General features: G+C 61.2%; 45 protein-coding genes and 1 riboswitch (1 of these 46 running past the window's edge). Of the genes, 23 read left to right on the top strand and 22 right to left on the bottom strand.

Going from position 1 to position 57671, the window contains the following annotated elements:
• The 6 genes from AC3WWH_RS18165 to AC3WWH_RS18140 all read right to left on the bottom strand — a co-directional run.
• A protein-coding gene (locus tag AC3WWH_RS18165; RefSeq protein ID WP_058320930.1) for a CMD domain protein crosses the window boundary here: on the bottom strand, positions 1-277 show its start. It extends 341 nt beyond the left edge of the window; the window shows 277 of its 618 coding nt (coding positions 1-277); the start codon lies at positions 275-277; the stop codon falls past the left edge of the window.
• Between the two features lie 39 nt (positions 278-316).
• Positions 317-1363 carry a putative FMN-dependent luciferase-like monooxygenase gene (locus tag AC3WWH_RS18160; RefSeq protein WP_058320931.1) on the bottom strand — a complete coding sequence of 349 codons (1047 nt, stop codon included), beginning with the start codon at positions 1361-1363 and terminating at the stop codon, positions 317-319.
• A 30-nt stretch (positions 1364-1393) separates the two neighbouring features.
• The gene (locus tag AC3WWH_RS18155) at positions 1394-3031 is read right to left on the bottom strand and encodes a dipeptide ABC transporter ATP-binding protein (protein ID WP_058320932.1); all 1638 of its coding nucleotides are present in this window, start codon (positions 3029-3031) and stop codon (positions 1394-1396) included.
• Positions 3028-3867 (bottom strand): ABC transporter permease, encoded by an 840-nt coding sequence (locus AC3WWH_RS18150; RefSeq protein WP_058320975.1) that lies wholly within the window; start codon positions 3865-3867, stop codon positions 3028-3030. Before AC3WWH_RS18150 ends, AC3WWH_RS18155 begins: the two co-directional genes overlap by 4 nt.
• Positions 3868-3908: 41 nt before the next feature.
• A complete protein-coding gene (locus AC3WWH_RS18145; RefSeq protein ID WP_058320933.1) occupies positions 3909-4853 on the bottom strand; it encodes an ABC transporter permease in 945 nt (314 codons plus the stop codon).
• Between the two features lie 67 nt (positions 4854-4920).
• Positions 4921-6558: a TIGR04028 family ABC transporter substrate-binding protein gene (locus tag AC3WWH_RS18140; RefSeq protein ID WP_058320934.1), complete on the bottom strand. Its 1638-nt coding sequence runs from the start codon at positions 6556-6558 to the stop codon at positions 4921-4923.
• 334 nt (positions 6559-6892) lie between these two features.
• Here AC3WWH_RS18140 and galE point away from each other — a divergent pair, with 334 nt between their 5' ends.
• A complete protein-coding gene (gene galE, locus AC3WWH_RS18135; RefSeq protein ID WP_058320935.1) occupies positions 6893-7879 on the top strand; it encodes a UDP-glucose 4-epimerase GalE in 987 nt (328 codons plus the stop codon).
• A 53-nt stretch (positions 7880-7932) separates the two neighbouring features.
• On the opposite strand, the gene AC3WWH_RS18130 is transcribed toward galE, so the two are convergent.
• The 4 genes from AC3WWH_RS18130 to AC3WWH_RS18115 form a co-directional block, all read right to left on the bottom strand.
• Positions 7933-8934, bottom strand: coding sequence for an acyltransferase family protein (locus tag AC3WWH_RS18130; protein WP_058320976.1), 1002 nt, complete (start codon positions 8932-8934; stop codon positions 7933-7935).
• A gap of 23 nt (positions 8935-8957) precedes the next feature.
• Positions 8958-10241 carry an O-antigen ligase family protein gene (locus AC3WWH_RS18125; RefSeq protein WP_058320936.1) on the bottom strand — a complete coding sequence of 428 codons (1284 nt, stop codon included), beginning with the start codon at positions 10239-10241 and terminating at the stop codon, positions 8958-8960.
• Between the two features lie 8 nt (positions 10242-10249).
• On the bottom strand, positions 10250-11521 hold the full coding sequence (locus AC3WWH_RS18120; protein ID WP_058320937.1) for a polysaccharide biosynthesis/export family protein: 1272 nt from the start codon (positions 11519-11521) through the stop codon (positions 10250-10252).
• 73 nt (positions 11522-11594) lie between these two features.
• Positions 11595-12275 carry a sugar transferase gene (locus AC3WWH_RS18115; protein WP_057249486.1) on the bottom strand — a complete coding sequence of 227 codons (681 nt, stop codon included), beginning with the start codon at positions 12273-12275 and terminating at the stop codon, positions 11595-11597.
• A 733-nt stretch (positions 12276-13008) separates the two neighbouring features.
• On the opposite strand from AC3WWH_RS18115, the gene AC3WWH_RS18110 reads away from it, so the two are divergent.
• Both AC3WWH_RS18110 and AC3WWH_RS18105 read left to right on the top strand, forming a co-directional pair.
• Positions 13009-13293: an exopolysaccharide production repressor protein gene (locus AC3WWH_RS18110; RefSeq protein ID WP_058320938.1), complete on the top strand. Its 285-nt coding sequence runs from the start codon at positions 13009-13011 to the stop codon at positions 13291-13293.
• A gap of 224 nt (positions 13294-13517) precedes the next feature.
• Positions 13518-14528 carry a glycosyltransferase family 2 protein gene (locus AC3WWH_RS18105; protein WP_058320939.1) on the top strand — a complete coding sequence of 337 codons (1011 nt, stop codon included), beginning with the start codon at positions 13518-13520 and terminating at the stop codon, positions 14526-14528.
• 145 nt (positions 14529-14673) lie between these two features.
• Here AC3WWH_RS18105 and AC3WWH_RS18100 read toward each other — a convergent pair whose 3' ends face one another.
• Both AC3WWH_RS18100 and AC3WWH_RS18095 read right to left on the bottom strand, forming a co-directional pair.
• A complete protein-coding gene (locus tag AC3WWH_RS18100; RefSeq protein ID WP_058320940.1) occupies positions 14674-15621 on the bottom strand; it encodes a polysaccharide pyruvyl transferase family protein in 948 nt (315 codons plus the stop codon).
• A gap of 85 nt (positions 15622-15706) precedes the next feature.
• Positions 15707-16672: a glycosyltransferase family 2 protein gene (locus AC3WWH_RS18095; protein ID WP_058320941.1), complete on the bottom strand. Its 966-nt coding sequence runs from the start codon at positions 16670-16672 to the stop codon at positions 15707-15709.
• Positions 16673-16794: 122 nt separating this feature from the next.
• Between AC3WWH_RS18095 and AC3WWH_RS18090 the strand changes: the two genes are divergently transcribed.
• The 9 genes from AC3WWH_RS18090 (at position 16795) to AC3WWH_RS18050 (ending at position 28177) form a co-directional block, all read left to right on the top strand.
• Positions 16795-18279, top strand: a complete 1485-nt coding sequence (locus AC3WWH_RS18090) for a lipopolysaccharide biosynthesis protein (protein ID WP_492377142.1) — start codon at positions 16795-16797, stop codon at positions 18277-18279.
• 448 nt (positions 18280-18727) lie between these two features.
• On the top strand, positions 18728-19810 hold the full coding sequence (locus AC3WWH_RS18085; protein WP_492377166.1) for an acyltransferase family protein: 1083 nt from the start codon (positions 18728-18730) through the stop codon (positions 19808-19810).
• 2 nt (positions 19811-19812) lie between these two features.
• Positions 19813-20595, top strand: a complete 783-nt coding sequence (gene exoK / locus AC3WWH_RS18080; protein WP_058320943.1) for an endo-1,3-1,4-beta-glycanase ExoK — start codon at positions 19813-19815, stop codon at positions 20593-20595.
• A gap of 100 nt (positions 20596-20695) precedes the next feature.
• Positions 20696-21901, top strand: a complete 1206-nt coding sequence (locus AC3WWH_RS18075) for a glycosyltransferase family protein (RefSeq protein WP_492377141.1) — start codon at positions 20696-20698, stop codon at positions 21899-21901.
• Positions 21898-22896 carry a glycosyltransferase family 2 protein gene (locus AC3WWH_RS18070; protein WP_492377140.1) on the top strand — a complete coding sequence of 333 codons (999 nt, stop codon included), beginning with the start codon at positions 21898-21900 and terminating at the stop codon, positions 22894-22896. Before AC3WWH_RS18075 ends, AC3WWH_RS18070 begins: the two co-directional genes overlap by 4 nt.
• Positions 22893-23819: a glycosyltransferase family 2 protein gene (locus AC3WWH_RS18065; RefSeq protein WP_492377139.1), complete on the top strand. Its 927-nt coding sequence runs from the start codon at positions 22893-22895 to the stop codon at positions 23817-23819. The genes AC3WWH_RS18070 and AC3WWH_RS18065 overlap by 4 nt, the downstream gene beginning before the upstream one ends.
• Positions 23816-24832, top strand: coding sequence for a glycosyltransferase family 2 protein (locus AC3WWH_RS18060; RefSeq protein WP_492377138.1), 1017 nt, complete (start codon positions 23816-23818; stop codon positions 24830-24832). The genes AC3WWH_RS18065 and AC3WWH_RS18060 overlap by 4 nt, the downstream gene beginning before the upstream one ends.
• Before the next feature lie 4 nt (positions 24833-24836).
• Positions 24837-25742, top strand: coding sequence for a UTP--glucose-1-phosphate uridylyltransferase (locus tag AC3WWH_RS18055; RefSeq protein ID WP_057249467.1), 906 nt, complete (start codon positions 24837-24839; stop codon positions 25740-25742).
• A gap of 68 nt (positions 25743-25810) precedes the next feature.
• Positions 25811-28177: a polysaccharide biosynthesis tyrosine autokinase gene (locus AC3WWH_RS18050; RefSeq protein WP_492377137.1), complete on the top strand. Its 2367-nt coding sequence runs from the start codon at positions 25811-25813 to the stop codon at positions 28175-28177.
• 281 nt (positions 28178-28458) lie between these two features.
• On the opposite strand, the gene AC3WWH_RS18045 is transcribed toward AC3WWH_RS18050, so the two are convergent.
• Positions 28459-29607, bottom strand: a complete 1149-nt coding sequence (locus AC3WWH_RS18045) for an acyl-CoA dehydrogenase family protein (protein ID WP_197417249.1) — start codon at positions 29605-29607, stop codon at positions 28459-28461.
• Between the two features lie 104 nt (positions 29608-29711).
• On the opposite strand from AC3WWH_RS18045, the gene AC3WWH_RS18040 reads away from it, so the two are divergent.
• A complete protein-coding gene (locus AC3WWH_RS18040) occupies positions 29712-30623 on the top strand; it encodes a LysR substrate-binding domain-containing protein (protein ID WP_058320949.1) in 912 nt (303 codons plus the stop codon).
• Positions 30624-31225: 602 nt separating this feature from the next.
• On the opposite strand, the gene AC3WWH_RS18035 is transcribed toward AC3WWH_RS18040, so the two are convergent.
• A complete protein-coding gene (locus AC3WWH_RS18035; protein WP_058320950.1) occupies positions 31226-32680 on the bottom strand; it encodes a TrkH family potassium uptake protein in 1455 nt (484 codons plus the stop codon).
• A gap of 356 nt (positions 32681-33036) precedes the next feature.
• On the opposite strand from AC3WWH_RS18035, the gene AC3WWH_RS18030 reads away from it, so the two are divergent.
• Complete coding sequence (locus AC3WWH_RS18030; protein WP_492377136.1) at positions 33037-33279, top strand: hypothetical protein; 243 nt, start codon at positions 33037-33039, stop codon at positions 33277-33279.
• Positions 33280-33326: 47 nt separating this feature from the next.
• Here the strand turns inward: AC3WWH_RS18030 and AC3WWH_RS18025 are convergent, their stop codons facing one another.
• The 7 genes from AC3WWH_RS18025 to AC3WWH_RS17995 all read right to left on the bottom strand — a co-directional run bounded on the left by AC3WWH_RS18025 (position 33327) and on the right by AC3WWH_RS17995 (position 43175).
• Complete coding sequence (locus tag AC3WWH_RS18025; RefSeq protein WP_492377165.1) at positions 33327-34415, bottom strand: glycoside hydrolase; 1089 nt, start codon at positions 34413-34415, stop codon at positions 33327-33329.
• 31 nt (positions 34416-34446) lie between these two features.
• Complete coding sequence (locus AC3WWH_RS18020) at positions 34447-35619, bottom strand: polysaccharide pyruvyl transferase family protein (protein ID WP_492377135.1); 1173 nt, start codon at positions 35617-35619, stop codon at positions 34447-34449.
• A gap of 152 nt (positions 35620-35771) precedes the next feature.
• A complete protein-coding gene (locus tag AC3WWH_RS18015; protein ID WP_492377134.1) occupies positions 35772-36950 on the bottom strand; it encodes a polysaccharide pyruvyl transferase family protein in 1179 nt (392 codons plus the stop codon).
• A gap of 38 nt (positions 36951-36988) precedes the next feature.
• Positions 36989-39670, bottom strand: a complete 2682-nt coding sequence (locus AC3WWH_RS18010; protein WP_492377133.1) for a glycosyltransferase — start codon at positions 39668-39670, stop codon at positions 36989-36991.
• Complete coding sequence (locus tag AC3WWH_RS18005) at positions 39657-41129, bottom strand: DUF6212 domain-containing protein (RefSeq protein ID WP_440636251.1); 1473 nt, start codon at positions 41127-41129, stop codon at positions 39657-39659. Before AC3WWH_RS18005 ends, AC3WWH_RS18010 begins: the two co-directional genes overlap by 14 nt.
• A 174-nt stretch (positions 41130-41303) precedes the next feature.
• Positions 41304-42557: a glycosyltransferase family 4 protein gene (locus tag AC3WWH_RS18000; protein WP_440636253.1), complete on the bottom strand. Its 1254-nt coding sequence runs from the start codon at positions 42555-42557 to the stop codon at positions 41304-41306.
• 45 nt (positions 42558-42602) lie between these two features.
• Positions 42603-43175 (bottom strand): MarR family transcriptional regulator, encoded by a 573-nt coding sequence (locus tag AC3WWH_RS17995; RefSeq protein WP_057249450.1) that lies wholly within the window; start codon positions 43173-43175, stop codon positions 42603-42605.
• 232 nt (positions 43176-43407) lie between these two features.
• On the opposite strand from AC3WWH_RS17995, the gene AC3WWH_RS17990 reads away from it, so the two are divergent.
• The 9 genes from AC3WWH_RS17990 to AC3WWH_RS17950 all read left to right on the top strand — a co-directional run bounded on the left by AC3WWH_RS17990 (position 43408) and on the right by AC3WWH_RS17950 (position 56208).
• Positions 43408-45153 (top strand): type I secretion system permease/ATPase, encoded by a 1746-nt coding sequence (locus tag AC3WWH_RS17990; protein ID WP_110879224.1) that lies wholly within the window; start codon positions 43408-43410, stop codon positions 45151-45153.
• Positions 45150-46568: an HlyD family type I secretion periplasmic adaptor subunit gene (locus AC3WWH_RS17985; RefSeq protein ID WP_492377132.1), complete on the top strand. Its 1419-nt coding sequence runs from the start codon at positions 45150-45152 to the stop codon at positions 46566-46568. The genes AC3WWH_RS17990 and AC3WWH_RS17985 overlap by 4 nt, the downstream gene beginning before the upstream one ends.
• A 291-nt stretch (positions 46569-46859) precedes the next feature.
• The gene (locus AC3WWH_RS17980; protein WP_057249444.1) at positions 46860-47519 is read left to right on the top strand and encodes a calcium-binding protein; all 660 of its coding nucleotides are present in this window, start codon (positions 46860-46862) and stop codon (positions 47517-47519) included.
• 67 nt (positions 47520-47586) lie between these two features.
• On the top strand, positions 47587-49839 hold the full coding sequence (locus tag AC3WWH_RS17975) for a glycosyltransferase family 2 protein (RefSeq protein ID WP_492377131.1): 2253 nt from the start codon (positions 47587-47589) through the stop codon (positions 49837-49839).
• A complete protein-coding gene (locus AC3WWH_RS17970; RefSeq protein ID WP_492377130.1) occupies positions 49836-50681 on the top strand; it encodes a class I SAM-dependent methyltransferase in 846 nt (281 codons plus the stop codon). The genes AC3WWH_RS17975 and AC3WWH_RS17970 overlap by 4 nt, the downstream gene beginning before the upstream one ends.
• A complete protein-coding gene (locus tag AC3WWH_RS17965; RefSeq protein WP_492377129.1) occupies positions 50678-51940 on the top strand; it encodes a glycosyltransferase family 4 protein in 1263 nt (420 codons plus the stop codon). The genes AC3WWH_RS17970 and AC3WWH_RS17965 overlap by 4 nt, the downstream gene beginning before the upstream one ends.
• A 10-nt stretch (positions 51941-51950) precedes the next feature.
• A complete protein-coding gene (locus AC3WWH_RS17960) occupies positions 51951-52682 on the top strand; it encodes a hypothetical protein (RefSeq protein ID WP_492377128.1) in 732 nt (243 codons plus the stop codon).
• Between the two features lie 11 nt (positions 52683-52693).
• On the top strand, positions 52694-54913 hold the full coding sequence (locus AC3WWH_RS17955) for a hypothetical protein (protein ID WP_492377127.1): 2220 nt from the start codon (positions 52694-52696) through the stop codon (positions 54911-54913).
• On the top strand, positions 54910-56208 hold the full coding sequence (locus tag AC3WWH_RS17950) for a glycosyltransferase family 4 protein (RefSeq protein ID WP_492377126.1): 1299 nt from the start codon (positions 54910-54912) through the stop codon (positions 56206-56208). The genes AC3WWH_RS17955 and AC3WWH_RS17950 overlap by 4 nt, the downstream gene beginning before the upstream one ends.
• A gap of 151 nt (positions 56209-56359) precedes the next feature.
• On the opposite strand, the gene thiD is transcribed toward AC3WWH_RS17950, so the two are convergent.
• Positions 56360-57169 (bottom strand): bifunctional hydroxymethylpyrimidine kinase/phosphomethylpyrimidine kinase, encoded by an 810-nt coding sequence (gene thiD, locus AC3WWH_RS17945; RefSeq protein ID WP_492377125.1) that lies wholly within the window; start codon positions 57167-57169, stop codon positions 56360-56362.
• 246 nt (positions 57170-57415) lie between these two features.
• Positions 57416-57518, bottom strand: a riboswitch (TPP riboswitch).
• Positions 57519-57671 lie beyond the last annotated feature (153 nt).

The following is a 57671-nucleotide window of genomic DNA, read 5'->3' as shown; positions in this document are numbered from 1 at the left end:
ATACCTCGACAAGCCAGCGATCCGTACCGCTTTCCTCCAGGGGATTGACATAGAATTCATAGATATCCGGCTGACGGTGAAGTCCGGCGATGAAGCTCGCAATTGTCTGCCGCTCCGCCAGGGAGACGTCGCCAGGTGCCTTGGGTCGAAATAGCGCGAGATAGCTTTGCTGCGCCTGCTCTCGCGTTTCCGGTCTTTGGGCGCGGATGCGGTCGAGGCTCGATCCCGGGGTGATGCCCGCAAGCAGATCTATGATGTCTGGCGACACTTGGGTCATGGCTTTGTCTCCTCTACTTGGTGAAATCGGCGCTCAGTCTCAACCGACGGCACCAAACCGGCGCGCGTGGAACTTCTCCTGCGGCGACCAACCGAGCGCTGGCGCAACCTTGGTTGCGACCAATTCGATCGAACGCAGGATCAAAGGGTGCGGCGGATCGACGGAGTGAACCTGAAACACGAGGTCCGTCACGCGCTCCAGGGTCTCGTCGCGGCTGAGGCTTTCGGTGACGTCGTCCACCGATCCGACATGGACGTCGAATGCGGCGATCAGATCGGCAAGGGAGTTGCCGGCAACCTTGTGACCGGCGGCAATCAAGCGTTCTGCACCGCGGTTCAGCCCGATCTCCGCCAGGCGCAGCGCTTCAGCACGGCTATCGGCGACAAAAAGGCTGCGGGACCCGAGGATGCGGGGCGCGCGACCGGAGGGAAGCGCATGCAGGTATGCGTCGATGATCGGGTTCTGTAGTTCCGCCAACGAGGCGTTCGGTTTGTCCTGCGGCCGCGGCTGCGTGCGCGACAGCATCAGGCCGTCGCCAGCGCGACCGGCACGCTCGCCGCCGGCGACCGAGAAGGTTGCCTGCCAGATGCGATCGAGCAGTTGCGGCGCTGCGGGATAGAGACGATCCCCGCCGGCAAGCGCTCGGCCGGCCCAGGCATCAAGCACGGTTTGGAGATGCCGACCGAAGACCACACCACGCTCCGCGCTTTCAAGGCCGAAGGCGGTAAAGGAGGACGGCGTTCCGCCTGTGCCGAATCCGACCTCTAGGCGGCCCCCGGAAAGCAAATCGAAAACCGCTGCATCTTCCGCCACTCGGATCGGGTTTTCGAGCGGCAAGGTAATGACGCCCGTGCCGAGGCGGATGCGCGTCGTCTCGGCTGCTACATGAGCCAGGAAAACAAGGGGGGCGGGCAGGCCGCCTTCATCGGCATGGAAGTGATGCTGCGCCACCCAGGCAGTATCGAAGCCGAAGCGCTCGGCGGTCACGATCTGCTCCTTGGCGTAGTAATAGCGAGTGCCGGCGGGAACGTCGTCGAGCACGCGTGTGAAAAAGCCAAGGCGCTTGCGTGGGGTGGTCTGTGTCATGGTCAGTCCTTGTTCGTAATTCCCGCCGCATCAGGCAGCGGCCCGGGGGCTTTGCCCGGGAATGGCGTTGATCAGCTCGCGGGTGTACTCACTGCCGGGATGTTCGAAGACCTCAGAAACCACGCCACCATCGACGAGGCGCCCATCCCTCAGGACGGAAACGGTGTCGGCGATCTGGTGCACAACGGCGAGGTCGTGGGACACGAAGACGTAGGTCAGGCCGAGATCGCTCTGCAGTTCCTGGAGCAGGGCGAGAATGCGCGCCTGGACGCTGACGTCCAGAGCGGATACCGCCTCGTCCAGCACCAGAACCTGAGGATCGAGCACGAGTGCTCTGGCGATCGCGACGCGCTGGCGCTGGCCACCGGACAGCGCGTGCGGTCGTCGCGAAAACGCGTCTTCGGGCAGCCCGACCCGGGAGAGGATCGCCCTCGCCTTCTCCTCGCGATCAGTGCGCTTGAGCCGGCTGAAATTGAGCAGCGGCTCTGCCACGATTTGCAGGATGCTTTGGCGTGGGTCGAGCGATCCATAGGGGTTCTGGTAGACGAGCTGGATCTTGCGTCGAAATTGTCGGAGATCCTCTCCGGTAAGACGCGAAAGATCGGTACCGTCGATTTCGATCCGTCCAGCGGTCGGTTTGTCGAAGCCAACGATACTTCTGATCGTCGTCGTCTTTCCCGAACCGGACTCACCAACGATTGCGTGGGTCGACCCGCGACGGACACGAAAGCTCAGATCGTCGACCGCGCGAAACCGGCTTTTGGCCTCGCCCGCAAATTCGCGAACAAGACCGTCGACGACGACAATATCGTCGTGAACCCCTGATGCTGCCGAACTGGCCCCCGGCCTGGACACCGGCCCTGCAAACGACGGCGCAGCCGCGAGCAGTTGCCGCGTGTACGGGCTACGCGGGCCGGCGAGAACGACGCTGGCTGCGCCTTGTTCCTGAATTCGCCCGTCCTTGAGAACGACGATCCGGTCAGCGCGGTCGGCTGCAACGCCGAGATCGTGGGTCACGAGAAGTACGGCTGTGCCGTACTCGGCTCGCAATTCATCGATCAGATCGAGAATGCGTTTCTGCACCGTGACGTCGAGCGCACTCGTCGGCTCATCGGCGATGATCAACTGCGGTTTCAGGGCAATGGCGATCGCGATCAGCACGCGCTGGCGCATGCCACCCGACAGTTCGTGTGGATATTGCCGCGCCCGCAATGCCGGCTCGCTCAGGCCCACACGGGCAAGCAGGGAAATGACGCGATCGTCGATCTCGTCAGGGCGCAGCGCACCGTGGATCCGGAAGATCTCGCCCACTTGCGCGCCGATGGTCTTGACCGGATTGAGAGAGTTGCCCGGATCCTGGGGCACGAGGCTGATCCTGGCGCCACGCACCGTTTCCAGTTGCCGATCGGTCCATCGGGCTATGTCGGTTCCGTTGAGCTTGATGCTGCCGCGTTCGACGCGACCGTTCGCCGCAAGCAGACCGATGATCGACTGCGCCGTCGTCGTCTTGCCGGAGCCGGATTCTCCGACAAGGGCAACGACTTCGCCAGGATTGATGCTGAAGGAAACATCGTGGACAGCGCGCCGTTCCGCAGTTCCATCACGATAGGCGATGCATAGGCCCTCGACGTCGAGAACGGGCGACACCTGCTGAGGGATCACGGTCATGCTGCGGCCTTTCCGAAAGATTGGCTGACCCGATTGGCGGCCAATACGACGAGAACGACCACGACGCCGGGCGCTGTCGTCAGCCACCAGGCCGTCGAGATGTAGTTGCGGCCTTCTGCGATCAGCAGGCCCCATTCGGGCGTCGGCGGTGGCGCGCCATAGCCGAGAAATCCGAGTGTCGAGATTTGCAGGACCGCCGAGCCGAACTGCAGCGATGCGAAGGCGAGAACTGAAGTGAGCGAGTTCGGCAGGATGTGCCGCCAAAGCACCGATGCAAACGTGCCGCCGCTGCCGAAGGCCGCCTCGACATAATCGCTGCGCCGAACGCGCACGACTTCGGCCCGCGCCAGTCTGGCGAAGCCCGCGACCGAGGTGACGCCGACGGCAATAGCCGCATTCACCGTGCCGAAGCCGAGCAGGATGATGATGCTGAGCGAAAGCAGCAATGGCGGGATCGACAGGAAAACATCGACAAGCCGCATGATCGCGTCATCAAAGCGACGCCGGACGGAGCCGGCGACGACGCCGAGCCCGGTGCCCACGATAAGACCGAGGCCAACGGCGACAAAGGCACCCGTCAGCGAATGCACGGCACCATGGACGATGCGCGCGTAGAGGTCGCGTCCGAGAGCATCGGTCCCGAGCAGATGTTCTGCGCTGGGGCGCTTCAACTGTGCGCCACCCACGCCCTCGAGCGGGTTGTAGCCTGTGAAGAGCGAGGGGGCGACTGCCCAGAGGAAAACCGTCGCCAGGATGAACCAGGACAAGGCCAGTCCCGGAGGCACGCGGCGTAACGTCGAGGCCACGCGAGAGCGCCGTCCGTGGGTCTGCCGCATTGCATCCGCAGCTATGTCGTCGTGAAGCGTATCGAAGGTGGTCATGCGGCAACTCCGACTTTTGTCCTGAGGCGCGGATCGAGCACGGGATAGAGCAGATCCACGACAAGATTGATGATCACGAATGCGAGCGCCGAGAGCACGACGATGGCCTGGAGGACGGCAGCATCCTGGCTGCCGACGGCCCGTTCGGTAAGGCCGCCGATGCCGTTGAGCCCGAAGACGGTTTCCGTCACCACGGCCCCGGCGATCAGTTCACCGAAGAGCACGCCCGCAATGGTCAGTGTCGGGAGGAGCGCATTCTTCGCCACATGCCGCCAGAGAATCCAGTGACGGTTGGCGCCTTTGGCACGGGCGACGCCGACGAAGGGCCGCGTCAACACGTCGTCGATGTTGCGCACAAGCACCTGGGCGAGCGGTGCAGAAATCGGCACCGCGAGCGTGAAGACGGGCAGGATCAGTTCCTGCCAGGGGCCGGGATTGATGACCGGAACGAGCTTCAAGCGGAAGGAAAAGATCTGGATCAACATGATCCCAAGCCAAAAGGTGGGGATCGAGATGAAGAGCGAAGGAACGGATTGCAGCACTCCGCGCAGCCAGGTGAACGGCGTCAGACTGGAGAGGAAGGCGATGAGGATCGCCAGCACGGAGGCAAGGAGGAAGCCAAGCGTGGCGAGTTTCAACGTTGCCGGCAGATGGGCCGCGAGCAAGCTGCTGACCGGAACGCCCGCCTGAACGGAGTAGCCGAAATCGCCGGTCAGGAATTTGCCGATCGTCTGCACGTACTGAACGAGAATCGGGCTGTCGGCGGCATAGGACGCCTGGATTTCGGCGACCTGTTGCGCGGTCAGTCCAAGATCGGGGTTCTGGAACTTGATGAGGATCGCATCGCCGGGCATCGCCTGCAGCAGCACGAAGGAGATCGTGAATGCGGCCCACAGGACGAAGAGCGCCTGTCCGACGCGATTGAGCAAATAGGCGGACATGATCCAATCCTCTGCACGCGAATTTCGGGGAGTGGCGGCCACCGCGAGCGCGGTGGCCCCGGGTCGATCAATGCTCGGCGAGCCAGGTGCTGTAGAAGCTCGGACGACCGACTGCCTCGAAGGCGACGCCCTGGACGTAAGGGGCGCCGGCGTAGGCCTGCGGCTCCTCGAAGATCGGGATCGCATAGGCCTGGTCCACGACGTAGTCCTGGATCTCGCCGGCGATCGCGAGGCGCTTTGCACGGTCCGGCTCGGAGGCCAGTGCGTCGAGCAGGCCGTTCAGCTTGTCGTCGACGAAGCTTTGGACCTTGTCGCTGAGGCCACCCTTCTGACGCAGCACGTCGCGGTTCTTCGGGTAGTACTGGCTCTTGATCACGTCGGGGTCGGCGCGACCGACCATCGCCGGTGAGACGGGCGTCTTCAGCGGATCGAGATCGTCGACCGTCCTGCTGCCACTATCGCCGGCAAGAACGTTAAGCTTCACGCCAACCTTGCCCCATTGCTGGGCGACCAGTTGCAGCGTCTCCTTGTTCTGCGGTTGCGGCAGAGATTCGTAAGCGGTCAGCACAAGTTCCTTGCCGTCCTTCTGGCGCAGGCCGTTGGATCCGACCGACCAGCCGGCCTCGTCGAGCAGCGCCTTGGCTTTCTGCGGATCAAAAGCGAGCTTTGCCGAGATATCCTTGTAGCCGAGCGCGGAGGACGCGATGATAGAGGTCGCCTGCGGATAGTTTGCCGAGAACAGCGTCGTGACGATTTCCTTGGCATCGGTCGCGTGCAGCAGCGCCTGGCGCACCTTGATGTCGGCCACCAGCGGATTGTCCGGCCGGAAAACGACGCTGTTGTTCACGCCGCGTGTCGATGGTGCGTAGATCTGGTAGTCCTGTGCCTCGACTTGGCTCTCGTCATAGGCCTGGACCTGGCGGATGAAATCTGCCTGGCCCGCAAGCAGCGCACCGATGCGCACGCTGTCTTCGCCGGTGATGATGTATGTGATGCCATCGAGATAGGCGCGGCCCTGGTGCTCGAGCTTCGCGGGACCCCAAACATACTCTTCGCGCGCCTTGAGGTTCAGCTCCTTGCCAATCGTCTCGCTCTCGACCACGAAGGGACCGGAGCCGATGATCTTGGTCGCATCGCCAAGCTCTTCGAAGGGAAGCGCGAGTGTGCTGGCGGCGACAAGCCCGGAGCCGATGACCGATGTTCCCTGCAGGAAGCCCGGCGAAGGTCGCTTGAAATAGAATTTGACGGTCAGCGGTTCGACGACTTCGCTGCGCTCATAGTTATTGATGACTTCGGAAACGGGGTGCTTCAGCGCTTTGTTACCAAGACCGAACACGTCGTAATTCTTGGCGACGGCCGCCGCGTCGAGAGGCGTGCCGTCGGAGAAAGTGACGCCCGGACGGATCTTGAACGTGTATTCGGTCGCATCCGCGTTGACCGTCCAGGATTCGGCGATCCAAGGTTCGATCTCAAGCGTCTTTGAGTTCTGATAGGTCAGCTTGTCGGTGATCTGATTGAGGATACCGCCGTTCGGATAGAAGCCGCCTGCCGGGGGATAGAGATTGGTATGGGCTTGCTGCTCCAGATAGATCAGCGTCCCGCCTTTTACCGGCTCCGCGCCTTCGGCGTGGGCAGCCACGTGGGTCAGGCCGGTCGCCGCCAGCGTCGCGAGGGTGAGCGCAAGCCGTTTCAGTTTCATCGTCATGAGAGCCTTCCTTCGAAAATCTGAAGGCTATGGTACGACTGCCGGCGTTATTATCAATTAAATCTAGTAAATTAATATGCTATATGTTTCGACGGATGGGAAAGAAGCATCTCGCTCGCAGGCAAGGCTGAGATAATTGTCCCCGGCGTGCAAATTCACGTCGATCTCGACATGCTCCGAGCATCTCGTCTTTGTGGAAAGGCCGCCCCTGTGCCCACCCGCCACACACGCGACATGGACACGTGCTTGATTGCGGCCGGCATTGACAAGCCTATCATTATCCGTTGAAAAAACTCGGCAATTCCTTTGAACCTCCCAGGGATCGAAAAGCATCATGGAAAGTAACAAAGTCCTCGTCGTCGGCGGTGCCGGCTATATCGGCTCGCACACCTGCCTCGAACTTGCCAACAAGGGGTTCGAACCCGTCGTCTATGACAACCTTTCGAACGGTCACGAGGAATTCGTCAAATGGGGCGTGCTCGAAAAAGGCGATATCCGTGACCGCCAGCGGCTCGACGAGGTGCTCGCCCGCCACAAGCCGCGCGCCATCCTGCATTTTGCCGCGATGATCGAGGTCGGTGAATCAGTCAAGGATCCGGTCTCCTTCTACGACAACAACGTCATCGGCACCCTCACCCTGCTTTCGGCCGCGCTCGCCGCCGGTGTCGAGGCCTTCGTCTTCTCATCGACCTGCGCCACCTATGGCCTGCCGGAAAGCGTGCCGATCGACGAGCAGCACCGCCAGGCGCCGATCAACCCCTACGGCCGGACAAAATGGGTGTGCGAGCAGGCACTGAAGGACTATGGCCAGTACAAGGGTCTTCGTTCGGTGATCCTTCGCTACTTCAACGCCGCGGGCGCCGATCCGGAAGGCCGCATCGGCGAGTGGCACGAGCCCGAGACGCACGCGATCCCGCTTGCGATCGACGCTGCCCTTGGCCGCCGGCAAAGCTTCAAGATCTTCGGCACGGACTACGACACGCGCGACGGCACCTGCGTGCGCGACTATATCCACGTGCTTGATCTGGCCGACGCGCATGTGCGCGCTGTCGAATATCTGCTTGCCGGCGGCGACAGCGTCGAGCTCAATCTCGGCACGGGTACGGGCACGACCGTCAAGGAGCTCTTGACGGCGATCGCCGATGTCTCCGGCCGTGCGTTCAATATCGACCTGGTCGAGCGTCGCGAAGGTGATTCCACGACGCTCGTCGCCAACAACGACAAGGCACGCGACATTCTCGGCTGGGTCCCGCAATACGATCTGTCGGATATCACCCGCACCGCCTGGAACTGGCATTCGCGTCGCAACCAGGGCGCCTGATGAATTGCTGAATTCGGTGCGGCGTTTCAGGCGCCGCACCGAAAAGACTTAAGCTACGCCGCCTGCCGCAATGGCTTCGGTACGATCCGCGAGCGCAAACGTCGCGTCAGCGGCTTTTCGAGAAGCAGATAGGCGGCGACGCCCAATGCAGTTCCCGATACGACGGCGAGGAACGCCGATAGAGCGAGGTCGACACCCGCCCTGGCACAGATCTTCACCACAACCGATATGGCGAAGGTGTGCCAGAGATAGATGGAATAGGACGCATCGCCGAGAAGCATCGGCAATCCACGGGGGCGAAACCAGCCACGACTTTCGAGCGCCAAGGTGCCGACGACAAGCATTACGGCCAAGGGCCCGAGCACAAATTCGTCGAAAGGCAAACGAAACACGGCCAGCGCCGAAAAACCTGAAATCGCGATTGCAACGAGCGCCATGCCGGCATTGCTTCCCGGTACCCTGCCCCGCAGCCACAGTTCGGCAATGATCATGCCGGCCACGAATTCGAGCACGATCGGCCGCGTATAGGTGGCGAACAGCGCATTGTCGCTGTCGATGGCAAAACCCAAGCCGACCAGCAGCAGGAAGCATGCGGTGATCGCCAGCAATCGACGCGACCGCGGCAGAAAGAGGGTCAAGGCGAAGACGGCGTAGAAGAACATCTCGTAGTTCAGCGTCCAGCCCTGGACCAGAACCGGCCACACCTCGCCGGTGCTTGGAGAGGCCATTGGGACAAACAAGAGCGATGCAACCACGTGGGTGGGGCTGAGAACGAGATTGGGGAAAAGCCCGGCTAGACCGCCAAGAACCATGACGGCTGTCGCCAGCCAATAGACCGGCGCGATCCTTTGAACGCGGTCACGCAGGAAAGAGATCGGCGGCATTGGCTTGCGCTCGCTGATCACCCACATGATGAAACCGCTGATGACAAAGAAGATGTCGACGCCGGCAGCGCCGATCGCGAAATGATGCCCTGTGCGCTCGGCCGCATGAAAGACGACGACGCCGAGCGCTGCAACCGCACGCAGGTACTGGATCCCGTAGATAGTGGTCATCGCGCCCCCGTTGGTCCGGTCCATCAGTACCTCAGCTGCGGCATGGCCTGCGGCACGATCCGCGCTCTGCGAACCTCAGCCGGGCGCGCATCCGGTCGGGGTTGCGGCAAGGTCAGCTTGCCGGCGGCGAAATAGAGCAGGAACGACCCGACGTGGTAGGGGTTCATGATGTCGATCTCGACGAAAGAGCGCACCAGCAGCAACATCGCGATACCGAAGAGCACCGAGGACTGGGTATCGTGGTCCTCCGTCAAGAGGCGCTTGATATGGCCGAGAACGGTCGTCAGCAGAATGCCTGAAAGGAGGACAAGCCCGATTGCACCCGTTTCCACGATCGCCTCGATGAAGGTGTTGTGGAAATGGAAGCCCGAGCGCGTCGAGATGAAGAATTCTTCCCAGAGGCGTTCGGCCTCAGAGAAGCCCTGAACCCAATAGGCCTGATAACCGACGCCGACCACCGGCGATGCCATCGCAGCTTCGATGCCCTGCTGCCACAGATAGGTGCGCCCGGTCAGCGTCGAATCCTTGCCGAAGAGGCCAAGCACCAGATCGACGCCGCCGCCGTAGATGCCCGCGACAGCAACCAACGCCCCACAGATGACAGCTGCAAGAAACAGACCCTTGCGGTGGCCGGGCGAGAGCAGACCGACGACGCGCATGCCAAGCCAGAGCCCGATGATTACGGCGGTGGTCAATACGGATGTGGCCGATTGCGAAGCGAGCAGCGAATAGGCCGCAAGCAGCCCGAGCGCGCCGGATGCCAGCAGCCACAAGCGCCGCTCCCCAAGAGCGACAGGCGCAATGAAGGCGAAGTAGATGCCGAGCGAGGCGTAGAAACCCAGCTGGTTCTTTGAGGCGAAGGCGCCGACGAAGCTATATGTGCCGTCGAGCGGATCGAGATGGTAGACACCAAAAAGCAGGGAATAGACGAGCACGAACCCGATGCCCGCGATCGCACCGCGCGTCAGCGTTCTGATGTCGATGAGCCTCATGGCGATCAGGGCGCAAACGACATGCGACAGATATTGGATCCCGGTGCGGGCCGTCATCGAGGGGGCCGCCGACCAGAAGACCGACAGACAGGCAAAGACGGCAAAGCCGAGGATCCACAGACGCCTGCCGTAGTTGCCGAGCACGCGACGGTAATCGACAAGCACCAGCGGCAGCCACAGTCCGTAGTAAAGCAGGATCGACGCCTGCCCGAAGCGAGACGAATAGGCGAAGACGAAGAACGACAGCGCAATCGCAACGGTGCCATAGGCACCATTGCGGTCAGGCGATATCAAGCTCGACTTCGCAATTCTCACGGTCGATCCTACTGCGTCGCGAGGTTGGCTTGAACCTTGATCACGTCGCCCGGCAACACCGGCGTGTTTTCATCGGCAGTGATCTCGGTCGGCTTGCCGTCACGCTCGCGGATGATCGAATAGGCGATGACGGCGTCTGCCGTATTGTCCTTCGATTGTGCCGCTTCCGCCGATTGCAGCAGTGCTTCGGCCATCAGGTCGCGGCTGGTGCCGAGCTTGATCTGCAGCGTGTCGAGTTCCGCTTCGGTGTTCTGGAGATCCTGCGCCAGTTGCGCATCCCAATCGTTGCGAAGATTGGTTTCGTCCTGCGCCGCCTTGCTGACATCCTGCTTCGCCTTGAGCGAGGCCGTGTCGATGTCGAGCAAGGCAGATTGCAGTTCGGCCACGCGTTGCTCCAGCGAGAGCTTGCGCTGGCTGAGCGCCAGCCCCTTTTCGGCCAGGCTCTCGACCTTCTCGCGGTCTTCCGCCGCGAGCTCCATCTGGCGGTTCTGCGTTTCCGACTTCTTTGCCAGCGACTGGATTTCGCTTTCCAGCAATGCCTTCAAGTCGGCGAGCGACTTCAGTTGCAGCTTCTGCCTCCTGTCGCGCGAGCTCATCAGGGCCGTCTCGTTTGCAAGAAGCTTGTCGATGCCGGGTACGCCCTGGAGGTCTTTCGGCAATTCGATGCCCTGCTTGTCGGCAATCTCGGCCTGAAGCCGGGCGCGCCGGATCAGCAGCCGGTTGCGTTCGGCCGTCTGCACGCTCGAATCGCCGTGAGCGTTGATATAGTCGCGGGCGAAACGTTGCCCGCTTTCGGAGCGACGCAATCCGCCGCCGAGGCTTATCGCTTTCAGCACCGTCAGATTGGGTGCGAAGGGATATTCGCCAGGCTTTTCGACTTCGCCCGAAAGATAAAGCGGGCGGTATTGTGCAAGTTCGACGGAGGCGGACGGGCGATCGCGCAGACCGAACAGGGTCTGCATCTTCTCGCCGATCGCTTCTCCGACCTCGGTGGTCGTCTTGCCGGCAGCCGGCAGATCGCCGATGAACGGCAACGACAGCGCGCCGGACGGCCCGACGGTATATTCGCCAGTGACAACCGACCAATCGCGCACAGCGCCTTCGGCGGTTTGCCACTCGGCGACGCGAATCTTGAGCTTGTCCATGGTGCCAAGCTGATATTCCTCGGCGCCGGCTTGAGTGGCGCCGAGGACCACCGCGGCAACCAGGACCGTGTGGTAAAGGAAACGAGACACCTTGCGGGAAATCCAGGACTTCCCTGACGGAGCGTGTTTGTTCATATGAGGTTCCCGTTAAAAGACGCCGATCCCGCGGTCGACCCATCGGTCGCGCGGGTGCGAAGGCGCTGATCCGTCAGTAGCTGCCGCGCGAGAAGCAAACGGCTGGAATCGTCTTCACGACGATGGAGAAGTCGCTCAGCAAGGACCAGTTCTGGACATAATGGGTATCGAACGCGACGCGTGCCGCGTAGGAAACGTCGTTGCGTCCGCTGATCTGCCACAGGCCGGTAAGACCGGGGCGCGATTGCAGGTAGTAGACAGCAGCTTGGTCGTAGAGCTCCAGCTCATCCTGCACCACCGGCCGCGGGCCGACGATGCTCATTTCACCGCGGACGATGTTGATGAGCTGCGGCAGTTCGTCGAGGCTCAGCTTGCGCAAAACGCTGCCGACGACGGTGACCCTGGGGTCATCCTGCAGCTTGCGCGTCGCGCGCCACTCCTCATAGGCCGCAGGATTGCTTCTAAGATACTCTTGCAGAATCCGATCACCGTCCGGCCGCATTGTGCGGAACTTCAGGCAACGGAAAGACTTCCCGTTATGACCGATACGGCGATGGCCATAAAAGATGCTGCCGCCGTCGGAGAACTTGACGAGCGCAACCAGCATCAAAAAGAGCGGGCTCAGAAAGACGAGCGCCAGTGAAGCGGCAAAGATATCGAAGCCTCGCTTCGAAATGCCACCCACGGGCGGGAGCGCTGCAGTCTCTGCGGCACTGAAAAACGGCGAACTGGCCGATCGGGTCGCAGACTTCATAGAGATAACTCCATTTAGGTTGGCGATTGGTCGGTCCCTCGAAAGGGGGCGCTCTTATTCAAGAAAGAGTGTGTGGTGAGAATTTGTCTTTTGAGGGCGAAATAATGGCGGGTACCCGGTGGGCGCCTAAATGACGAATATCACTGATTTCTGATATGTAATATTTCCATCCAGCCAGCCGATATATTATGAGACGATAAAGTCTTACGTTCGGAGCTTTCGTGTATTGTATTGTTGGCGCGCAACTACGTTTCCGTAAAGCGAATATATCTTTGTATCTGTTATGTTTGCGTTCACCTGCAAGCACGTGTCTTGGCGCCGATAAAAATTGACAGGCGTCAGTCTTTCCAATGAAATGCTGCAATGCGGCAAGATTTTGCGCCGCACGCACGGCGGGACACCAAAAGTTAATTTCGTAACAAAAGGTGATCGCAATCGTTGCCCAAACAGCAACCAGCGGGCGGTGCGGTCACGACAAGACGCCGGATGGTGGAGGAATTGCCTTTGGATTGCCATGGAGTCGCAACGGTCGAACCGATGCGTCATCGAGAAACGGCCAAATTGATTCGAATGCTCTAAACGCGACATAAAGACTTTGGAGGCACAGTGGCAGCAGGGTGCGGGCTTTTGGCGGTTGAAGCGAAAGGGCGCTGCCAATATATTGGAATCCTGAGGAGGAAAGGCCGAACTCCGATGACGACATCGACGACAGAACCGAGCGCGAGGTAGCGCTATGTACGCACCGCGCGTTCTTGTGAGCATGCTCGGCGCCCTGGCCGTGTTTGCGATCGTTACCTATTTCCTAAACGGCTCACTGGCGTCGACGCTTATCCAGACCGTCATATGCGCCGTCCTGATGCAGGTCGGCTATTTCTTCGCCGTGCTTTACCTGGTGTGGAAGAAGGCGCGGGAGAAGGAAAGACAGGCTGCCGAGATGGCGCAATTGGCCGGCGACGACAAGTCGGCCGCCAAGACCGCGCCGCGCCGCCTCCATCGACCCGGCCATTTCAATCGCTGATCAAGGCTGGTCTCCGCGCTCGGCGGGCCACACGGCGGTACTCGAGAAAATCTCAGATTTGACGCGTTTGCGACACGATCGCCCTGCATGGTTCGGCCGTTGCCACCCTGGCGACATCGCGTGGCTGCGGCTAACCCAAGAAGCGGAGCCGCGCTGGAACCGAAATACCGCAGCGCTCGCAAAGACAAGCGCGCTGCCCGTTAGACACGATGCTGGAGGCCCTCATGACCACAGACGTCTGCGTCATCATCGCCGCAAAGAATGCTGAAGCAACCATTGCCCGCGCCGTTGCATCGGCACTGGCAGAACCGGAAAGCGCCGAAGTGGTGGTGATCGACGATGGCTCGACGGATGACACCGAGGCGGCCGCGCGCTCTGCCGACGATCTGAGCGGGCGCCTGACGATCGTCCGCTTCGAAAGCAATCGTGGGCCTTCGGCCGCCCGCAACCATGCCATTTCGATCAGCCGTTCACCGGTGCTTGCTATCCTCGACGCGGACGATTTCTTCCTGCCGGGTCGTCTCGGTCGGCTGCTTGCGGAAGACGATTGGGACTTTATTGCCGACAACATCGCCTTCATCGACGAGGCCGCAGCAACCGACGTCGCCCAGAAGATCGATGAGTTCAAACCGCAGCCCCGCCTGCTCAGCCTGATCGACTTCGTTGAAGGCAACATCTCCCGGCGCGGCGTGAAGCGCGGCGAGGTCGGGTTTTTAAAGCCGCTGATGCGCCGCCACTTCCTGGAGGGCCACGCCATCCGCTACCGGGAAACGCTTCGATTAGGCGAGGATTACGATCTCTATCTCCGCGCCCTGGCAAAGGGCGCGCGCTACAAGGTAATCCGCAGTTGTGGTTATGCGGCCACCGTCCGCAGCAATTCATTGAGCGGCAGCCACCGCACCGAAGATCTCAAGCGCCTCTACGAAGCCGACCGGATTATCCTGGCCGCAAACACATTGGAGAGCGCGGCTGCGGCCGCCATCCAAAGGCATGAGCGGCATATCAAGGACCGTTATCAGCACCGGCACTTTCTCGATCTGAAGAGAGAACGCGGCGCGGCGGCCGCGATAGGCTACCTCCTGCGTGAACCCGATGCCGTTCCTGCGGTCACGGCCGGCATCCTTGCCGACAAGACCGAGCGCTTCAAACGGCCTTACGCGGATGCTCCGGCCGCGCTCGGTGGTTCCGGTGGGTTGCGTTACCTGCTTTCCCCCACTGCGGACGGTCGCCAATAGTCATTTACAGCGCCGCGCGTCTTATCAGACGCGCAAAGGTCGCTGTAGCACTTTGAAGTGCTGCATGTTTTTGTCCTTTAACCGGCTACGGTTAAAGGAAACATGCAGTAGGCCACGGCACTTTCTGGGTGCCGTGGCCGCATCATCAGAAGTACGCGCGACGCACGGCCGCTAGAGCCTCTTGAAAACGGTCCTTGCGCTCGGCAAGTCGACCGTCGCTGCTCAATTGCGGCGCCGCCCGGATTGCCTGCCAAAGTGCAAGCGTCGAAGGGGCGGCGAGAACCTGCTTGGCAGCGCTGCGCAAAAAGGTCTGTCTCGGCTCAGCCGCCGCCACCATCACATTGTGATCGACGGGGCGCAGGTTCGGCACATCAGCCAGCGTCTGTGCCTCGAAGCCCATACCCCAGAAGCGCTCGCCCTTGATCATGGCTTCGGCACGGCTCGAGACCGGCACGTGGCGCGGCTGGTAGTGAACGCCAACGGTGCTTGCCCAGTCGTTCCACTTGAAGCTGTTGATGCTCTCGGACGTGGTGACGGCCACCCATGGCACGCGAAAGGCGTCTGCGAGAATGGCGCCATGCATCGATTCGGCGATGATGAGTTCGGATTGGGCAATCTCGCGGATCACGCTTTTGGCTTCGCCCCGCGGGTCGATATAGTGCAGGCCAACGGTACCGCAGGTGACCGGCCACATGCCGGCAATGGCGCTTTCCCAATGCGGAACGAAACTGCGTTTGTGGAGCTTCGGCAGGTTCTGGAACTCCGGCATCTCCGCGACCATCACGGCGGGATCGACGATGCCGAGTTCAGGCGCGATGCCGATCTTCCCGGCGGTCAGCGGACCTCGAACACAGCGGATATCCCATTCCTTCGGATCGCGCATGTCTGGCAAGGTGCCGTAGCCGAAGCCGCTGCCGATAACGAGCTTTCTGACACCGTCAGGCAAGAGTGCACGGTTGAGCACGGTGCCGACCCCCACCAGCAGGATTTCCTCGTGAGCGTCGCGGAACCCAGGCAGCAGGAAATCCCAAAGCCAAAGATTGAGGTCGTCGCCAAAATTACCGTGCTGAGATTCCCAGTAGTAGGGGTTCATGGGCAGTCCCTTCTTTCAAAATGCTGGATACGTCCGGATGCCGCGCCAGGCGGTCTTGTTCTTCCTCCTCGAAGGAGTGCTTCGATCAATGCGCGCGAGAAAACTTGCCGACGGCGAGTTCCAGCGCGCTTTGCAAGAGCCTTGGATCACGCAGGACCCAACGCGCCAACAGGCGGAATTGCGGTGACTTGCGTCGCTTGAGCCGACGCGCCTGGCTCCACAGCGCCTGCCGCCGTGCCGTATGTTGATAGGACCGGATCGAGGCGATTGCCGCAGGCTTGCGTGAGAACCGGCCCTCGAGCGTTTCCAGCGCAACGAAGGTGTTGAACTGCTGCTGCAGGAATTGCGGCGAATCGTTGTCGATCGAGTGAAAGATGTTGATGCCCTCGCCGCGCTCGGCGCCAGCTTCATCACAAAGCACGACGCGTTTGGCGGCAAGAATGCAGTCGCAGAAGAACAAGACGTCCTCGGCCGCCAGTCTCAGCGCCGCATCGAAGCGGACCGTCTCGAAAAGGCTGCGCCCGATCACCATGCAGGAGAGATGCAGGAAGCTCCAGTTTCTGAGCATCACATTGGTAAGGTCAGGAACTTCGACGACCAGCGGCGCTTCCTGCAGTCTGACGACGCTGTGGCTTTCCGTCAGCTCGGCAACATCGAAATGGTAATAGAACGCCTCGCCGCCGGTGATCGACGCCCAATAGCAGTCGGCACTGAAGCGGCTCATGCTTTCATAGGCATTCTTCAGATGATCCGGGGTCCATTCATCGTCAGAATCGAGGAATGCCACGAACTCGGAATCGCCGGGAACATGGTCCAGTCCGGTGTTGCGTGCGCCGCCAGGCCCCTTGTTGGGCTGGCTTATCACGGTCAGTCGCGCTCGTTCCTGCTCACTTAACGGCTCCAACTCCTCATCTATCGAATAGGGGGAGCAATCGTCTATCACCAGAACGTGGAAGTCCTGAAACGTCTGGGCAAAGACGGAGGCAAGCGCCCGCCGAAGAATACCCGGTTCCTTCTGGTAGTACGGAATAATAACAGTCAGCTTCGCCATCTTTTTGCCCCTGCGGTTTCTCTAAAAGAGTCTTGCGTGGTCTCCTCCCACCGGGTCGCGGCCTTTCATCTAGCCCTAGTCCTTTGTCGGAAATCCTTCAAAGGCATCATAGGATGCTCGCTATGCCCTCAACCGTAAATGCCAAGTCCGTGACACGGAATGTCGGCTGGAGCGTCCTTTCAAAGACAGGTACTTTCGGGCTGAAATTTGTCACCGTGCCGATTCTTGCGCGTATCCTGACGCCGGAAGAGTTCGGGACGGTGGCCGTTGCGCTCACTGTCGTGCAGTTTCTGGCGATGATCGGCGGTGCTGGTCTCGCCTCCGCGCTCATCATTCAGCGCGACGAAGACATGGATCTCATCCACTCCGCTTTCTGGGCCAATCTCGCGGTCGCGCTGCTGATGGCGCTTGCACTTTTCGTCTTCGCCGATCCATTGGCAAGCCTGCTCGGCGCACCCGAAGCGGGGTACCTGCTTCGGGTCATGAGCGTGCTGATCCCGCTGCAGCTTGGCGGAGACGTCGCCTATTCTCTCCTCGCCAGGCGGATGAATTTCAGCAAGGACGCGGTCTGGACCATGGTCTCCGAGACCGTCGGGGCGCTTGTTGCCGTCGGCGCAGCACTGCTTGGCTTCGGCGTTTGGTCGCTGCTGGCGCAGCTTTTCGTCTCCGCATTCATCCGCCTTGCCGGCCTCTATACCGTGTCCGGCTATGTGCCGCGGCTGGTCTTTTCCCCACGCCGCGTTCTGACGCTCAGCCGGTTCAGTTTCGGCATGATGGGGTCGGAGATTGCCAATTTCGTCACTTTCCAATCGCCGATGGTGGTGATCAGCCGGTATCTCGGCCTTTCGGACGCCGGTGCCTATTCGGCGGCGAACCGTTTCTCCAGCATTCCCAACCAGATCGTGCTTTCGGCGGTCATGGGCGTGCTCTTTCCCGCCTTCAGCCATATGGGCGAGGATCGCCAGCGGCGATCACAAGCGCTGATGTTGAGCACGCAGGTCACCACCGTGCTGTTGGCACCGATGATGTTTGGCCTTTGGGCTCTTGCCGAGCCGGCGATGCTGGTGCTTTTCGGCCAGCAATGGGCGGCCGCCTGGCCGGTCCTTGGTTTGCTTGCGCTGTCAAAGGGACTTTTGACGCCCTGCAGCACCTACGTCCCCTACCTGAAAGGCATCGGCCAGGGGACAGTCCTCTTCTGGTGGGCGGTCATCCGCGCTGTCGTGACGACCGCAGCTGTCGCCTACGGGGCAATGGGCGGCTCACTTGTTGAAGCGATGATTGCGCTCTGCATCGTCAACCTGGCAACGCTGCTCGGCTATTCCTGGGTCGTGTTCCGGGCCGATCGCCTGCCCTTCTTGCGCGGCTTCCTGATCTCGATCAGGCCGATGATCGCGGCGTTCGCGATGGCGGTTGCCGTCAGGCTGTTGCTGGACTTCTGTGGCACGCTCATGCCGAGCGCGGTTCTCCAGGTGCTGATTGGCACGGCAATCGGTGGCTTGATTTATCTCGCGCTGATGCTGGTCGTGGAACGTCCATTGTTGATGAAGCTCTACGGCATGATCCGCAAGCGCGACGCTTCGCCGAGCGTGCCCGCGGCGGCTGAATAACCGATTTCAGGCGCCGGAAACTGCCTCATCCTCGCCGCATTTCGGCTCGGCTCGGGTCCGTATTGGCCATTTGTCGCGTGACAAGAGAGAAAAACAGCACAATTTTACCGCGACTAGCGACACCAAACACTAGTAAAAGCATCAGCAAATAAGCGGCTGATAATATTCCGTAAATGCCCTATGCATAGGCTTTTTTCCCGACGCCGGCGCGCAAATGGGTAAATCTTCCTAGAAATTATTGAACATCGGATGCTGCACCGCAACAAAGTACGGCCGATTCGTTTGTTGCAGCGCCATATTTTCATCCGTGCCCGGGCCTAGCCTTTAGCACAATGAATGCGGGCTCTGGTCTGCTCTGTTGAAACGGTCGCCTGGAAAATGGCGCTGGCAGATAGGGGTGACGGACATCGTGGATGTGAACGCGAACATCTCGTCGCGGATCAATCTGATGCGCATCGTGCTGATCTCCGGCATCGTCTTCGTGCACGTGCCGCATGATCCGGCGACGAGCCCGTATGTCGGCACCTATGGTGTGCTCGATTGGCTGCGCGTCTTTCTTGGCGACAGCCTTTTTCGTGTCGGCGTCCCGTGCCTCAGCGCGATCTCCGGCTATCTCTTGTTCCGGCGTGGCCTCGACAGTTTCGACTATGGCAAAACGCTCAAGACCAAGGCCAGAACCGTCCTGTTGCCCTTCCTGATTTGGAACATTGCTTTTCTCGCACTGGCCTTCGTTGCGCAAAGCAGCGGTATCGGCTTCGGCTACCTGCCAGATGTCGTGGGCGCAAGCACACGGGAATGGTTGAACCTCGCCGTGGCGCTCCAGGATCTGCCGATCAACGTGCCGCTCTACTTCCTGCGGGACCTGCTGCTTTGCATCGTGCTGTCGCCGGTACTGGCGTGGCTGATCAAGCGTTATCCGATGCAGACGCTCGCCCTGTTGCTCGCCTATGCCGTGCTACCGCTGCCAAACGGCATCTTCCTGAAGAAGTCGATCCTCTTTGGTTTCAGCGCCGGCATATACATGAGCCTGCATCGCGTTGACGTGCGCAGTCTCGATCGCTTTTCCTGGCCGATCACCATCGCCGTCCTTGGTGCTTCGGTGCTGCTTTCGCTCGTGCTCTATCGGTACGGACCCGACTTTCCGGTCTGGGTCGATATGCTGCGCAGCCTGACCGCCCTCTCCGGCATTCTCGGCTCCTGGGCGGTTTCCGAGTTGCTGGTCCGCACGAACGTCGGGGCATCTCTGGCGCGCGGCGGCGGGCTCAGCTTCTGGATCTTCTGTACGCACTATCCGCTGCTGGTTCTTTTCTGGATGATCTGGAACCGCGCCGGCTTCGGATATTACCCGGCCTTCTATTACACGGTTCCGTTCATCACGATCGCAATCCTTGTCGCCGCCTACGGCCTCGCCGGGCGCTGGCTTCCGAACCTGACCGCAATCCTAACCGGCAGCCGAACGGGAGCCGCCCGAGGCGCAAAGGCGCGGCCGGCGGAACAGCGCGCCGAACTTTCACCACAGCAAAGGACCTGACCATGAGATCTTCTGGACCTCACCGCCTCGCCCTGTTGAGCCTTGTCGCCGTCGGCCTTGCCGGCCCGGCAAACGCCGGGGACACAGCAGAGGCAAAGTCCTTCATCGACGACTTCGATACCCTCGACACCGGCATCTGGTATGTCTCCGACGGCTGGAACAATGGCGCCCACCAGAACTGCACCTGGTCCAAGAAGCAGGTAAAGGTCGAGAACGGCATCGCGGAACTCTCCTTTACCGAAGGAAAGCTTGGCGAGCGCAACTACGCCTGCGGCGAGATCCAGACACGCAAGCGCTTCAGCTACGGGACCTACGAGGCCCGCATCAAGACGGCCGATGGTTCCGGGCTGAACTCGGCGTTCTTCACCTATATCGGCCCGGCCGACAAGAAGCCGCACGACGAGATCGATTTCGAAGTCCTCGGCAAGAACCCGGCAAAGGTTCAGATCAACCAATATGTCTCTGCCAAGGGCGGCAACGAAAAGCTTGTCGACGTGCCCGGCGGCGCCAACCAGGGCTTCAACGACTACGCCTTCGTCTGGGAGAAGGAACGTATCCGCTACTACGTCAACGGCGAACTGGTCCACGAAGTGACCGATCCCGCGAAGATCCCCGCCAACCCGCAGAAGATCTTCTTCAGCCTTTGGGGAACCGACACGCTTTCGGATTGGATGGGCGCCTTCTCCTACAAGGGACCGTCGACCATGCAGGTCGACCGGATCGCGTTCACCGCTCCGGGAGACGAATGCCAGTTTGCCGAATCGGTCGCCTGCCCACCGAACTAAGCGGCGGCCAGGAGCCGCATTCCCAAGCGACGCGTTCAAACCGCGACGCCCAACGTTTCAAACCGTGCTCGGCGACGGCCGAGCAGAGAACCGGATATTCATGCTGCAGGTACTTTATTTCGCCCAGGATCTTGCCGACCCCGCCGTTCGCCGGCGTGTCCTGATGCTCCTTGCCGGGGGTGCAAGGGTCAAGCTTGCGGGGTTCAGGCGCGACGCAAACCCGCTGGCGGCGATCGAGGGCATCGAGCCCATTGAGCTCGGGACAACGCATGACGGGCGTTTCGTTCAACGGATCGGCGCGATTGCCAAGGGCTGCTTCTCGCTCAGGCAGGCGCTGCGCAATGTCGAACGCCCGGACGTGATCATTGCGCGCAACCTCGACATGCTGGCGATCGCCAGGAAGGCTGTGAGTGTGTTGGGCGGTGACGTGCCGATCGTCTACGAATGCCTCGACATTCACCGCCTGCTATTGCGCCCTGACATCGCCGGCAAGACGTTGCGGGCGAGCGAGGCGTTTCTCGGGCGTGATGCGCGGCTCCTGATCACCAGTTCTCCGGCCTTCGTCGAGCACTATTTCCGCCCGCTTTCCGGCATCACGGCCCCGACCATGATGCTGGAAAACAAGGTGCTCGAGCTCAACGAGACCATGGCGCGACCGCTGGTTCCGGCAGCGTCGCCGCCAAAGGATGGGCCGTGGCGTATCGGGTGGTTCGGCGCATTGCGCTGCCGCAAGTCTCTGGCCCTGCTGTCGGCCTTTTCCCGCAAAATGGAAGGACGCTTCGAGATCGTGCTACGCGGTCGGCCGGCCTATTCGCAGTTCGATGACTTCGAGGGCTTCGTGCGCAATGAACCCTTCATGCAGTTCTACGGGCCCTACCGCAGCCCGGAGGAACTGAGCGACATCTATTCCGACGTGCACTTCACCTGGGCGATCGATTTCTTCGAGGAAGGCCAGAACTCGAAATGGTTGTTGCCGAACCGGCTCTATGAGGGCTGCCGCTTCGGCCGTGTGCCGATTGCGCTCCGCGGTACCGAGACGGCACGGTTCCTCGCCATCCGCGGTCTCGGCATGCTGCTCGACAAAGCAGAGCCGGAGGCGCTTACCGCCCTGCTCGGCTCGATCGACTCCGAGCGTTACATTGAGGCATCCGGCCGGATCGCGACTTGCGCGGCCGATACCTGGATTTTCAGCCGCAGCGACTGCGAAAGCCTTGTCCGGCGGCTTTCGGCGGTCACGTCGGCGGCGGCGCCGCGGATCGCGCCTAACCTCTCACCAACTCCTCAGAACGAAGGCGGATTGTCATGAGCAACAACACGCTGGCTTCGACACGAACCCTTATCGTCATCCCCTGCCTCAACGAGGCTGAGCACATCGAAGGCCTGGTTGAGGGACTGCGACCGGCAGCGGCGCATCTCAACGGCGCCATTCTGATTGTCGACGGCGGCAGCACGGATGGCACGCGCGAGATTGCTGCGCGCCTCGCCAAGGCACATGCCTCGGTTCTTGCCCTCGACAATCCGAAGCGCATCCAGAGCGCGGCGATCAATCTTGCCGTCGCCCAATACGGAGCGTCCTACGATTACCTGATCCGCATCGATGCTCACGGGACCTATTCAGACGACTATTGCGAACGTCTTGTCCAAGAGGCGCTTGAGACCGGTGCGGACTCCGTCGTCGTCGCAATGCAGACGGTCGGCTTCACGCCTTTCCAGAAGGCGACGGCCTACGCCCAGAATTCCAAGCTCGGCAATGGTGGCGCCAAGCATCGACTGGGCGCCACGAGCCACTGGGCCGATCACGGCCACCATGCGCTGATGCGGATCTCCGCCTTTCAGGCAATCGGCGGCTATGACGAAATCTTCAGCCACAATGAAGACGCGGAGTTCGATTACCGCTTCCGCCAGGCGGGCTATCGCATCTGGATGACCGACCGGACGAGCATGGTCTACTATCCGCGCGCCAAGGTCGGCCCGCTCTTTCGCCAATACTTCGCCTATGGACGGGGGCGCGCGCGCAATGTCCTGAAGCACCGCGCCTGGCCGAACCTGCGGCAGCTTCTGCCGCTCGCCGTGGCACCCGTCGCCATTGGCGCTCTGCTCGCCGTCATCAACTGGCTCGCGGTCGTGCCGGTGGTCCTCTGGGCCGCCGCCTGCATCGGCTACGGCATGTGGATGGCGCTTGGACAGAGGAACCCCTACGGCCCGCTTGCAGCCCTTTCGGCCATGGTGATGCATTTCGCCTGGTCGGCCGGCTTCTGGCGCGAGCTTCTTACCGCGCGAAACCGAAAGGTGGCGCCATGACCGGACTCACCAGAAAACGGATCGATGTTGCGGTCTGCACCTTCCGCCGTCCGGAACTTGCGGAAACTCTGCATTCGCTGGCACTCATCACGGTGCCCGCCGATGTCAACATCCGCGTCATCGTGGCCGACAACGACACGACGCCGAGTGCCGAGGCGCTGGTCAACCAGATGCGCCCGACCATGCCCTTCGAGATCCTCTACGTGCATTGCCCAGCGTCGAACATCTCGATCGCCCGCAATGCCTGTCTCGACAATAGCGCCGGTCACTATCTCGCTTTTGTCGATGACGACGAGACCGTATCGAGGACGTGGCTCCTGCAATTGCTCGACACGGCCGCTACGACCGGGGCCGATGTCGTGCTCGGCCCGGTTCGCGCCGAATACGCGTTGTCCGCGCCGAACTGGATGCGCCGCGGCGACTTTCATTCGACCCGCCCCGTATGGGTCGATGGCGAGATCCGCACGGGCTACACCTGCAATGTCCTGCTCGATCTCACCCGGCCGGTCCTTTTCGACAGACGATTCAACCTGGCTCTCGGGCGGACCGGCGGTGAAGACACGGAGTTTTTCCGCCATATGCATGCGGCCGGCGGACGTCTCGCCTACGCCCCGGATGCATTGGTCTTCGAACCGGTTCCGGAAAAGCGCGCGCGCCTTGCCTGGCTTGCCAAGCGCCGCTTCCGTTCGGGCCAGACCCACGGGCGCCTGTTAAGCGAGCCGGGCCAACCCGGCAGGCAGGTGGTGGAAATCGCCCGGGCGATGGCCAAATCCGGCTATTGCGCTACGGCGAGCCTCTTTCTTCTCGGGTCGCCGATCGCCCGTTCGCGCTACGCCCTGCGCGCCATCATGCATGCGGGTGTCGTCAGCGGACTTCTCGGCGTACGCGAACTTCAGCAGTATGGGGCCGCGACCGCCGGATGACGATCCCAGCACCAGAGGTCAGTTTTGTCGTCGCGGCCTATAATGCCGCCGACACGATCCGCCGCGCCATTGAGAGCGCGCTCGCACAGGAAGAGGTCGACCTGGAAGTGATCGTCGTCGACGATTGCTCCACCGACGACACCTGTGCCGTGGTCGAAGAGATCGCGGATACACGTGTGCGGCTGTTGCGGCTTGCGAAAAACCGTGGGCCCGGCGGAGCGCGCAATGCCGGGCTTGAGGCTGCACGCGGCAACTGGATCGCCATTCTCGACGCGGACGATACCATCAGCCCCCGACGTCTCTCCCGCATGATCGCGCTGGCGTCGACGGCGAGCGCCCAGATTGCCGTAGACAACATCGACGTCGCGAACCTCGACGGGCGCGTCGAGCGCATGTTTCCCGAAGCCTTGCTCGAACACCACCGGGTGCTGACGCTTGCAGCCTTCATTCAATCCAATGTGCTTTTCCGCTCGACCTATAATTTTGGCTATATGAAGCCGATTTTCGAGCGCCGTTTCCTGGAGGAGCACGGCCTTCGCTTCAAGCAGTCCATCCGGATTGGTGAAGACTACATCCTGCTTGCATCTGCGCTCGCCCATGGCGGACGCTGCATCGTCGATCCCTCAGCCGGCTATTGCTACCACATTCGCGAGGGCTCGATCTCCCGGGTGCTCGAACTTCGCCATATCGAGGCGATGATCGCAGCCGACAAGGATTTCCTCGCAAACCACTCGATCGATGCCGAAGCGATGACAATGCAGCGTCGCCGTGACAGGAGCCTGCGCGAGGCGCATGCCTTCCTGCGCCTCGTCGATCATCTGAAATCCAGATCGTTGGTTGGGGCCGCCCAGGTGGCCTTGTCCGACCCCCGAGCGCTTCGGCACCTCAGAATGCCGATCGCCGTGCGGCTGCGCCGTTTGCTTGCGCCGCTCGCACGATTGAAGCCCGCCACACCGACGGTGGCGGCTGAACGATCCACCTCGGGCAATAGCCCTCACGTACGTAAAGGATAAAGCCATGGACCGTATCAGGACCGTCAGGAAAGCTGTGATCCCGGTCGCCGGCAATGGAACGCGGTTCCTCCCCGCGACAAAGGCGATACCCAAGGAGATGCTGACGATCGTCGATCGTCCGGTCGTGCAATATGCGGTTGATGAAGCCCGCCAGGCGGGCATCGAGCACATCGTTTTCGTTACCAGCCGCAACAAGCAGGCAATCGAGGACCACTTCGACGACACGCCGGAGCTCATCTCGTCGCTGACCCGTTCCGGCAAGAATGCCCAGGTTTCGGAACTGGAAGAGATGCTGCCGCGTGCCGGCTCGGTCAGCTTTACGCGGCAGCAGGCGCCGCTCGGCCTTGGCCATGCCGTCTGGTGCGCGCGCGACGTGATCGGCGACGAGCCTTTCGCGCTGCTCCTGCCGGATATGTTGTGTCACGGCGCACGCGGCTGCATGGCCGGCCTCGTCGATCTCTATCGCCAGACCGGCGGCAACGTCGTCGGGGTCGAGCAATGCGCTCCGGAAGATGCGTCGAAATATGGCATCGTCGGCAAGGGTGCCACCGTTCCCCACGGTTTCGAAGTCACGAAAATGGTCGAAAAACCGCGTGCCGGCGAAGCACCGTCGAATTTTTACCTGAACGGCCGCTACATCCTTCAGCCCGAGATCTTCGACATTCTCGCGCACCAACAACGGGGTGCCGGCAACGAAATCCAGCTGACCGACGGGATGCTGAAACTCTCGCAAAATCAAGCGTTTCACGCCCATCCCTATGAGGGGCGCACCTTCGACTGCGGTTCCAAGGAAGGCTTCATCGCCGCCAATGTCGCCTTCGCACTCGCGCGCTCTGACCTCGGTGACATGGTCTATGCCGCGGTCAAGGACATGGTTCTGTCTCATGAAGGCCGCATCCGCGCGGCATAAGGCTGGTTTGGCGCCTCTTATCGAGGCGCCAGCCTTCGGACCAAAAGGGAAACGGACAGAGCGACCCAATGAACCAAAGAAGTCTCCCCTTCAATAGCGTTGTGCCGAGGGAAATGGAGGAACCCGATAGGTTCATCGACCTTGACCGGCTCTTCTCGGTCATCGTTCGCCGCGCCGGGCTGGTTGGCGCGTTCGTCGTGCTGTTCATGGCACTTGGCGCGGTCTACCTCGTTTTCGCGACGTCGTTCTATACGTCGATGACGCAGATCCTGCTCGACGAGAACCTCTCGAAATACGCCGAGGAGCAGGCGACGCCACAGAACAGCCAGCTGCTCGACACCCAGATGGCAAGCGCCGTCGAGATCCTGAAGTCTGGCGAGCTCGCCTTGCGGGTCGTCGACAAGATGAAACTCGACGACAACGACACGGTCCTCAATCCGCCACGCTCGCCCTTCGGTGCCGTCAAGGACTGGCTGAGATCCGTGACCGGCGTCTTTTCGTTTGGATCCGATATTTCCGAAGAGGCGGCCCGCAATGGCCGACGTCAGAAGGCGGCCGCGCTCATCCAGCAGGGGCTGGCCGTCGAGCGCGTAAACCGAAGCTCCGTTGTTGCGCTTGCTTACCGTTCCAGCGATCCGCAGCTCGCCGCCGCTATCGTGCGCGGCTATGCGGATGCTTATCTCAACGATCAATTGAACGCCAATTTCGACGCGACGGAGCGCGCCTCCGTCTGGCTGCAGGAACGTCTTGCCGACCTCAGGCAACGCTCGCAGGTGGCTTCGCTCGAGGTCGAGAAATACCGCAGCGAGAACGGCCTGACGCTCGCTCGCGGCGAACTGATGTCCGAACAGCAACTGGCAGATCTCAACAGCCAGCTCATCATCGCTCAAGCCGACACGGCAAGCGCGTCCGCACGGTTCAAGCAGTTCCAGGCGATCGTCGACCAGGGGCCTGAAACTGCGGTCAAGAACGCGACGATATCCGCCAAGGAGGGCGACAACTCCGTCATCCGCGAACTGCGTACCCGTTACCTGGCCGTCAGCAAGCGCGAACAGGAAGTGACGCAAAGCTTCAGCGCCGACCATCCCCAGGCAGTATCGCTGCGCAAGGAAAAGTCCGATGTCGGCCGGCAGATCTTCCAGGAACTGGAGCAACTCACTGCAAGTTACCGCAACGAATATGAGGTCGCCCGCTCGCGCGAGGCTTCGCTCAGGGAAAACATCGAAGGCACAACGGGCCGCAACTCCGATGCGAACCTGTCGCTCGTGCATCTGCGCGAACTCGAGCAGAAGTCGGCAGCGTTGAAGACCCTCTACGAGACCTACCTGAACCGCTATGAGCAGGCCTCGCAGCAGCGTTCCTTCCCGATCGCCAAGGCCCGGGTGATTTCCACGGCTGGTGTTCCAACCTCGCCCTCAAGTCCGAAGAAGACCTTGGTTCTGGCACTTTCGGCGGTGCTCGGCATGATGGCAGGCGGTGCGTTCGCAGCTTTCCAGGAGTTCCGCGAGCGGACCTTCCGGCTCGAAAGCGACGTGCGTTCAATCCTCGGGCACAGGTCTTTCGGCTATGTTCCGCTGATCGGCCCGCGTCAACTGACCACGACCGACCGGGTTCGCGCGCGGTTGATGAAGGGCAAGACGCCCCAGCCGACGACACAGGCCGCAGAGCCGTTGCCGTTTGAACGGGTCAGTCGCATCGTGCTCGACGCGCCGCGATCGTCTTTCGCCGAGACCTTCCGAAACGCCAAGCTCGCCTGTGACCGGATGTTGCACGGCAACGGTTCGCGGGTGATCGGCATCGTTTCTGCCGTTCCGGACGAGGGCAAGTCGATCATCGCGGCGAACTTTGCCGCACTGCTCGCGGCGAGCGGCAAGAAAACGTTGTTGATTGACGCCGACATCCGCAAGCCGGGGCTGAGCAAGATGATCAATCCGCCGCCAAAGACCGGCCTCGTCGAGGCGCTGATCGGCGAATCTTCCTGGCCCGCCGGCATCAAGATCGACCAGAAGACAAAACTGGCAATCTTCCCGGTTGGCGGGGAAGCCGGGGCGAAGAGCGAGCCCTATGACAGCCACGAGTTGCTCGCCTCCAAGGCGATGGCCGACCTTATCGACAATGCCCGCAAATCGTTCGACTACGTGATTGTCGATCTTGCAGCACTCGCCCCGGTGGTCGATGGCAAGGCGTTTTCGCCGCTCGCCGATGGCTTCATCTACGTTGCAGAGTGGGGCCGCACGCCGTCGCGTCTGGTGCGTGATCTGCTCAATTCCGAACCGCAGATCAACGGCAAGATCCTTGGCGTGATCCTCAACAAGACGGACATGAACGAACTGGCGAAGTACAGCGACTTCGGTGGCGCTGAGCACTATCGCCATCGTTTCGAGAAGTACTACGTCGAGAACGCCGGGACCTACCGCAAGACTGAGGCTGCCTGATCGCGTTCCCTTGCGCGTCGAGACACGAAGCCTCGGACCGGAAACGGTCCGAGGCCTCTGACTGTGGGTGGTCGCAGGCCAACAGGGCTGAGAATGCCATCCACTGTCGAGCGAAAGCCCGAAAAAGATGATTGCACGGCGATCCTCGCGATCAGACGGACGGTGGGCTGGATCAGCCAGTGAAAACAGATGATCACGGACCCGACGAAGATCGGCCGGCCCCGGCAGCTCTACAGCGGACCGACGCGGCGGATTACGTCGGGACCAGCGCGCGCTAATCGTTAGAAGCTTGCGCCGCTGATATCGCCGCCAAGAGCGTAGCGGCCACCGATCACAAACTGCTCGGCACTTATGGCGATGTGTTTGGCCGCCGCGCGAACGTCGCGTTCGCGCCTCTCGAAGGGCTGGGACTCGGCAAGGGCCCGGGCTCCGATCAGATCGTTCACCCGCAGTACGACGCTCACTGCGACTTCAGCGGCGTGAGAACAGGCAAGCCGATAGTTGATCCGGGCCGCAACCAGATCAGAGCCCTCGCTTTCGATGGACGCGCACAAGTCCGACATGGCTGACCGCATGTAGGCGCCAGCCGCCCTGCACTGCGAAAGGCAGCGCCCGATCTCTGCGTGAGCCAGTTCGCGTTCTGCGACGGGGACGGTCATGCCCTGACGACGGTGGCCGGAGCTTAACGAGATGAGCGCGTCGATTGCGCCCTTCGCGATCCCAAGCGGCACTGTGGCAACAGTCCAGACAAAGGCGGAAATGCCCGGAAGGCGATAGACGACACCGGCGTGGGTAGGATTTGGCTGAAAGTCGCAAACGAATTCGGCTGGCAGGAACGCGTTGTCTGCCTCGAAATCCCAGCTTCCGGTGCCTCTCATCCCTGACACATGCCAGTTGTCGATCAGATTGACGGCCTCACGGGGCAAGAACGCTAGAACGATCCGCCCGCTGCCTTCGTTCACTTCACAAAGCGGGGCAAAGGTCGTGGCGTGTGGCGCGCCGCTGGCGAAAGGCCACCGGCCAGTGATGCGGTATCCACCCTTAGCAGGGACCGCCTTGCCAATCGCGCCTGTGCTTGAGGCGACGAAGGCCGACGGTTTCCCGAACACCTTCTGTGCGGCGTCCAACGGCAGATAGCCGCCAGCGCGCGAAATGCCGCCTCCGTTTCCGACGAGCCAGCCGATTGTTCCATCAACTGCTGCGGCATGCTCGACCACGGTCATGAAGTCGAGGGGCGAAAGCCCGCATCCGCCCAGTTGAGCTGGCAACAGGAGGCGAAAGAACCCCGTTTCACTCAAGGCACCAAACACCTCGTCCGACAGCCTTCGATCCGCGTCAAAGCGCCCGGATTGCTGTGCCAGCAAAGGGCGGATCTGTTCGAACCTTTCGATCATGGTTGCAGCGGTCGATGCCGATTGTCCGTCCAGCATGATGATCTCCTTCCAGAATGCCGGAATGATCGGACTCGATGAGATGCGCGGCAACAGCAAAGAATTCGGGGCAAGGTGAGTACAATTCATCTAGAATTCGACGCATGCACCGCCTTCCGCCTCTTCGAGAGCTTCAGGCCTTCGAATCCGCGGCCCGCCTTCTGAGCTTCAGGAAGGCGGCCGAGGAACTGTCCGTCACACCCACAGCCGTCAGCCACCAGATACGGCTACTGGAACGCTATTGCGGCCAGCCCCTTTTTCAGCGCCAGCCGAGGCCGTTGCAACTCACCACTGCGGGCGCACAGCTTCTGCCGGTTGTCCGGGACGCTTTTCTGTCGATCTCGGACGAGCTTGCGCGCCTTACCCCTGGCAGCCCGATCGGCCATCTTCGGGTGACGACAACCAGCGCCTTCGCCGCGCGCTGGCTGCTGCCGCGCCTGGAAAGCTGGCGAGCGGAAGCGCCGGGATCGACGCTCGACCTTGTGGGAACGGATACGGTACTGAACCTTCGCACGGGCGAAGTTGACGTTGCGATCCGTTATGCGCGGCGATCCCCGACAGACGGAGTCGCGGTGGAGCTACTTCGCGATACCTTCCACGTCGTTGCGGCGCCGTCGATTCTTCAGGGAGGCGTCCGCATGATCGAGCCTCAGGCGATCCTCGATCTGCCACGTGTCGAGGTCGGCTGGCCCCTGACCGACGTAGGTGCGCCCACTTGGCGTCACTGGGAGACTGCAGCCCGAGCGGCAGGCTACCGAATCAGCGGCACCGTCCGGCCACCGCAACTGAAAATCCACGAAGAGCACCACGGGATCGAAGCGATCGTAGCCGGACAGGGTCTTGGGCTGTGTAGTGACGTGCTCGTTGCACGGGAGCTTCGCGATGGCCGTCTTCTGCGAGTCAGCGATATCGTTCTGCCCGGCTACGGCTTCTACTTTGTCTATCGGGCCGAGCACCCGAGGCGCGGGGCCTTGGAAGCCCTGCTTCGCTGGATGCAGCGACAAGCCTCCGCGTGAAGCCGATTGTCAAACATGCGCGTGCGCCGGCTCCCACGCACAGAAGATGACCTCAATCGATACTTCGCGCCGACCCCGAATGGCAGGAATGCCGCAGTTGTGCTGCAGCAAGTCGGTTCCCAGTGAATGATCGGTGTAGGTCTGAACGGCGTATCGTCCTACGGCAGGTTCGTCCGCAAAGCTGCCCTACGCAAACCGCCCCGCGTGAGCCGCTCTGAGGGTTCGAAGTGTCTGAGTCTGACCACTAGCTAGGATCACGCACACGTTTCACGAAAGCGAGTACGCCTACGCTCAGTTGAATAACGTTTGAGGCGAGTTATGATTCCAGACGAAATTACCGCGGCGGCGTGGACCATTTCAGCCAGACATCTCGCACGCGGACAACGCGACCCTACGATGATGATTGCCGAGGCGATTGCGTTGGAGCGGCAACGCTGCTTGGCCATTGCCACCGAATGCTGCGGAGAAAACAGCGGCGTGGCCAGAGAAATACGAAACGCCGGTAGTTAGGTAACGGGTTTCAATCGCCGTACTCACGCGTTGATGATGCCTGCGGCGATCGCGAGAAGTGCGCTATCAACGACTGGTTCCATCCGCGCAGCTCAATCCCTCCAGAAGAGCGGGGTCAGGATGACCAGCACCGTCAGGATTTCGAGACGGCCAAACAGCATCATCACCGACAGAAGGTAAAGGGCCGGATCCGACAAGGTCGAGAAGTTGCCGGCCGGCCCGATGATCGGCCCAAGCCCGGCGCCGACATTGGAGAGTGCTGTGGCAACGGCGGAAGCAGCCGTGACGAGATCATAGCCCATGGCGCCCATCGCCAGGCTGCCGAACGCCCAGATGAACATATAGGCGGTGAAGAACATGAAGACCGTGCGCTGGACATCGATATCGACGAGGCCCTTGCCGTAGCGCACCGTGTGGACCGCATTCGGGTAGATCAGCTTGAAGAGCCCCGCCCGAATGGAATTGAAAATGATGATGAAGCGGTAGGCTTTCATGCCGCCGGCCGTCGAGCCGGAGCAACCGCCCATGAAGGTCGCGGCGAAGGCGAGCGCGACGATGAACTCCCCCCACAGCATGTAATCATCGCTGGCAAAGCCGGTCGTCGACAGGATTGACGAGACCGTGAAGAACCCATGCGCAAGCGCATCGCTCGCTGTGACGCCATTGGCAAGGCGCTGATAAAGACTTGCGGCAAGCGCAAGTATGGTCAGATAGGACAGGAAGACGATGATCTGCGGATCCTTCAGCGTATCGAGGCGACCACGAACGATGAAGAGAATGAGCACCGAAAAAGGCAGGCTGCTCAAGGTCATGAAGAACGTAGCGACCCACAGGATCGGCAGGCTCTTGAAGTAGCCGAGCGAGGCGTCGTGGGTGGCGAAGCCTCCGGTCGCGATCGTCGACATTGCATGGTTCAGCGCGTCAAAGCGGCTCATGCCCAGGTAGGAGTAGATAATCGCGCAGGTGACGGTCAGCACCACGTAGATGAGGATGAAGGCACGGGTAAAGGTGACGATCCTGGCGAAGGGCTTTTCGGTCGTATCCGACGATTCCATCTTGAAGAAGGACATGCCGCCGACACGCAAGTAAGGCATGACAAAGAGCCCGAGCGCCACGATCCCGATGCCGCCCAGCCAATGCAGCAGCGAGCGCCAGAGCAGAATGCCCGGCGGAGCGAAATCGAGACCGGTGATCACCGTTGAGCCAGTTGTGGTAATGCCCGAGACGGATTCGAACAGGGCCTTGGCAAAATCGAGTTTCAGCGACGAGAACCAGAAAGGCACCGCGCCTACAAGCGAGATGACGAGCCAGAGCAAGTTGACGACGAGGAAGCCCATCTTGCGGCTGAAGGGCGGAGGGCCGCCCTGCGTCGCGGCCATCGTCAGAAGTGAGACGCCCCCGGTAATGAAGGCCGACACAGCAAATATCCGCCAATCCGGATGCCCATAGAACAGGTCCACCGCCGCCGGAAGAAGCATCGTGAGCGACAGGTAGAAGGCTGCCTTCGCGGCGATGTTGATAGCGGATTGGTAGAGAGATGCATGCAATGGTCGACGGCCCCAGCGCAGTTGTCCGAAAGCCCGAATCGGCTGTTGGGATCGGCCGCCATTCAATCTGAAAGTCGGGCGATTCGCACCCGCCGCTGCCGGCAAGTCCATCGGACGCAGGCCGAGAGCCCGCTTCCTATCTCACATTCGGCGCGTTTCATCACTGCCGGCGGGACGAGCAGCCGCGACAAACGCCGATACGCTGCGGTTTCCACAGCCGTTCTGCGGCATTTTGCCCATTCAACTCTAACTCACGAAAAGATCAGGCCCTTCGGCCGCGACAAGTCATCACCTTGACTTATTTCAGCGTGTAAAGCCTGCTGCATCCATTCCACATGCAACCTTGAGCACAACCGATGACACCCGCCCGTTTCACCCAATGCCTTCTCGTTCTTCGTTGGACGCCGATCAATCTGGCGAGCGCCCTGCATTGCAACCTGGCGTGGATCGAGGCGATGGAGACCGGCGAAGAAAAGGTTCCTGACGAGCTCGCGACCTGGCTGGAGACGCTGGCACGCACCCACGAGGAACTCAGCATCCCCGTCACCTATCGCGGCAAGGGCTTGGAGCCCGCATCGAGCCGCGCTGTGCGCCGTTGACTGACGCAGCCGGGCGCTGATCCAAGCAGAACTTCTCGCCGGATGGGTCAATTGTCACCCGGGGCGATTGCCAAGGCACCGGCAGGGCTGAGCGTACCGCAGCGCCAGAGCCGGTAAGATTGCTGTGTATCCCAGTCATAGTAGTAGGCCGCATCCAGTCGCTTTGTCTTCGCGAAGTCGGAAAAGACGCTACGCATGGCAGCCATCGCCCCCTCGCGCTGACGATCATCGACGGGACAGGTTCGGGCCGTGTTGGCGATCCCCCACTCCGTCACCCAGCATGGCCGGCCGCTCTCCGTTGGCTCACAGAAACCGAGGAGCTTGGTGACGACGGATGTGATCGCTTTCGGATCCTTGCGGGCGGGGTAGATGTGGATGCCGTAAGCATCGACATGCTTGTCCATTCCCCGTTCCCGCAGAAGCGTTATCACCTCAGCCGGATCGAGCCGCTCCATGCCTTGCCGGTCCGCTTCCTTGGCACCCATGTCAGAGAGCCCGGCGGAGACAATGGCGGCGTCGCTGCTCTTGGCGCTTTTGCGCACCTCGTCACGGGTGATCCTTAGCACCTCTATGTAGCGGTCGAGGCCCTCTTCGAAAGCTGCGCGATCCTTGAGATCCGCGACGGTTCGCGGCGTCAGCTCACCGGGCTTCTGATAGACGGCAAGGTCGCCGTTGTAGCCGGCAAGGTTAATCTCGTTTCCAGGCTCCACCGCGTCGATGCGAACACCGAGAGCATCCAGGCGCGTGAGCGCTTCGCGAAGGCCCAAGCGGTATCGGTCGAGATCCAGATCGGACAGGCGGTTGATGTCCCAGATGCGCCCCTGGCCACTGCGGGGCCGTAGCGCATCCGCATAGTAGCTTTTGTTCGCAAGCTGAATTTCGAGAAGGATATGCAATCCGAGCCGGCTGGCTATGCCGACCGCGTCGATGCTCTTTTCGACCGGTCGCGACAGAGAAAGGCGCACGTGCGTCGCGCCGCTATCGGCGATCTCGTTGAGCACACGCTCCTGCTCGGCGCGGTCGAGCCAGGCGAGATTGAGCCGATTGACCCCGTAGCGCGCAAAAGCAGCGTCCTCGGCCAGGGCTGGCAGGGAGAAAACGATCGCCGCCAGGGAAAGCTGGGCGGCAAGGAGCAGCGCCCATGGCGCTGCTCTCGTCAAGAGGCGATTAGATCCCAACCTGTTTGAGCGCACTTTGGAAGTTCGCCTCGCAAGCCGAGTACCGCTCGGTGACGGCCTGGGCATCGATCTTTGACAGGAAGTTGGCGAGGTGGGCGCGCTTGTCGCTTTCGCGGTTCCACACACCCGCCTCGACATAGGGGAAGCCGATGAATTCGAGCATCTCCCGCATGCGGTCGTCGACGGCGATCATGAGCGACGGCGTACCCGCCTGCATGCCGATGACGCAGCCATGGAACCGCCTGCCGATGCAGAGGTCTCTCGACGACGACCAGGCGCGCCACTGGTTGGTGTCGAAAAACACCATGAGCTCGTTCTCTCTCTGCCACTTCTCCTGATGCTTGTATTCGGTCTTGCCGGTGATGCGTCCGCTCGAGCGGTCGTAGACCGGGGCGTTGTCGTCAACGGGTAGCGTAAGATTATAGGCAACGACCTCGTCCTGGATGACGTAGCTTGCGACGCTATCGGGCTTCAGCAGCGCATGGGCATCGACGATCGTATCGGCGACGCTACCGAGATAACCGCCGAGCGCGAGCTTCTGGGCCGATGCCAGGTCCGCATTAGCAAGAGACGTCAGCGAGCGTCGCATCTCGTTCGGTGCGAAGAAGAGCGAAGGGCAGCCGGTCGGCTTGACGAACTTCATGCCCTCGGCCCTCAGGAACTCCGCGGTGAAATAGCCACGGGTGAGGAAGAAGCTCTCCTTCTGCTTCAACACCTCGAGGAACCGCAATGTGCCGGCCGGCAGGTTCTCCTTGAGCCCGTCCCGCTTCTGGATACCGATGCCCATCACCAGCACGGGCATCTTCAGTTTCTCGAAGACATCGGCTTCGAGATCGGCGGAGTATCCCGGGCGCAACAGGTTCGCCGAGGCGAACACGCACATGTCGAATTCCTTGTTCAGGGCATCATAGACATCGTTGGCGCCGCGGCTGTTGACCAGGTGCCAGAAGGGCACATAGGTCACGTCATGTCCGCGCAAGGCGTAAGCTGCGCCCTCGCCGATCAGGTAGTTACCGGTGTTGGCGATCTTTTTGACCTGATCGATCAGTTCCTTCTTGCTTCGGATATCGTCGAAGTAAGGCTTGTGAAGGACCGTCGCACCGGAAACACGCGAGACGGTACGCTGGAGATAAGAAGGGATTCCGGTGAGCAGGATACGCATCGATACACCTGATTAATCGGCTGGCCGACAGAGTTGACGAAGAGCAAGTGCGGGATGAGGAGATGTGTGTGGGGTCTTCCTCATCCCGCCCGAACATTGTGAAATCGATCGCATTCGTGCCTCGGGCAGAACGCACCCGAGGCGTCAGCGATTTATTGGCCGATGCCGATTTCGCGCAGCGCCGTGCGGAAATTGCGTTCGCGATCGGAGTAGCGGTCGACGAGTTCGGATGCGTTCAACCCGGCCAGATGGCTGGCGACGAATTCCGCGCGGTTTTCGGCTTTTTCGAGTTCCTGCACCTCGACCGATGGCAGGCCGGTAAAGCCCAGCATTTCGCGCATCCGGTCGTCAACTGCCACCATCAGGCTCGGTACGCCCGCCTGCATGGCGATGATCGAGCCGTGGAACCGCCGGCCGAAGTTGAAGTCCATATGCGAGGCCCAGGCGCGCCACTGGTTGGTATCGAAGAAGGTGCGCACGTCGAACGGGACCTTTTGGCGCTCAGCGCCCGGAAAGGCGAGATCGCCGAGCATCTTTCCAGAGCAGGAGTCAAAAACTCTGCCATCGGCATCCGGCTCGACCTTCATGTCGAAGTGCAGGAACTCATCCTGGATAACATATTGCGGCTTGGCTCCCTCGGGGTTCAGCGCGATTGCATCGACGATGCAATCGTGATTGGCGCCGAGATAACCCGAAAAGATCGTCTTTGCCTGGCCGATCTTGACGCTCGGCAGCTTCTTCATCGACGCGCGCATGTTGTTCGGCGCGAAGTAGACCGAGGGGCAGCCAGTCGGTCGAACGTACTTGAAGCCCTGGTCCTTCAGGTAACCAGCCGTCTCATAGCCGCGGGTCAGGAAATAGTGTTCGCGGTCCTTGAGCACGTCGAGCAGACGCTTCGTTCCCTCCGGCAGGCCCGTTTCCAGATCCTTGCGGTTCTGATGGCCGATGCCGAGCATGACGATCGGCATCTTGAGCTTGCTCAGGACATCGGCTTCAGCATCCGCCGACAGCCCCTTGCGCAGGAGATTTGCGCAGGTGAAGACGCAGATGTCGAAGTTGTTGTTGAACTCGTCAAACCCGCTGCCGTTCTTGTGGCTGTTGTAGAGATGCCAGAACGGGATCTGCTTGGCATGCGGCGCGATCGCACGTAGAGCTCCCTCACCGATCAGATAGTTGCCGGTGTTGCTGATGTTGCGAAGCTCCTGAAGAAACTCGTCCTTGGATTCGGGCTGTTTCTGCCGTTCCGAATAGGAAACCGACAGGCCATTCGCGCCATTGGCGAGGCGCGTGTAATGGCCAGGAATGCCCGTCAGGAGGATTCTTGGACGCATGCGTAAGTCCCTTCTAGTTGAAAAGTCGCCCGGCGCGCTCAAACTGCTGCTGCAACGCCGGTATTAGATGTCTCACGCGCACGAATAACCTTGGCGCGCGAAAGAGATGAATTGTTCACGGAGCCGTCACACCAGCCAAGGAACTCCGCGAAAGAGTTTGGCCAGGCCCGGCGCGCCGCCGTTCTGAGGCAGCCTTCCATGATTGGGGCAAGCAGGTTGCGGTCACGGGCAACCTCGGTGATCGCCTTCACCATGTCTCGCACCACCTGCGGGTCGGAGGGGGCGTTGATCAGGATGCCGTCCTCACGATCAACGATGAGCTCGTCGACTGCGCCGACGGCGGTCGCGATTGGAACACAGCCGAGCTGCTGCGCTTCTGCGATCATCAAGGGCGCACCTTCCCAGCGCGACGGCATGACAAGCACATCGGCCCAGCCGAGCGCCTTGATCAGATCCCGGCTGGCAAAGACAGGCGGACGCACGTCGACGCCGAGCTCTTTCAGCCGGTCGGTCCAGGAGAAGCTGGCGTCAGCCAGGATCTCGCCGCCGATCGCCCGGGCGTCGAACGGCACACGTGCCGCGCGCAGCTCCGAAATCGTCGCGGCGAGCCGGTCGATGCCTTTCTGCTGGTCGAGGCGGCCCATGTAGAGAAGCCTCAACCGATCGTCCTTGCGTTCGATCCGCCGCACCTGCAGCACCTCCGCAAGCACCTTCGGCGGGACCGAGAAGCTTGCGCCGTTCGGAACCGCAAATATCTTTTCAAGCGGTACGCCGAAGCTGTGCAGATAGAACTTGAGCTGTTCCGAGCAGGTCAGGAAGGCGTCGTAGCAATGCTCGTGCGCGATCGCTGCGAAAGGCTGGCCGGCCGGGCGCTTGAACGGCGTGTTGTCGACGACATGCAGATAGCAGGCTGTGCGCGTACCTTCGGAACGCAGTCGGGCGATCAGCGGGTGCATCGCCATGACGTGGTTGTTGATGACCAGATCGAAGCCAGAAAGCTGGCCCTTCAATGCGCCCCAATCGACCTCATGATGTTCGGCGATGAAGTCGTGTCCCAGGAACGAGCCGGAGCCGCCCCAGGCCGGAATGCCCTGATCCCAGAAATGCACGTAATCGAAGCTCGCATCGAATTCATCGATCACGTCCATCCGGCTGGTGCCGAGCACGAACAGGTGCGTCTCATAGCCGGCGGCCCGCAGTTCGCGGGACGCAGCATAGATCACCTTCTCGGCGCCACCGAAGGAGGCGTTCGGCACGAGGAGTGCTGCCGTTTTCTTTCCGGCCTCGCTGTGTCCGAGCGGCAGCACCGGCGAACCGCCGATTTCCGTGCGCAAGGCTTTATGCAGATCGGAATAGGGCATGAGCCGCGGCGGGCGCCACGTCCAGCGGCGCCCGGCGGTGCGGCGCAGCGGGCTCGTGGCAATCGCGTTGACGCAGTTGATCATGACCTGTTGCGGCGTGATGAGCGTCCGGCGCGGCAGAGCCCTTGGGAACGGGAACCGCACATTGAGGACCGCCGACGTCGGCCAGACTTGCTGGCTGCCGATCGAGGCGAACCAGTCGAGCGCGTTGTTGCGGATGACATCGCGTAAAAGCGCCGTTGAAATGAAGATGAGATCCGGCTGGCCGAGATGCTCGGATCCGGCATCGAGGAACGTCGGCTCGATCTTGCGCTGCGTGGCGTCATTGCCGAGATGGACGAAGACAACATTCGCCTTCTCGCTCAGCCGCTCCAGGTGGCAAAGCACGTTCGGCAACATGCGCGAGCGCAAGAGCAAATCGATCGTCGCCCCGCTGCCAGCCATCACGAATGGCGGAAAGTGCACGTTGTCCGGCTCACCGGTATTTGCCCAGAAGGCCGGAATGATATCGTCGAGGCGCAGCCGCTTCGGCTGCTTGGTCGGGTCGGTGAAGAACGAGATCGCCGCGTCTTCTGTGCGCGCGAAGAGATAGCGCGGGCACTCCTCGTGCTCGAAGTCGACGAGCATCGGCCGCTGGAACAGGGCTCTGTGGCGCTTCCTGAGGAAGCTTACGGACGCCGAACGGTCGCGGTTGGCTTCCTTGAACCGGCTTTCCGCCCGCAGGCGGTATTCAAAGGTCGCCTCGTGGCAAGGCGTGCCGACGAAGCCGTGTTCCACGCAGGAAAGCCAGAATTCCCAGTCCTCGAAACCGTTCTGCCGGTCGTCGTTGAAACGAACTCCCTCCCGGAAGACATCGATGGAGATCATCGAGCCGGTATCGCAGATGTTGTCGGTGATGCAGTGAACCAGCCTGGAATAGTGGTTGCCGTAGTGCGCCCGCCAGCTCACCGAGAAGGTATCGATATTGGTGTAGACCCACCCGGCGCCGCTCTCACGCAGTTGGCTGTAAAGGGTTTCGATCGTGCCCGGCAGAACGCGATTGTCGGCGTCGAGAAAATAGACGGCCTTCGCTTCAGACAGGTTTTCAAGCACATAGTCGATGGCGCGATTGCGCGCGCCGCCCGGCCCCGCATTGCGGCCGAAGACCACGTGGATGTCCGGATGAGCCGCAGAAAACAACAGCAGTTGATCGAAGGTCTCGTGCCGTGGGTCACCATCGACCGAGACGACGATGGCGATCCGGCAATCCGAAAGCGCCGAAGCCAGTGCGGACTCGATTGCCTCGAGTGCCAACGCCGCGTGCCCGTAGAGCGGCATGGCAATCGCGATCAGATCGCGTGGATCGCTATTGCTGGACATGAGATGCACCACCCGACTGCTTTACCATCCGGAAGCCCGACACCTTGAGCCAGGAAAAATCGACGGAGTCGGTGACCGCGCGGCTGAGGATCACCAGATCCATGGGATGGCGCACCGGCTCGTCCAATTGGAAATTGATATTAATCGGCTGCTGGTTCGTGACCTCGCGCCAGCCGCTGAAAAAGGCCGAAGGCTTGACCGAGCCCTTGCGGGCGAGTTCGGCAACTTCCGAGCGCGCGTTCGAATTGGCTGGCGCGAGCAGGAAGCTGACGGCGGCAGGCGCCCCCTTCGGATGATCGACGATGGCACTTGCGGAGAACGATATGGTTCCGGGCTCGACCGCCCGACCGATGGCACCGGCCGACACGCCGCTCGGCAGCGGGTGGCAGACGACTGCGTGTTCGTGCTCGAGGTAGCGCACGGTCTGGAACTCCGGAACCACCGGCGTGACCGAAACGTCGACGATCTGGCTCAAGAGATCCACCGACAGCCGGTAATCCTCGATGAAGTGACCGTCGAGCAGAGCCGTTGGCGCAATCATGTTGGGCATGCGCGTTGGCTTGACGCCGGGAAGGCCCGTATAGATGCGGAACGCGAGCGGACGCAGATCGAGGTCGGCATGACGCGTTTCAGAGCGCGCGGTGTAGTGCTCGCTGGCAATGGGGTAGCCGAGCGAAAGACCGATGGTTTCCGAGCCCGTCGTCGACACCCTCACCCGCAACGTCCTCGCTCCGCCTCCGCATGTGCGCGGTAAGGCGAAGAAGTTCCAGGTAGGCACCAGCTGTGAAAATGGCACGGACCATTCGGCCACGCCTTCGCCGCTTTCGACATAACTCAGGACGACGACCAGTTCGCCACCGTCTCTCGGAACGGAATTGAAGTGTAGCGCGATGCCTGCCACGCCATGGCTGGACACCGGCAGGAGCTGCTCGACGAAAGCATTGGCAATCAGATGACCGATGCCTTCGTCCTTGGGGTCGACATAGGGATCGTGCGCAAAGACCTCGGTGACCGGCTCCCAGTTGCGCGCCTGGAAGGCGTCTTCGAGCGCACGATAATTCTCGAGCAGCGTTTCGCGCTCGCGGCGCAATAGCGCGAGCTCCGAAGTGATCGCACTCGAAAACCGCGCAAGACGCCCGACACCGCCGTCGACCAGCGCCTGAATGATTACGGCACTTTCTGCCGCCGTGTGTGCACTCAACCGCTTGACCGGGAAATCCGGTACGGTGCCAAGCGCACGCAAGGACACGAGCCGTTCCGCAAGATCCTCCTCACCCTCTTTTGAGAAGGCAAGCCCGATCAGCGGGAATACGTTTTCGAGAGTGGTTTGGGCCCGATCGCCCTTGGGAAGGAAATGAACCAGGTGCTCGATGCCGCTACCTTCGACACTCGCCCTGTCATGATCAGATGCCACCACCAGCTTTCGCTTCGTTTGCGAATACCTCACGCCAGAAGACATCAACTCTTGCACGCGCCACCTTCAATATGAACAAGTTCCCTCTGAAGTTGAATTCGCCGAAACGAAATACATCGGCGAATTCAAGCTCATACGAAAATCATATCAAGGTTATTTGCACTGCACAATAAGTGATATTTGTGTTTTTCGTGAAATAATACTTCGGATTTTGAAGTATTATGCAGATGAAACCAGTGAGATATTAGAGGTCTGGGAACTGTTTGTTGCCTTGTCTAACAACATCATCTGTCGCGCGATGCAATCCCCCAACCGGAACCGCTGTTCGATCGTTCGGCGGGCGGCTGCACGCATCTCGGTATACCGTTCCGGGTGACGCAACGCATCGGAAAGCGCGCCCGCGAGCGCGTCCGTATCAAAGAATGGCACAAGCAGGCCGTTGCGACCGGAACTCACGACTTCCTGCATGGGGGCGGTATCCGACCCGATGACAAGTGCGCCGCAGGCCATGGCCTCCAGCACCGACCAGGAAAGCACGAAGGGATAGGTCAGGTAGATATGCGCCGCCGAGATCTGGAAGAGCTGTCGCAACACGGGATGTGGCACGACGCCCGGAAACAGGAACCGGTCCGCCGGCACATCCAGGGACTGCAGCAGGTGATCCTTCCAGGAGCCTCCGCCCGGCGGCGGAGCGCCGTAGCTGACGCCATCGCCTCCGACGAACACGAAGAGCGCATTGGGATGTTCCCGCGCGACTTTCGCCGCCGCCGCAAGCGCCTGTGGAAAGCCGCGATATGGTTCGAGGTCGCGGGCCACGAAAGTGACGATCGGCGGATCGCCGGCTTTCAGCACCCGCCCATCCGGAAGCTTGAGGGAGGCCGATGCATCCGGACGGAAGACGCGCGTATCGACACCCTCATGGCAAACGGCGATGCGTCCGCGGTGCTCAGTCGGATAGAGGCTCCTTTGCCAATGGGTCGGACTGATGCCGCCATCCATTGCCTCCAGCGACAGCAGCTGCGCCATGTTTCGCAGACGCAGCCGCTTTCGCGTGTCCGAATCGGGTTGGTCGTCAGGGGCAAAACCGATGTCCGCCCCTTCAGCGCGATAGAAGAATTCGCAATAGCCGAGCGCTGGAACGTTCGGCAGCACGTCCTTGACGAACATCATGCTGCCCCAGCCCGTGTGTCCGACGATGACGTCGGGCACCTGGCCCTGCTTTGCCATCGCCTCGAAGGTCTCTGCGACCCGGTGACCTATGCGGACGTGATGGTCCGGGACGCCCAAATGCCTTGCCATTTGCGCATTGGCCTGCGGCCCCGGTTCCGCCCTGTGGCGGATGACCCGCGTGGACGGAATCCGCTGATCGACGGTTTCCGTCACGAGGGTTACTTCATTTCCCGTCTGCGCCAAATGGGCCGCGAGAGCGGCGAATTGGCAGAAGCCGCGCCGGTGTACAAATGCTACGTGCATGTTCCTAGCCTTTTACCGATGAAAGGACAGCGTTCGCGCCGCGGCTCAGATGCCGTAACGCGTCGCATTCCCCCAAACCAGCTCAAGCCGGTGCAGCGTTTGAAATGCGGTTTCGAGATTGCGCCGGTCCTGCTCGCCGTGGCTGAGCACCCGTTCATAGGCACCGGCAGCTTTCCTGAGCGAATCGCAGAGCTGCCTGCCCTTTTCCGAAAGCCGAATGCGAGCCGAGCGCCGGTCGCGCTGCGATGCAGCCCGGTCGATATATTCCCCATCGCCCAGTTGCTTCAGATAGTAGGACACGTTTGAACCGACATAGTGGCCGCGATCCAAAAGCTCAGCCACGGACACCTCTGCATCGCCGATCGCGAGCAAGACCATGGCTTGCGCCGGGCCAATGTCGTCGACGCCAAGCTTTGTCAATTCGGCGCGCAACAGGCCGGTAAACCGCCTGCTTGCTCGCTCCATCATCCGCGCCAGTTCGAAATACGAGACCACGGAGGCTTCGCTCTCCTGGCCAATATCTTCGTGTTCAGCGGCACTACCAACTGCGTCATCCCCGGGGCGGATGGCAACAGCGCCGCCGAAATCTGCGAACGGATAGAGAATCTTTTGATTCATCCCTCTCTCCAACTAAGCATTACTACGATATTCAAAAATTACTTCAAATTTTGAAGCAATTTTTCGCCCCCTTTACTCCCCCCGAATATGATTATCTTGAGCATCCCACCATTATTGTGTCACACTTATCACGGCAACACTGTGATTTAAGTGATAACAAACAAAATAGCTTCCTCAAGACCCCAACGAACTTATCCAGAAATTCGCCACGCGTGACAGCAAACGAGGCAATATGATTAGCAAGAACCAAATTGGGCCAAAGACGGCGCAAAATGGAGCAAACGATCCACGGCTGCTTATTTTGAAGGCGCGCCGCGTGTTCGTTTTGGCACTTATTTATGCAGCGCTGCTGAGCGCTTGCATCGGCATCTTGCAGCTCTCCACGCCGCTTTACATGATGCAGGTCCACGACCGCGTCCTGAACAGCCAGAGCATGGACACGCTTACCATGCTGACGATTCTGGTGATCGGGGCGCTCATTATCTATGGCGTGCTCGAATATATCCGGGCGCTGACGTTCCAGGCAATGGGAAGCGCGGTCGTGCGTTGGCTGAACCTGCCAGTGTTGACCGCGGCAGTGCAGGCGGCGGCCGATCAAGGGCTGACCCGCGCGACCCAGTCGCTACGAGACCTGGCTGAGTTGCGCAGCTTTCTCACGACCTCCGCCGTCAGTGCACCGCTCGATGCCGCCTGGTCGCCGATCTTCCTCGGCGTGCTCTTTGCGCTGCACCCGATGTTCGGCCTTCTTGGCGCCATTTCCATTGCCCTGCTCGTGTGTTGTGGATTGCTGACTGATTTGCTGACTCGCCGGCTGATGAAAGAGGCTAATCAAGCCAATATCGAGGCCGTCTCGAAAATTGGTGCGAGCTTGCGCCACGCCGAGGCGATTGAGGCAATGGGAATGCTCCCGGCTCTCGCCCGCCGCTGGCGCGCGGCGCAACTGCATGCGCTGGATGCGCTCGAAGTCAGCGGCAGCCGAAGCAAGGCGATGGCCTCCATCACCCGCTCGATACGCTTCATGATCCAGGCGGCAGCGCTGGCGACGGGCTCTATCCTCGTGATGAAGCAGGAGATCTCGCCCGGCGCGATGATGGCGACGACCATTCTGGTCGGACGCCTTCTCGCCCCATTTGATTCGATGATCGAAAACTGGCGCCAATGGGTACTGGCCATCGCCAGTTGGCGACGGATCGAGGCGGCACTCAAGGAAGATCTCGCCGTACGCCAGACGATGCCGCAGCCGCGCACGCAAGGCGATCTCGTCGTCGACAAGCTGGTCTATGCCGCCCCCGGTCTCGATGTGCCGATCATCAAGGGCATCGGATTTTCGCTTTCGCCGGGCGAGGTGCTCGGCATCGTCGGGCCGTCGGCTGCGGGAAAGTCGACGCTTGCCCGCCTCCTTGTCGGCATTTTGAAGCCGACCACGGGCGGCGTTTTCCTCGACGGCAACAACGTTTATCTCTGGGAGCGCGCTTCGTTCGGGCAGATGACCGGCTACCTGCCGCAATCGGTCTCGCTGCTCGAGGGTACCATCCGCGATAACATTTCGCGCATGGAGGAAGGTGAGCCTCAAAAGGTGCTCGACGCCGCCCGCCTTGCCGACGTGCACGACATGATCGGCCGGCTGCCACTCGGCTACGATACGCCGGTCGGTGATGGCCATTTGACGCTTTCCGGTGGCCAGCGGCAACGCATCGCACTTGCCCGCTGCCTCTATGACCGCCCCCGTCTGATCGTTCTCGACGAGCCGAACGCCAACCTCGACGCGATCGGCGAGCGAGCATTGATCCGTGCGATCGAGCGCGCCCGCAATGACGGCGCGATCGTCATCATGATCGCCCACCGGCCAACCATCATGCAGGCGGCAGACAAGCTGCTCGTCCTCGAAAACGGCCGAATCACCCAGTTCGGACCGCGCACCGACGTGGTCGCATCCATGACCCCGGGCGAACCGAGACGGGAAGGCGTTTCCGCATGACAAAGAAACCCAATCTACCGATCGCGCGCGATGCAAAGAACGCGGTGACAACGCGTGGCGGGGAGAACCTGCCTGCCATCGTCGACCGGCCTCATCCGCTGCATGGGCTGGATGTCGATGCCGAAGTCAGCGCCTCCGCTCCCCTGCGTGGCGTGGTCCTTGCCGGTCTCACGACCATCCTCGTCGCCTTTGGCGGCTTTTTCGGCTGGGCCTTCTCGACGGAGCTCAGCAGCGCCTCGGTCGCAAGCGGCACGATCGTGGTCGATTCGAAACGCAAGACCGTCAGCCACTTCGAGGGCGGCATTCTCAAGCGCCTGCTCGTCCAGGAGGGGGATCGTGTTGCGGCCGGGCAACCACTCGTCAAGCTCGAGGATACCCGCGCCCGCTCCGACCTGCAGGCGCTGCAAAGCCGTCGCCTCGGTCTGATCGCGAAGCTTGCCCGCCTGAGGGCGGAACAGTCGGATTCACAAGAAATCACGTTCCCCGATGATCTGAAGGGCGCACCGGATCCGGCAGCCGATGATGCGGTGAAAGCCGAAACGAACTTTTTCGAGCGCCGGCGCGAAGCAAAAGCCGGTCGCCTTGATGTTCAGGGCAAGACCATCGAGGAATTTTCGGAGAAAGCCAAATCGCTCACCGAGCAGATCCGCGCGACCGATCGGCAGATTGAACTCATTACCGAGCAGCGGACTGCGATCGCCACTCTCGTCGCGAAGGAGTTCGCCCAGCGCTCGAAGCTTATCGAGATCGATGCCAAGCTGAGCGAACTGGCGGCAACCCGTGGCGAGCTCGCCGGTAATAAGGCCCAGGCCGAAAAGGCGGAAGCCGGAGCAGAACTCGGGTTGACCGGTATCGAGAATGAGTTCCAATCCGAGATTGCCGGCGAAATCACCACGGCCCGCCTTGAGCTTTCCGATGTCGAAGAACGATTGGTGTCCGCCAAAGACATCCTGACCCGCCTCGACATCCGCTCACCACAGGCCGGCACCGTCACCAACATTCAGTTGCGCACGGCAGGCAGCGCCGTCTCGGCGGGGCAACCGCTTCTCGATATCGTGCCCGAAGACGAGCCGCTGCTCGTAGAAATGCATGTCGGCACCCGTGACATCGACAGCATCGAAATCGGCTCAAAGACGCAGATCAGGCTGACGGCCTACAACCAACGCACGCATCTGCCTCTTGACGGCGAGATCAACTATGTGGCGGCCGACCAGTCGGTCGATGAGAAATCGAATGTCTCCTACTACGTGGCGCGTGCCCGCATCGCGGCTTCGTCGCTCAGTGCCAACCCCGACATTCGGCTCTATCCCGGCATGCCTGCCGAGGTCCTGATCGTCCACAAGCCACGCTCGGCGATTGACTACATGGTCTCGCCGATTGCGGATAGCCTGAACCGTGCCTTCCGCGAAGACTGAACTAGAACTTAACCACTATACGAAGCCGGCGAAATTCAATTTCGCCGGCAATTTATTTCTAAATTTGAATTGAATTCCAAGTAATAACGAAGATACTTACCCCTTATATCCCAGGGATAATCATCAAAACGACACACAATATACATCTGAGGTAGCAGGAAACAGCACAGTACATCTGTATTTATTTTGTCTTTGCTGTTGCCATATGTTTTTTTGCAGTGCAATGTCGCGGCGCTCATCCAAGGTTTGAGGCCAGAGATGGGCGTAAGCAACAACTCAGAGGAGTAGCATATGGCCACGTTGGAAGGCGGCGCGTATGATGACGCCCTTTTTGGCTCACGCTTCGACGACTTCATCCATGCACGCAGCGGCGATGACTTCGTGAACGGAGGCAATGGCGACGACACCATCTTCGGTGACGAAGGTGATGATCTGCTGTTCGGCGGCAACGGAAACGATGCCCTGTTTGGCGGCTGGGGCGACGACCTCATCCATGGCGACAACGGGAACGACGTCCTGTTCGGCGGCCAGGGTGATGACGTGCTCAACGGCGACAATGGGAACGACATTCTCCTTGGCGGCGGCGGCAGTGACTTGCTGTTCGGCGGCAGGGGTAACGACGTATTGTTCGGCGGCGCCGACAACGACGTTATCAACGGCGGCCAAGGCGACGACGTCTTGAGCGGCGGCGAAGGCAGCGATGTGTTCGTCTTTGACGGCGGTGGCGGTAACGACGTCATCCTCGACTTCACGCCCGGCGAAGACCTGCTGCAGGTTTCGAAGGACATCAACGGCCTCGACATCTCTTCTCCGGAAGATCTGGCATCGCGCGTCACCCAGGTTGGCGGCAACGTCGTGATCGACTTCGGCCATGGCGACACGCTGACGCTTGTCAATGCCGATGCCGACGACATCCAGGCAAACCCGAACCACTACTTCACGATCCATTGAGATTGACCGGCGCGCCCCACTTCCTCCCGGTGGGGCGCCCTCCCTTTTCGTCCTTCAGGAGTAGCGCGTGACGGCAGACGACCGTATCAGAAGCCTCAGCCACGAGTTCGCAACTGCTGTGGCATTCAGGCTCAGCCTTGATGTTGCTGTGCTGATCTGGGACGCCCCCGCAGACCTGCCGGCGAAAACCAAATACGCGCTTTCTGCATCGCGATCCCTCGTTCCTCTTGTCAGCATGACCCTCCCGCGCGCCGACGGCGGGCAACGCGTCTTCTGGGCAATGCGGCCCGGAAACGAGCGCGAGCTTGCGGAAATCGCTGTCGATCACGATGTCCTTCAGACCGTCGTCCTCGAACCGACTGGCCGGCTTCCGTTCATCGATATGGCGGCGCAGTTCGCCAGCCTCGCGCCCGAGGGGCGCTTCAAGTTTCTCAACACCCTGCTCACCGTTTGGCGGAGCGCATTCCGGCTTTCTCGCGACGAGTTTTTTACCGGTCTGGTCGACGACGCGATCCATGCCCTGAACCTTGGCCAGCGCCCCGCGACGATCGCCTGCCGGCTTGCCCATGGCCGATACCTTGCGGAAACGACCGTCAGCGCCGAGTTTGGCGAGATCAGTGCAATCTATGCGCTGAGCGCCGACGCGGTCCTGCCGTTGCCGCAGCAGTTCGCAATCACCGGTCGGGCGGAGCGCGGCTGGCGCCGTTGCCACTTCGTGCTCGAAACGCCACGGGCGCCGCAGGCGCTCTCTCTCATGATCATGGGCAAGCGTGGCGTTGCCATCCGCGAGGTCGCCCATCGCGGCTCGCGCTACCAGAACATCCAGGAATGGTGGCCCGAACACGGCGCCGCGCTGGGCCTCAGGGAGTTCGTCGTTCGTTGCCTCTCTGCGATCCCTGAAAGCGGGACGGCGCTCGCAACCGACCTGCAGCTTCGTTCGCCCTTGCCGGCACGCCAGGCCGGAAAATCCCCCCTCCACCCCGGTGCAGAGATCGATCTGGCGCTCGCGCTACCCGACGGGCTGCTGGTCGGCGGTTGGACCCGTGACCCGTCCGGCGTGCTCTCGGGGATCGACTATCTTCAGGAAGACGGCACTGCCCTGCCGCTTGACGGCAACTGGTATGAATTCCCCGGCTGGGCCCGTGGAGCGGAAGAAGGCTCGAAGACTGATGTGACAGGCTTCGTCAGCTGGTTGCCGATGCGCGAACCGCTCGGCGCCCTACTTCAGCCCCGTTTCCAGATGCGGCTTGCCTCCGGCGCCGTCAAACCGCTCGTGCCGAAGCCGCAGCCCTTCGATCCCGCGACACAACGCAACCGCATCCTGCGGGCCGTTCCGCCACAGCATGCCATCGATGCGGCGTTCCGCACGATCCTCGCGCCAGCGCTTAAGGACGTGGAGCAAAGACTGGGAAAGACGATCAGGGTCGATCAGACGAAGGACTTCGGTCCTATGCTGGAGGCGCCTCTGGTCTCGATCGTCGTGCCACTCTACCGCGTTCTCGACTTCCTGCGCTTTCAGCTCTCAGGCCTCGCCACCGACCCCTTTGTCGCCGCCAATGCCGAGATCATCTATGTGCTGGATTCCCCTGAAATCCACGACGAGACTGAGCACCTGCTCGGCGGCTTTCACCTGCTGCATGGGCTTTCGATGAAGCTCGTGGTGATGAACCGCAATGGTGGCTATGCCCGTGCATGCAATGCAGGCGCACGCTATGCCCGCGGTTCCGTCGTCGTCATGCTCAACTCGGATGTCGTGCCCTGCGGGCCGGGGTGGCTGGAGACGCTTGCACTCCCGGTGCTCCGAGAGAAGTCGCTCGGCGCGATCGGCCCGAAGCTTCTCTTTGAGGACGGTTCGCTGCAGCACGCGGGTCTCTACTTTGCCCGCAACAAGCAGGACATCTGGCTGAACCATCATTTCTACAAGGGCATGCCCGGTGCCTACGCGCCCGCGCAAAAGACGCGCGTCGTGCCTGGGGTCACCGGTGCCTGCCAGGTCATGCGCCGGGAGGTCTGGGAACTCGTCGGCGGCTATGCCGAGGACTTCGTGATCGGCGACTACGAAGACAGCGATCTCTGCCTCAAGATCCGGCGGGCCGGCTTCGACATCGTCTATGAGCCGGCTGCCTGCCTTTACCATCTGGAGCGGCGGTCGATCAGCCGCAGCCAGGATTACACGCGCGGTGTTGCGAGCCAGTACAATGCATGGCTGCACACCGAACGCTGGAACGACGACATCAGCGCGCTGATGCCAGCCTACCTCGGCGCCGAAGAGGCGGCAGCGCCGAGCGGTCACAAGACTGCCGCCAGGAGCGCCGCATGAACCAACCCGCACTTCGCCACGCAGATAGCCTGCAAACGGCCTGGCAGCCGAACGAGGACCGCATCGACGGGATGCTTCAAACGGTTCTCAGCAATCGTTTCCTGCCACAGCCCGACAGCAACAGCGTGTTCGTCGGAGACGGTAACTACCGGGCGGTTGGCGCCGAGTTTCTCGGCCATTTCATCCGCATGGGTGGATTGCAGCCGGAAAGCAGCGTGCTCGACATCGGTAGCGGTATCGGCCGAATGGCAGTTCCGCTCACACAGTATCTCGACGCCGATCACGCCCGCTACGTCGGCGTCGATCCCGTGGAAGGCGGTGTCGCCTGGTGCCGCAAGTCCGTCACGCCGGTCTACCCAAACTTCACTTTCGAGCATGTTGACATTGCCCACGAGCTCTACAATCCCATGGGCAAGATCAACGGCAAAGCGCTGAAGCTCCCCTATCCGGATCGAACCTTTGATTTCGCGATCATGACGTCGATCGTCACCCATCTCCCGCCAGACGAGGTGCTTGTCTATTTCAGCGAAATCAGCCGAATGCTGAAGCCCGGTGGCCGGCTTTTCGTGACGGCGTTCGTGGTCGATCGCGTGGCCGCAAAAAATGAAAACGGCAGGCGGGATCCGCGCCTTGGCTTCAATCGCAGCGGCGATGGTCCCTGCTGGTTCGTGCCGGGCCTACCGCCGCTTGCCGCTGTCGGTTTCGATGACGGCTTTCTCGATCGGGCGCTCGAACGGGCGGGGCTTTCAACCATCCTGAAATCACTCGGCCATTGGCGCGGGCAGGATGCCGGCCACTACCAGGATGTCTTCGTTGCCGAACGCCGGGGTGCAAACGGATGAAGAAGCGCATTCTGGTCGCCGCGCACAATCATCCGGCGCTCCATCCGGGCGGTACGGAGATTTTCGCGCACGACCTCTTCCGCGCCTATCAACGCGCCGGCCATGAAGTACTCTTCCTCGGCGCTACCAACCAGACCCATAGGCAGGTGCGCCCAGGCACGAGCTTCCAGGCGATTGGCTCTGAGGGCGACGAGGTGCTGTTGTGGTCCGGTCATTTCGATCGCTTCTTCATGAGCCAGATCGACCTCTATGGCGTTGTGCCTGATCTGACCGAGCTTTTGCGAGATTTCCAGCCGGACGTGGTCCACATTCACCACCTGCTGCTGCTCGGCGCCGAGTTTCCGCACATCGTGCGCCGGACCTTGCCCGAATGTCGCATCGTCATGACGCTGCATGACTACTATCCGCTTTGCCACCATGACGGACTGATGGTGCGAACCAGCGGCAAGGAGCTTTGCCACAAGTCAACGCCCGACCGCTGCCACGCCTGCTTCAAGGATATCCCGCTCGACCGCTTCGTGCTTCGCGAGCAGCATCTTAAAGCCCTGTTGCGCACGGTGGACCGTTTCGTATCGCCGAGCCAGTTCCTGAGGCAGCGATACATCGACTGGGGCCTCGACGGGGAACAGATCGATGTCATCGCGAATGGCTTGCCACGGCGGGACCTTCCGACGCGGAAGGATCGACAGGAAAACGACCGGCCGATCTTTGGTTATTTCGGCAACCTCAATCCCTGGAAGGGCGCCACCGTCCTGCTTGAGGCCGCGCGGCAACTGATCGACGAGGGCCTGCGCTTCGAGCTCAGGGTGCACGGCGCCGCACCGTTCCAGAGCGATGGTTTCAAGGACGAGATCGCCCGCCTGTTCAGGAAGACGGCCCCCACCGTCCAGCAGCGCGGCGCCTACCGGCGCGACGACATTGCCGACCTCATCGCTGCGGTCGATTGCACCATCGTGCCGTCGATCTGGTGGGAGAATGCGCCACTCGTCATTGGCGAAGCGCAATCCCAGCGCAAACCCGTGATCGCGAGCAACATCGGCGGCATGGCCGAAATGGTTCAGGACGGCGTGAGCGGCCTGACCGTTACGCCCAACGACCCGCGGGCGCTTGCCGCCGCCATGCGCCGCATCGCGGAAAACCCGGATCTCAGGCGGCGCCTTTCGGCGAACGCCCGCAAACCCGATGATATCGACGCCACTGCCCGCCGCTATCTCACGCTCATCGATAAGATAGAGCCGGCACGAACCGCCGCGGCCTAGAGGAATGACCATGTCTGTAGCAGCCGACAAACCGGATGTCGCACCGGAACAAAACAATGCAAAGCCCTTGAAGGGCCGGGTGGACGCGATCGACCAGGGCCGCGTTTTCGGTTGGGCATTCGATCCTGAGACGCCAGAGAAACGGCTCGCCATTCGCGTGCTGCTCGATGGCAAGGTGATCGCCGAAGCTCTGGCTGACCGCAACCGATCCGATCTCAAGCGCAACGGGATCGGCGATGGCAACCATGCCTTCGAGATAGTCCTGCCTGACACGGCAAGCGCCCGCGCGGCCGAACTGGTTGTCATGGCCTCGACGGAAAAAGGCGGCGAGCTGCCGCTTCGCGTTCCCAAACCCGACGAACAGGCGGCCGAAGCCCTGATCGCCGCTCCGTTGGCAAAAGTGCTCGACAAGCTTGATGTGCTGATGGCGGCACAACGTCAACTCCAGGTCTCTCAGCGATCGGCCATCCGCCAGAAGCTCGACGACGGCGAGGAAGGCGAAGCGGCCGGACTTGCTGCTGTCAGCGACGACGTCGCAAGTCTGCGGACAGAAATCACCCAACGATTGACCGATCTCGATGTGCACCTGATGCGTCTCGATGGAGTTGTGGCGGGCATGGAAAAGAGCCTCAATGCCTTGAAGCAACGCTCGAACGGAGACTTGAAGCCGGCATTTCTGCTTCTCTTTGTGCTTGCGGGCTTCACCGCAGGTGCGATCCTGACGCTTCTCCTGCGGACCTAAGGGGGCGCATCATGCCCAATCAGGAGCTTTCCCTTTCGCCGAACCCTGCACCGCTTGCCCGGATCATGCGCAGCGGACGGGTCGTGGTGTGCCCGATCGACGAGGCGCTGCTGCTGGTGATTGGGGCTGGCGGCCCGTTGGCCGATCAGTTGCCTGTCGAGATCGATGAAGACCCCGATACCCAGGCGATCGGCTCCATCATCGGTTGGCGGCTTTCCACGCCACAGGCATCCGCCACCCATGGTTTCGCCGCGCTCGTCCCTGTCGACCGCACGCGTGGCATGCCGGCAACGCTGCGCTTCGGAAAGGAAGGCGGCGGCAAACGCTACGTCGTTGCGCCCCGTGCCGTGTCGACAGGTGATGTCGCCGCCATGCTGAAGGAGCTCGCCGGCCCGCAGGTCGTTCACGTGCTTGGCCGCCTGGTGGACGTGTTGATGAAGCCGCCGCTCGATCCGCGGAAGCTCACGGCGATCACAGCCTTGCTTAAGGCGGGAACCGTGAAGGACGGCTACATAGAACTGCTTGGCGAAAGTCACGATGATGCGATTGCACTCAAGGGCTGGGCGAATGACATTGCCGCGGGCGTTAGCCGCGCCATCATCAGGGCCGAAAACGCATCGGTCGCCGAGTGCAGCATCGCGGTTTTCCCGCGCAACGACGCACCGGAAGACGCGGTCGGCTTTCTGGGCCTCCTGTCTGCGGATGATCTTCCGCGGGCGCGTGACATCCAGGGCATTTTCTATCGTGGGCGTGGCGCCTGGCGCTATGCGCCGGTCCACGAGCGCAAGTTCGTTGCGGGCCCCATAGAAACGCCGGGTCATCTTCGCGCGATGCTTCTCCAAAGCCAGAGCTCGCCGCAGGTGCTGTTGCGCCTGCGCGAGGCGGCCAACGGCTTTGACGGTACAGAAACGATCTCAAGCCTCCCCGTTCCGGTCCGGCTCGGTGTCGACGCGCTCTACCAGGGCGATGAAGGCACTTTTCTGATCTCGGGCTGGATGCTCGATCCTGACGATCATGTGCAGAGCGTTCGGCTGCGTCGGGGGCGCGCCGGGGCGCGACTTGATGGTGCCTGGACCCGCACCGAGCGGCTCGACGTGGAAGAAGCCTTCGTGGACCGGCCGGAATTCAAGGGCGCAATATCCGGACATCGCCGTTCGCACGGTTTCATCGCTTTCGCGGATGGCCTCGTCGGCGATCCGGCGGCACCCCTTCACCTTGAAGTCACCCTTCGCGATTCTCGTCGCGCCTATATGCCGCTTCACCCGACACGGCTGTCGGCAAGGCATTCGGCGCTGCGGCTGCTGAACGCAATCGATCCGACCAGTTGGGCCTTGCCCGATATCGTCGATCGCCAGATTGTTCCGTTCATCACTGCGGCTCGCACTGATGCTCCGACCATCGAGACCGTCGTCGACATTGGCCGCTTCGGTGAGGCTGTGGGGGCGGCAATCCTTGTCGCCGCGGGGGAGGCCGAGGAGGATTTTGCTGCCCTGTTGGGACTTCTAGCGCTCGATCCACTTACGCGGAAGGCGCCGATCGTGCTCGTCCTGCAATCGGTACAGTTTCGCCGGCGCGCCGCCGGCATCCGGCGACTTGCGGAATTCTATCGCTTGCCGCTGCGCCTTTTGTCCGTCGAAGGTTCAGGCGATGCCAGCGACCTTGCGCGGACTGCGGCGCAGGCCATCGACAATGAAACCGTCATCCTGCTGTCTGCGTCCCTGACGCCCGCCAATCCCGGTTGGTACCAGACGCTTGTTGCGAACTATGAAACCAGGAGCGGAAGCATCATTTCGCCGACCCTTGCCTATGAGGATCATTCGATCCGTTGGGCCGGCAGTTCGTCGCTCGATCGCGCGGATCATCTGCAGTCGAGCCGGTATGCCGGTTATCCGGTCGGCGCTGTGAACCGCCTGAAGCTGACGCGGGTGGCGACCGCATCGCTCGAGTGCTGCATCATGCCTCGCAAGGCGCTTCTCGACGATACCGGCCCTTCGCCGGCTTATCTCGGTGCGTCTCTCAATGGGCTGGATCTTGCCTTGAGGCTGAGCCGCAGGGGCTACGAATCCTATTGGCTGCCCGCCTTGCAGATGCTCGGGTCGGATGAGGCGTCCGGTGCTGTCGCGGCAGCCACGGCCAGATACGTGGAGCGTGTCGATCAGACGCTGTTCCGCGGCCGCTGGATGCAGACTGTCGAGACAGACACCACGACCCACAATGAGGTTTCGGCATGAGTGAGAAACTCCGCGTGCTGGTCGTGTCGCACGGCCACCCGATCCATTCGCTGGGAGGCGCCGAGATCGCCTCTCATGGCTTGCACAGGGCATTGAACGGCCTGCCGGGTATTGAATCGATCTACCTTGCCCGCGTCGGCGATCCGGTGCCGCGCCACGCCGCGTCGGCGCTGATGAGCCTTCGCCTGGCGATGGACGAGGTGCTCTACCATGCCGAAGACTTTGATCATTTCTTCCTGTCCAACGGCGATACCGACGCGATCCGTCGCGACCTCTTGCGCTTTGTGGGAGACATCAAGCCCGACATCGTCCACTTCCACCATATCATCGGGTTCGGACTGGAAGCGCTCTATGCGGTGCGCGACGCTCTGCCGAAAGCGCGCATCGTCGTGACCTTCCACGAGTACCTGCCGATCTGTCACAACCACGGGCAAATGGTGAAGCGGCCCTCGGGCCAGCTTTGCAATGGCGCTTCGCCAATCAGTTGCCACACGTGTTTCCCCGAAATCCCGGTGTCGCGTTTCGTACGCCGCGAGCAGTTCGTGCGGGGCATGCTGAACCTTGCCGACGCCTTCATCGCCCCGAGCGCCTTTCTCGCCAACCGCTATGTCGAGTGGGGCATCGCTGCCGAGAAGATCTTCGTGATCGAAAACGGCATCGTCCTGGGTGAAATGACGCCCGCGCGTGAATTGCCTGCGCCGACGGCACGTCGCAATCGTTTTGCCTATTTCGGGCAGATGACCCCCTTCAAGGGCGTTCACGTGCTGATCGACGCGGTATCGCGCGTGCCGGAGGACATCTGGGGTGACGATTCCACGCTGATGATCTTCGGCGGCAACCTCGAGCGTCAGCCGACCGAGTATCAGGAACGCGTGGCGAAATTGATCGAAGACGCCGGCCGCCGCGTCCGCTTTTACGGCTCCTACCAGAACCAGGACATGCCGCGGCTGATGCGTTCCGTCGACTGGGTTGTGATGCCTTCTGTCTGGTGGGAAAACTCGCCTATCGTGATCCAGGAGGCGCTGCACCACGGACGGCCGATCATTTGCTCTGACATCGGCGGCATGGCCGAGAAGGTGCGCGACCGGCTGGATGGCTATCATTTCCGGACCGGCAGCGCACAGGACCTTGCGGATCGACTGATCGACGTGCTGAGCACGCCAAGGTCATGGGACAACCTCAGGGCAACACTCAGGCGCCCGATGAGCCATGTCGACTGCGGCCGCGAACACGTCGCGCTCTACCGGAAACTGAAGGAGGAGCAGCCGGCTCACCCGAGCGTCGCTGTGGCCTGAACCGAAAAGCGCTCTGTCTCCGTCACTCACCTCGCATATGCAAGCGACCGACTTCCCGACCCGACGGACATTCCATTATCGGGCAATGGAATGTCCTGGGTTTTTAAAGGTCAACTTGAACGGTGGAACCGGCGCAAAGCACCGGTTGGAATCAATCGTCGTTCGGTGCCCACCATCTATGGAAGTGATGAACCGGTCCCCGCCCCTGCCCGATTTTGAGCGCTGCTGCGACAACAAGCGCCTCATGCAGATAGGTCTTGGCGGCGATAACCGCGTCTTGAAGCGGCTGCCGACGGGCAAGACCAGCGGCGATTGCGGCAGACAACGTGCAGCCGGTGCCATGATCGTTTGTCGTCTCAACCCGCGGGCGCGACAGGCGCAAGGAAGTGTCCCCGTTAAAGAGGATATCAGCCGCTTCGTCACCGCCAGCATGCCCCCCTTTCATCAGCACGGCGCGCGCACCAAGCTTCAGGAGCATCTCCGCCTGCCGGGCCATTTCCGTCTCGTTCTCGGCAATTGCGCGGCCCGTCAACAGCGCCGCTTCGGGCAGGTTGGGCGTTACGATAAGGCCAAGGGGCAGCAATTCCTCCTTGAGGGTCGCGATCGAATCCGGACGCAACAAAATGTCACCTGAAGTGGCGACCATCACCGGATCGATGACTGCCAAATGCCCGTATCGCTTCAGACCGGACGCGATAGTGCCAATGGTCTCCTGGCGCGACACCATACCAATTTTCACCGCGCCAACCGCGAGATCCGAAAACACGGCATCGATCTGAGCTGTGACGACGGCGGGCGTGATATCCTCGACGGCCGTGACGCCTCTGGTGTTTTGCGCGGTGATGGCGGTAATCACGCTGGCACCATAGACGCCGAGCGCCGAAAACGTCTTCAGATCCGCCTGGATACCGGCACCGCCACCGGAATCTGAGCCTGCGATGGTAACGGCGATAGCGGTCATGCCTGGCTCCGCTGAAATGTAGAAGCGGAGCCAATGATCGCGAGTGCGCACTCAAGCCACCGGCTCAAACACGCGCAAACTGAGGCGGGTCTTCCGGGCAACCTGGAAGATAGATTGAGCCGATGGGTCGGTCGCCCAGCTCCCTGTAGTTCTACGTCGCTACATTCTGAACAGCGTATTGGCACCAACGATCTCCCGAAACCAAAATCACGGAGATCCGGATGAACGGCGAAGACGCGGGGGTGCCAGAGAGGCCCTTGCCGTTCCTACGCCGGTATGATCCGGATCAGGTTCAAGGGTCTGGCTCACCGCCATCTCAGCACCGTCAGATGCGCCCCTCGGCATCGGGGATGCTATGGGAGCGTGAGAGGGGATGTCAATTGATCAAATTAGGTGGATGCGACCAAGGTTGGTTCGATGCAGGTTGGAGACCTCGAATTACCGCTGATTTGGTGATCGGCGGCGCGGCCTGATGGCTGTTGGCGTCTTTCGCCTGCGATTT

The sequence above is a fragment of the Ensifer sp. EB106-03-01-XG145 genome (genome assembly GCF_058792075.1).
This window is presented reverse-complemented; position numbering and strand designations above follow the sequence as displayed.

Excerpts from the sequence above, each read along its gene's own strand:
- exoK (WP_058320943.1), top strand. The coding sequence starts at position 19,813 with ATGAGATCTTCTGGACCTCACCGCCTCGCCCTGTTGAGCCTTGTCGCC.
- AC3WWH_RS17985 (WP_492377132.1), top strand. The coding sequence starts at position 45,150 with ATGACAAAGAAACCCAATCTACCGATCGCGCGCGATGCAAAGAACGCG.
- AC3WWH_RS17955 (WP_492377127.1), top strand. The coding sequence starts at position 52,694 with ATGCCCAATCAGGAGCTTTCCCTTTCGCCGAACCCTGCACCGCTTGCC.
- AC3WWH_RS18015 (WP_492377134.1), bottom strand. The coding sequence starts at position 36,950 with ATGCGTCCAAGAATCCTCCTGACGGGCATTCCTGGCCATTACACGCGC.
- AC3WWH_RS18050 (WP_492377137.1), top strand. The coding sequence starts at position 25,811 with ATGAACCAAAGAAGTCTCCCCTTCAATAGCGTTGTGCCGAGGGAAATG.
- AC3WWH_RS18070 (WP_492377140.1), top strand. The coding sequence starts at position 21,898 with ATGAGCAACAACACGCTGGCTTCGACACGAACCCTTATCGTCATCCCC.
- AC3WWH_RS18100 (WP_058320940.1), bottom strand. The coding sequence starts at position 15,621 with ATGAACCCCTACTACTGGGAATCTCAGCACGGTAATTTTGGCGACGAC.
- AC3WWH_RS18145 (WP_058320933.1), bottom strand. The coding sequence starts at position 4,853 with ATGTCCGCCTATTTGCTCAATCGCGTCGGACAGGCGCTCTTCGTCCTG.
- AC3WWH_RS18040 (WP_058320949.1), top strand. The coding sequence starts at position 29,712 with ATGCACCGCCTTCCGCCTCTTCGAGAGCTTCAGGCCTTCGAATCCGCG.
- AC3WWH_RS18120 (WP_058320937.1), bottom strand. The coding sequence starts at position 11,521 with ATGAACAAACACGCTCCGTCAGGGAAGTCCTGGATTTCCCGCAAGGTG.
- AC3WWH_RS18060 (WP_492377138.1), top strand. The coding sequence starts at position 23,816 with ATGACGATCCCAGCACCAGAGGTCAGTTTTGTCGTCGCGGCCTATAAT.
- AC3WWH_RS18010 (WP_492377133.1), bottom strand. The coding sequence starts at position 39,670 with ATGTCCAGCAATAGCGATCCACGCGATCTGATCGCGATTGCCATGCCG.
- AC3WWH_RS18075 (WP_492377141.1), top strand. The coding sequence starts at position 20,696 with ATGCTGCAGGTACTTTATTTCGCCCAGGATCTTGCCGACCCCGCCGTT.
- AC3WWH_RS18065 (WP_492377139.1), top strand. The coding sequence starts at position 22,893 with ATGACCGGACTCACCAGAAAACGGATCGATGTTGCGGTCTGCACCTTC.
- AC3WWH_RS17990 (WP_110879224.1), top strand. The coding sequence starts at position 43,408 with ATGATTAGCAAGAACCAAATTGGGCCAAAGACGGCGCAAAATGGAGCA.
- thiD (WP_492377125.1), bottom strand. The coding sequence starts at position 57,169 with ATGACCGCTATCGCCGTTACCATCGCAGGCTCAGATTCCGGTGGCGGT.
- AC3WWH_RS18090 (WP_492377142.1), top strand. The coding sequence starts at position 16,795 with ATGCCCTCAACCGTAAATGCCAAGTCCGTGACACGGAATGTCGGCTGG.
- AC3WWH_RS18155 (WP_058320932.1), bottom strand. The coding sequence starts at position 3,031 with ATGACCGTGATCCCTCAGCAGGTGTCGCCCGTTCTCGACGTCGAGGGC.
- AC3WWH_RS18160 (WP_058320931.1), bottom strand. The coding sequence starts at position 1,363 with ATGACACAGACCACCCCACGCAAGCGCCTTGGCTTTTTCACACGCGTG.
- AC3WWH_RS18150 (WP_058320975.1), bottom strand. The coding sequence starts at position 3,867 with ATGCGGCAGACCCACGGACGGCGCTCTCGCGTGGCCTCGACGTTACGC.
- AC3WWH_RS18140 (WP_058320934.1), bottom strand. The coding sequence starts at position 6,558 with ATGACGATGAAACTGAAACGGCTTGCGCTCACCCTCGCGACGCTGGCG.
- AC3WWH_RS18130 (WP_058320976.1), bottom strand. The coding sequence starts at position 8,934 with ATGACCACTATCTACGGGATCCAGTACCTGCGTGCGGTTGCAGCGCTC.
- AC3WWH_RS18005 (WP_440636251.1), bottom strand. The coding sequence starts at position 41,129 with ATGTCTTCTGGCGTGAGGTATTCGCAAACGAAGCGAAAGCTGGTGGTG.
- AC3WWH_RS17995 (WP_057249450.1), bottom strand. The coding sequence starts at position 43,175 with ATGAATCAAAAGATTCTCTATCCGTTCGCAGATTTCGGCGGCGCTGTT.
- AC3WWH_RS17950 (WP_492377126.1), top strand. The coding sequence starts at position 54,910 with ATGAGTGAGAAACTCCGCGTGCTGGTCGTGTCGCACGGCCACCCGATC.
- galE (WP_058320935.1), top strand. The coding sequence starts at position 6,893 with ATGGAAAGTAACAAAGTCCTCGTCGTCGGCGGTGCCGGCTATATCGGC.
- AC3WWH_RS18085 (WP_492377166.1), top strand. The coding sequence starts at position 18,728 with ATGCGCATCGTGCTGATCTCCGGCATCGTCTTCGTGCACGTGCCGCAT.
- AC3WWH_RS18055 (WP_057249467.1), top strand. The coding sequence starts at position 24,837 with ATGGACCGTATCAGGACCGTCAGGAAAGCTGTGATCCCGGTCGCCGGC.
- AC3WWH_RS18030 (WP_492377136.1), top strand. The coding sequence starts at position 33,037 with ATGACACCCGCCCGTTTCACCCAATGCCTTCTCGTTCTTCGTTGGACG.
- AC3WWH_RS18020 (WP_492377135.1), bottom strand. The coding sequence starts at position 35,619 with ATGCGTATCCTGCTCACCGGAATCCCTTCTTATCTCCAGCGTACCGTC.
- AC3WWH_RS17970 (WP_492377130.1), top strand. The coding sequence starts at position 49,836 with ATGAACCAACCCGCACTTCGCCACGCAGATAGCCTGCAAACGGCCTGG.
- AC3WWH_RS18095 (WP_058320941.1), bottom strand. The coding sequence starts at position 16,672 with ATGGCGAAGCTGACTGTTATTATTCCGTACTACCAGAAGGAACCGGGT.
- AC3WWH_RS18045 (WP_197417249.1), bottom strand. The coding sequence starts at position 29,607 with ATGCTGGACGGACAATCGGCATCGACCGCTGCAACCATGATCGAAAGG.
- AC3WWH_RS17960 (WP_492377128.1), top strand. The coding sequence starts at position 51,951 with ATGTCTGTAGCAGCCGACAAACCGGATGTCGCACCGGAACAAAACAAT.
- AC3WWH_RS18105 (WP_058320939.1), top strand. The coding sequence starts at position 13,518 with ATGACCACAGACGTCTGCGTCATCATCGCCGCAAAGAATGCTGAAGCA.
- AC3WWH_RS18000 (WP_440636253.1), bottom strand. The coding sequence starts at position 42,557 with ATGCACGTAGCATTTGTACACCGGCGCGGCTTCTGCCAATTCGCCGCT.
- AC3WWH_RS17980 (WP_057249444.1), top strand. The coding sequence starts at position 46,860 with ATGGCCACGTTGGAAGGCGGCGCGTATGATGACGCCCTTTTTGGCTCA.
- AC3WWH_RS17965 (WP_492377129.1), top strand. The coding sequence starts at position 50,678 with ATGAAGAAGCGCATTCTGGTCGCCGCGCACAATCATCCGGCGCTCCAT.
- AC3WWH_RS18110 (WP_058320938.1), top strand. The coding sequence starts at position 13,009 with ATGTACGCACCGCGCGTTCTTGTGAGCATGCTCGGCGCCCTGGCCGTG.
- AC3WWH_RS18115 (WP_057249486.1), bottom strand. The coding sequence starts at position 12,275 with ATGAAGTCTGCGACCCGATCGGCCAGTTCGCCGTTTTTCAGTGCCGCA.